51 protein-coding genes, 8 tRNA genes and 1 pseudogene (1 of these 60 only partly in view) are annotated in these 57,671 nt (G+C 38.7%); 40 read left to right on the top strand and 20 right to left on the bottom strand.

All coding sequences use genetic code 11. From position 1 onward, the window contains the following. Window positions 1-194 precede the first annotated feature (194 nt). The 4 genes from FY049_RS16800 (at window position 195) to FY049_RS16785 (ending at window position 6,661) form a co-directional block, all read left to right on the top strand. Window positions 195-2,336: a hypothetical protein gene (locus FY049_RS16800; protein WP_327857722.1), complete on the top strand. Its 2,142-nt coding sequence runs from the start codon at window positions 195-197 to the stop codon at window positions 2,334-2,336. 16 nt (window positions 2,337-2,352) lie between these two features. Further along, a complete protein-coding gene (locus FY049_RS16795; protein WP_224964235.1) occupies window positions 2,353-3,090 on the top strand; it encodes a DUF6160 family protein in 738 nt (245 codons plus the stop codon). Between the two features lie 26 nt (window positions 3,091-3,116). After that, window positions 3,117-5,606, top strand: coding sequence for a DUF6160 family protein (locus FY049_RS16790; protein WP_446084034.1), 2,490 nt, complete (start codon window positions 3,117-3,119; stop codon window positions 5,604-5,606). 95 nt (window positions 5,607-5,701) lie between these two features. Beyond that, window positions 5,702-6,661, top strand: a complete 960-nt coding sequence (locus tag FY049_RS16785) for a DUF6160 family protein (protein ID WP_446084033.1) — start codon at window positions 5,702-5,704, stop codon at window positions 6,659-6,661. 97 nt (window positions 6,662-6,758) lie between these two features. On the opposite strand, the gene FY049_RS16780 is transcribed toward FY049_RS16785, so the two are convergent. Both FY049_RS16780 and FY049_RS16775 read right to left on the bottom strand, forming a co-directional pair. Further along, window positions 6,759-8,474 (bottom strand): proline--tRNA ligase, encoded by a 1,716-nt coding sequence (locus FY049_RS16780; RefSeq protein ID WP_446084032.1) that lies wholly within the window; start codon window positions 8,472-8,474, stop codon window positions 6,759-6,761. Window positions 8,475-8,723: 249 nt separating this feature from the next. Continuing rightward, window positions 8,724-9,365: a hypothetical protein gene (locus FY049_RS16775; RefSeq protein WP_262782896.1), complete on the bottom strand. Its 642-nt coding sequence runs from the start codon at window positions 9,363-9,365 to the stop codon at window positions 8,724-8,726. A 284-nt stretch (window positions 9,366-9,649) separates the two neighbouring features. Between FY049_RS16775 and pilG the strand changes: the two genes are divergently transcribed. The 6 genes from pilG to FY049_RS16745 all read left to right on the top strand — a co-directional run bounded on the left by pilG (window position 9,650) and on the right by FY049_RS16745 (window position 18,224). Continuing rightward, complete coding sequence (gene pilG, locus FY049_RS16770) at window positions 9,650-10,033, top strand: twitching motility response regulator PilG (RefSeq protein WP_004723803.1); 384 nt, start codon at window positions 9,650-9,652, stop codon at window positions 10,031-10,033. Window positions 10,034-10,058: 25 nt separating this feature from the next. After that, entirely contained in the window at window positions 10,059-10,427 is a 369-nt protein-coding gene (locus tag FY049_RS16765; RefSeq protein ID WP_004723801.1) for a response regulator, read from the top strand. A gap of 3 nt (window positions 10,428-10,430) precedes the next feature. Beyond that, entirely contained in the window at window positions 10,431-10,967 is a 537-nt protein-coding gene (locus FY049_RS16760) for a chemotaxis protein CheW (protein WP_004723799.1), read from the top strand. 42 nt (window positions 10,968-11,009) lie between these two features. Then, window positions 11,010-13,079: a methyl-accepting chemotaxis protein gene (locus tag FY049_RS16755; RefSeq protein ID WP_446084031.1), complete on the top strand. Its 2,070-nt coding sequence runs from the start codon at window positions 11,010-11,012 to the stop codon at window positions 13,077-13,079. 145 nt (window positions 13,080-13,224) lie between these two features. Beyond that, on the top strand, window positions 13,225-17,751 hold the full coding sequence (locus FY049_RS16750) for an Hpt domain-containing protein (RefSeq protein WP_446084030.1): 4,527 nt from the start codon (window positions 13,225-13,227) through the stop codon (window positions 17,749-17,751). A gap of 8 nt (window positions 17,752-17,759) precedes the next feature. Further along, entirely contained in the window at window positions 17,760-18,224 is a 465-nt protein-coding gene (locus tag FY049_RS16745) for a hypothetical protein (RefSeq protein ID WP_105714352.1), read from the top strand. A 76-nt stretch (window positions 18,225-18,300) separates the two neighbouring features. Here the strand turns inward: FY049_RS16745 and dapE are convergent, their stop codons facing one another. The 3 genes from dapE to FY049_RS16730 all read right to left on the bottom strand — a co-directional run bounded on the left by dapE (window position 18,301) and on the right by FY049_RS16730 (window position 20,692). Next, on the bottom strand, window positions 18,301-19,434 hold the full coding sequence (gene dapE, locus FY049_RS16740) for a succinyl-diaminopimelate desuccinylase (protein WP_056515197.1): 1,134 nt from the start codon (window positions 19,432-19,434) through the stop codon (window positions 18,301-18,303). A gap of 156 nt (window positions 19,435-19,590) precedes the next feature. Next, the gene (locus FY049_RS16735; RefSeq protein WP_004723791.1) at window positions 19,591-19,731 is read right to left on the bottom strand and encodes an entericidin A/B family lipoprotein; all 141 of its coding nucleotides are present in this window, start codon (window positions 19,729-19,731) and stop codon (window positions 19,591-19,593) included. Between the two features lie 115 nt (window positions 19,732-19,846). Beyond that, complete coding sequence (locus FY049_RS16730) at window positions 19,847-20,692, bottom strand: DUF1853 family protein (RefSeq protein WP_224964229.1); 846 nt, start codon at window positions 20,690-20,692, stop codon at window positions 19,847-19,849. Between the two features lie 226 nt (window positions 20,693-20,918). Here FY049_RS16730 and FY049_RS16725 point away from each other — a divergent pair, with 226 nt between their 5' ends. From FY049_RS16725 to FY049_RS16680, 10 genes are all read left to right on the top strand, one after another. Continuing rightward, window positions 20,919-21,317, top strand: a complete 399-nt coding sequence (locus FY049_RS16725; protein WP_004723787.1) for a YbaN family protein — start codon at window positions 20,919-20,921, stop codon at window positions 21,315-21,317. 282 nt (window positions 21,318-21,599) lie between these two features. Continuing rightward, a tRNA-Val gene (locus FY049_RS16720) sits at window positions 21,600-21,675 on the top strand. A gap of 23 nt (window positions 21,676-21,698) precedes the next feature. After that, window positions 21,699-21,775 (top strand) — tRNA-Asp (locus tag FY049_RS16715). 44 nt (window positions 21,776-21,819) lie between these two features. Beyond that, window positions 21,820-21,896 (top strand) — tRNA-Asp (locus tag FY049_RS16710). Window positions 21,897-21,968: 72 nt separating this feature from the next. Beyond that, a tRNA-Val gene (locus tag FY049_RS16705) sits at window positions 21,969-22,044 on the top strand. Between the two features lie 8 nt (window positions 22,045-22,052). Continuing rightward, window positions 22,053-22,129, top strand: a tRNA-Asp gene (locus FY049_RS16700). 107 nt (window positions 22,130-22,236) lie between these two features. Further along, window positions 22,237-22,312 (top strand) — tRNA-Val (locus FY049_RS16695). 8 nt (window positions 22,313-22,320) lie between these two features. Next, a tRNA-Asp gene (locus tag FY049_RS16690) sits at window positions 22,321-22,397 on the top strand. Window positions 22,398-22,582: 185 nt separating this feature from the next. Next, window positions 22,583-22,658 (top strand) — tRNA-Val (locus FY049_RS16685). A gap of 75 nt (window positions 22,659-22,733) precedes the next feature. Continuing rightward, entirely contained in the window at window positions 22,734-23,201 is a 468-nt protein-coding gene (locus FY049_RS16680; protein ID WP_034613763.1) for a DUF2750 domain-containing protein, read from the top strand. On the opposite strand, the gene FY049_RS16675 is transcribed toward FY049_RS16680, so the two are convergent. The 4 genes from FY049_RS16675 to yccS all read right to left on the bottom strand — a co-directional run bounded on the left by FY049_RS16675 (window position 23,195) and on the right by yccS (window position 29,777). After that, the gene (locus FY049_RS16675) at window positions 23,195-24,019 is read right to left on the bottom strand and encodes a YdcF family protein (protein WP_446084029.1); all 825 of its coding nucleotides are present in this window, start codon (window positions 24,017-24,019) and stop codon (window positions 23,195-23,197) included. The genes FY049_RS16680 and FY049_RS16675 overlap by 7 nt on opposite strands. Window positions 24,020-24,143: 124 nt before the next feature. Then, the gene (locus tag FY049_RS16670; protein WP_446084028.1) at window positions 24,144-26,783 is read right to left on the bottom strand and encodes a PepSY domain-containing protein; all 2,640 of its coding nucleotides are present in this window, start codon (window positions 26,781-26,783) and stop codon (window positions 24,144-24,146) included. A gap of 159 nt (window positions 26,784-26,942) precedes the next feature. After that, window positions 26,943-27,503 (bottom strand): YcxB family protein, encoded by a 561-nt coding sequence (locus FY049_RS16665; protein WP_004723779.1) that lies wholly within the window; start codon window positions 27,501-27,503, stop codon window positions 26,943-26,945. Window positions 27,504-27,602: 99 nt separating this feature from the next. Continuing rightward, window positions 27,603-29,777, bottom strand: coding sequence for a YccS family putative transporter (gene yccS, locus FY049_RS16660; RefSeq protein WP_081401077.1), 2,175 nt, complete (start codon window positions 29,775-29,777; stop codon window positions 27,603-27,605). A gap of 146 nt (window positions 29,778-29,923) precedes the next feature. On the opposite strand from yccS, the gene FY049_RS16655 reads away from it, so the two are divergent. After that, window positions 29,924-31,135, top strand: a complete 1,212-nt coding sequence (locus FY049_RS16655) for a multidrug effflux MFS transporter (RefSeq protein WP_446084027.1) — start codon at window positions 29,924-29,926, stop codon at window positions 31,133-31,135. A gap of 478 nt (window positions 31,136-31,613) precedes the next feature. After that, window positions 31,614-32,063: an ABZJ_00895 family protein gene (locus tag FY049_RS16650; protein WP_224964224.1), complete on the top strand. Its 450-nt coding sequence runs from the start codon at window positions 31,614-31,616 to the stop codon at window positions 32,061-32,063. Window positions 32,064-32,171: 108 nt separating this feature from the next. Here the strand turns inward: FY049_RS16650 and FY049_RS16645 are convergent, their stop codons facing one another. Next, window positions 32,172-32,594, bottom strand: coding sequence for a hypothetical protein (locus FY049_RS16645; RefSeq protein ID WP_004723771.1), 423 nt, complete (start codon window positions 32,592-32,594; stop codon window positions 32,172-32,174). Between the two features lie 534 nt (window positions 32,595-33,128). Here FY049_RS16645 and FY049_RS16640 point away from each other — a divergent pair. The 3 genes from FY049_RS16640 to FY049_RS16630 all read left to right on the top strand — a co-directional run bounded on the left by FY049_RS16640 (window position 33,129) and on the right by FY049_RS16630 (window position 35,296). Then, window positions 33,129-34,751 (top strand): mechanosensitive ion channel, encoded by a 1,623-nt coding sequence (locus FY049_RS16640; RefSeq protein ID WP_446084026.1) that lies wholly within the window; start codon window positions 33,129-33,131, stop codon window positions 34,749-34,751. An 83-nt stretch (window positions 34,752-34,834) separates the two neighbouring features. Continuing rightward, window positions 34,835-34,999 carry a hypothetical protein gene (locus FY049_RS16635; protein WP_004723765.1) on the top strand — a complete coding sequence of 55 codons (165 nt, stop codon included), beginning with the start codon at window positions 34,835-34,837 and terminating at the stop codon, window positions 34,997-34,999. Window positions 35,000-35,143: 144 nt separating this feature from the next. Beyond that, a complete protein-coding gene (locus FY049_RS16630; protein ID WP_004723764.1) occupies window positions 35,144-35,296 on the top strand; it encodes a hypothetical protein in 153 nt (50 codons plus the stop codon). Between the two features lie 168 nt (window positions 35,297-35,464). On the opposite strand, the gene FY049_RS16625 is transcribed toward FY049_RS16630, so the two are convergent. From FY049_RS16625 to FY049_RS16605, 5 genes are all read right to left on the bottom strand, one after another. After that, window positions 35,465-36,664, bottom strand: coding sequence for an NAD(P)/FAD-dependent oxidoreductase (locus tag FY049_RS16625; protein WP_262782395.1), 1,200 nt, complete (start codon window positions 36,662-36,664; stop codon window positions 35,465-35,467). Between the two features lie 80 nt (window positions 36,665-36,744). After that, entirely contained in the window at window positions 36,745-37,608 is an 864-nt protein-coding gene (locus tag FY049_RS16620; protein WP_446084025.1) for a 1-aminocyclopropane-1-carboxylate deaminase/D-cysteine desulfhydrase, read from the bottom strand. 161 nt (window positions 37,609-37,769) lie between these two features. Next, entirely contained in the window at window positions 37,770-38,891 is a 1,122-nt protein-coding gene (locus FY049_RS16615; RefSeq protein ID WP_446084024.1) for an HlyD family secretion protein, read from the bottom strand. Between the two features lie 75 nt (window positions 38,892-38,966). Beyond that, the gene (locus tag FY049_RS16610; RefSeq protein WP_004817668.1) at window positions 38,967-40,619 is read right to left on the bottom strand and encodes an MFS transporter; all 1,653 of its coding nucleotides are present in this window, start codon (window positions 40,617-40,619) and stop codon (window positions 38,967-38,969) included. A gap of 11 nt (window positions 40,620-40,630) precedes the next feature. Next, window positions 40,631-41,179: a TetR/AcrR family transcriptional regulator gene (locus FY049_RS16605; RefSeq protein WP_209828660.1), complete on the bottom strand. Its 549-nt coding sequence runs from the start codon at window positions 41,177-41,179 to the stop codon at window positions 40,631-40,633. A gap of 209 nt (window positions 41,180-41,388) precedes the next feature. Here FY049_RS16605 and FY049_RS16600 point away from each other — a divergent pair, with 209 nt between their 5' ends. The 5 genes from FY049_RS16600 (at window position 41,389) to FY049_RS16580 (ending at window position 44,535) form a co-directional block, all read left to right on the top strand. Further along, the gene (locus FY049_RS16600; RefSeq protein ID WP_224964220.1) at window positions 41,389-42,060 is read left to right on the top strand and encodes a D-Ala-D-Ala carboxypeptidase family metallohydrolase; all 672 of its coding nucleotides are present in this window, start codon (window positions 41,389-41,391) and stop codon (window positions 42,058-42,060) included. A gap of 70 nt (window positions 42,061-42,130) precedes the next feature. Further along, window positions 42,131-42,775 (top strand): hypothetical protein, encoded by a 645-nt coding sequence (locus tag FY049_RS16595; protein ID WP_224964219.1) that lies wholly within the window; start codon window positions 42,131-42,133, stop codon window positions 42,773-42,775. Between the two features lie 99 nt (window positions 42,776-42,874). Further along, window positions 42,875-43,636 carry a class I SAM-dependent methyltransferase gene (locus FY049_RS16590; RefSeq protein ID WP_224964218.1) on the top strand — a complete coding sequence of 254 codons (762 nt, stop codon included), beginning with the start codon at window positions 42,875-42,877 and terminating at the stop codon, window positions 43,634-43,636. A gap of 60 nt (window positions 43,637-43,696) precedes the next feature. Continuing rightward, the gene (locus FY049_RS16585; protein ID WP_410549121.1) at window positions 43,697-44,257 is read left to right on the top strand and encodes a hypothetical protein; all 561 of its coding nucleotides are present in this window, start codon (window positions 43,697-43,699) and stop codon (window positions 44,255-44,257) included. A 104-nt stretch (window positions 44,258-44,361) separates the two neighbouring features. Further along, window positions 44,362-44,535: an NF038215 family lipoprotein gene (locus FY049_RS16580; protein WP_171497835.1), complete on the top strand. Its 174-nt coding sequence runs from the start codon at window positions 44,362-44,364 to the stop codon at window positions 44,533-44,535. An 89-nt stretch (window positions 44,536-44,624) separates the two neighbouring features. On the opposite strand, the gene FY049_RS16575 is transcribed toward FY049_RS16580, so the two are convergent. Continuing rightward, window positions 44,625-46,244: an oleate hydratase gene (locus FY049_RS16575; protein WP_224964215.1), complete on the bottom strand. Its 1,620-nt coding sequence runs from the start codon at window positions 46,242-46,244 to the stop codon at window positions 44,625-44,627. Window positions 46,245-46,643: 399 nt separating this feature from the next. Here FY049_RS16575 and FY049_RS16570 point away from each other — a divergent pair, with 399 nt between their 5' ends. The 4 genes from FY049_RS16570 (at window position 46,644) to FY049_RS16555 (ending at window position 49,128) form a co-directional block, all read left to right on the top strand. Beyond that, window positions 46,644-47,267, top strand: a complete 624-nt coding sequence (locus tag FY049_RS16570; RefSeq protein ID WP_446084023.1) for a LysE family translocator — start codon at window positions 46,644-46,646, stop codon at window positions 47,265-47,267. A 130-nt stretch (window positions 47,268-47,397) separates the two neighbouring features. After that, complete coding sequence (locus tag FY049_RS16565) at window positions 47,398-48,069, top strand: CsgG/HfaB family protein (RefSeq protein WP_224964214.1); 672 nt, start codon at window positions 47,398-47,400, stop codon at window positions 48,067-48,069. Between the two features lie 10 nt (window positions 48,070-48,079). After that, window positions 48,080-48,457: a DUF4810 domain-containing protein gene (locus FY049_RS16560; protein WP_224964213.1), complete on the top strand. Its 378-nt coding sequence runs from the start codon at window positions 48,080-48,082 to the stop codon at window positions 48,455-48,457. Next, window positions 48,454-49,128, top strand: a complete 675-nt coding sequence (locus FY049_RS16555; protein WP_224964212.1) for a DUF799 domain-containing protein — start codon at window positions 48,454-48,456, stop codon at window positions 49,126-49,128. The genes FY049_RS16560 and FY049_RS16555 overlap by 4 nt, the downstream gene beginning before the upstream one ends. A 79-nt stretch (window positions 49,129-49,207) precedes the next feature. Here the strand turns inward: FY049_RS16555 and FY049_RS16550 are convergent, their stop codons facing one another. The 4 genes from FY049_RS16550 to FY049_RS16535 all read right to left on the bottom strand — a co-directional run bounded on the left by FY049_RS16550 (window position 49,208) and on the right by FY049_RS16535 (window position 52,490). Further along, window positions 49,208-49,951, bottom strand: coding sequence for an amino acid ABC transporter ATP-binding protein (locus tag FY049_RS16550; RefSeq protein ID WP_004723740.1), 744 nt, complete (start codon window positions 49,949-49,951; stop codon window positions 49,208-49,210). A 13-nt stretch (window positions 49,952-49,964) separates the two neighbouring features. Next, a complete protein-coding gene (locus tag FY049_RS16545; protein WP_004723739.1) occupies window positions 49,965-50,642 on the bottom strand; it encodes an amino acid ABC transporter permease in 678 nt (225 codons plus the stop codon). Window positions 50,643-50,644: 2 nt separating this feature from the next. Beyond that, entirely contained in the window at window positions 50,645-51,487 is an 843-nt protein-coding gene (locus FY049_RS16540; RefSeq protein WP_004723738.1) for an amino acid ABC transporter permease, read from the bottom strand. 91 nt (window positions 51,488-51,578) lie between these two features. Continuing rightward, the gene (locus tag FY049_RS16535) at window positions 51,579-52,490 is read right to left on the bottom strand and encodes an amino acid ABC transporter substrate-binding protein (RefSeq protein ID WP_004723734.1); all 912 of its coding nucleotides are present in this window, start codon (window positions 52,488-52,490) and stop codon (window positions 51,579-51,581) included. A gap of 523 nt (window positions 52,491-53,013) precedes the next feature. On the opposite strand from FY049_RS16535, the gene FY049_RS16530 reads away from it, so the two are divergent. The 6 genes and pseudogenes from FY049_RS16530 to FY049_RS16505 form a co-directional block, all read left to right on the top strand. Further along, window positions 53,014-54,462 carry an RNA polymerase factor sigma-54 gene (locus FY049_RS16530; protein ID WP_446084022.1) on the top strand — a complete coding sequence of 483 codons (1,449 nt, stop codon included), beginning with the start codon at window positions 53,014-53,016 and terminating at the stop codon, window positions 54,460-54,462. A 179-nt stretch (window positions 54,463-54,641) separates the two neighbouring features. Continuing rightward, window positions 54,642-54,983 (top strand): ribosome hibernation-promoting factor, HPF/YfiA family, encoded by a 342-nt coding sequence (hpf, locus tag FY049_RS16525; protein ID WP_004723731.1) that lies wholly within the window; start codon window positions 54,642-54,644, stop codon window positions 54,981-54,983. Window positions 54,984-55,118: 135 nt separating this feature from the next. Continuing rightward, window positions 55,119-55,370, top strand: coding sequence for a BolA family iron metabolism protein IbaG (gene ibaG, locus FY049_RS16520; protein WP_004723729.1), 252 nt, complete (start codon window positions 55,119-55,121; stop codon window positions 55,368-55,370). 6 nt (window positions 55,371-55,376) lie between these two features. Beyond that, window positions 55,377-56,636 carry a UDP-N-acetylglucosamine 1-carboxyvinyltransferase gene (murA, locus tag FY049_RS16515; protein WP_004817645.1) on the top strand — a complete coding sequence of 420 codons (1,260 nt, stop codon included), beginning with the start codon at window positions 55,377-55,379 and terminating at the stop codon, window positions 56,634-56,636. Between the two features lie 4 nt (window positions 56,637-56,640). After that, window positions 56,641-57,336 (top strand): ATP phosphoribosyltransferase, encoded by a 696-nt coding sequence (hisG, locus tag FY049_RS16510; RefSeq protein WP_056515646.1) that lies wholly within the window; start codon window positions 56,641-56,643, stop codon window positions 57,334-57,336. A 123-nt stretch (window positions 57,337-57,459) separates the two neighbouring features. Next, window positions 57,460-57,671 (top strand): annotated as a pseudogene (locus tag FY049_RS16505) (DUF4272 domain-containing protein); its annotated part runs 187 nt beyond the window's last position; the annotation flags it as partial.

Below are 57,671 nucleotides of genomic sequence, written 5' to 3'. Positions count from 1 at the left end.
ATTCGTTTATCGGAAAATCGTATATTTTACACAAAAAACTTTGTCATAATAAAAAATATTGCATAAGATAAAGTGTGATGTAGATAACAAAACTGTATAAACAAGGGAAGATGATTTTTATACAGTTGAAGTAAGAATTTAAGAAATAAAATAAAATATGGTGCGGAGCATCGTATAACACAGGAAGGTCGTGGATGACTACACTCAATTATACGGTAAAATTTCATAAAACCGTTTTGGCGAGTTTTATTGGCTTATTGATCAGTCAATCTTGCTTAGCACTTGAAGAAATGTCAGATGAAAAGTTAAGTAATACGACTGGTGAAGGCATTGCTTTGCTTCCCCAAGACGCTTATATGGTTTTTCGAGGTGTTGGTGTTAATGAAACAGCCACACAATTATTAGATCGAACTAAAGATACAGGATCTATCAACTATATCCCTGTTGGGCCATTAAGTCTTACAGCGGCAGATACTAATAAAAATAACAGCATTGATTCTGGTGATTTGGCTGTGGGTAAAGCAGACTTATTTTTATACGGCTTAGCACTCTCTAAAGCCAATGATGCAGATCCAAATGATATCAATGAACGTGTGGGGATGCTTAAAAACACATCAGGCGTTGCAACAGCAATTAATGCAATCAAAAGCTGGGGAACTGCAACTAATCCTTGGATTTTGAAAGTGGATACGATGAATGCCGTGCCAACGTTTACGCCAGATATTGCTGGTGGATCAAAAAATACAGACACAGGAAAAGTTACTTATTTATCTTTAGAAGCACCTGCTTTTGAGACTGGAACATTGGATGCTGAGGGTTCCGATGCTTATAAGCTCAAGCTAGGGATGTGGGCAGATGCTTTTGTCCGAAATCCAAACAAAAAAGATGGTGATCCAAACCAGTTTCAATACGGAACAAGTACGGGCACTCGAGGTAATGGAACCGAAATAACAAATCGAGAAAATCGGATTCGGTTGCAAGCAATTTGGAATAATTTTAGTTTAAATGGTAGTAAAATTCAGTTATTTCAAACTTTAGATGGTGCAAGCAATACTGGCGGTTTGAGTCCGTTTTATAATAAAACTTTGGGCTTGGCTGGTGTAATCCGTTTAAATAGTGGTGATGCTTCTAATTTGAAATTAAAGTCCTCAGATGCAATCACTGAAAATAATGGTACGTTTTCAGCCTGGAGTACTATTCATGCTGGAGCAAACTCAGGTTTAAGCACATCATCTACAGGTGATTGTGGAAATGCGGGAACTGGGGCTTTCGGTACAGGAACTGGCTGTCAATATATTGTACAAAATCGTTCTCGTACTGACTCGAAAACGTTAACACGTACTTGGTCTTTACCTGCAGAATATCAAAATAGAGTTTTACGTTTAAGCACTCAAGAAACCTCAGACACTAATTTATTGTATACACCAGCATTAGATACTTCTGGAAATGCAAAAGCACCAACTTTTGCAAAAGATGAAGGTATTTTTATTTATAATTTAAATACCAACTTGGTTTTAGGTTCATTGTATCAGCCTTTAATATTAGGATCTGATGGTAAGAATTTTAGTTTAGAAATCGCTCGGATTCCAAATAAAGAATCAATCTATAAAAAGATTTATACGGATTATACTGGAGCTGATTCAACCTACTTAGGTTCAACTTGTAATATTTACCAATGTGGTACTTCTACTATCTCAGGCTATCAAGGCAACAATGCAACGCACAGTAGTATTAGTATAGGGACAGTCTATAGTGATGATGGCGGGAAGACTTTAAAAGCATATATGGGAGCCGATGCTGTTGGAGTGTCATTTGGGAATTTAGCTCAATCACGTTCTGCAACTACGACTGCCACAGGTCGTGAAGTTAGGTATGCGCAACGTCAGCTTAATGATTATAACTGGAGACAGGGTTACACTTGTACATGGACTGGAAGTTGTACAACTACAACGGGATCCCTCAAACAGTGGGAATATTACACTGGTACTGGATGGTTAATAAAAGATCCACAGACAAAATATCCAGATACACCGACATGTTCAACAGGATTTCTCTCTGGATGTACTAGTCCGAATTCTGGAACAACACCATTGTATGGTTCAACTGCGAATCGTACATGGTCCGATTCAAATTTAAATGGTGCAGCTTGGCGGACAGTTTCAAATACGGCAGTGGATAATTTTATAGGATCGGGTAATGGTGTTACAGGGGCTACTATGTCGAATAACGTAGCACCAATACCAACTATGTCAGCAACACCGTTGAACAATTTAGGCTCAGCCTTAATTGATGGAATGCTGATTCAGCATATGAAAATAACTACCAAAGGCTTATAGGATAGGAAGAAATATAATGAAAAAAACAGTACTTCTTATTTTAACCAGTTTGGTAAGTTTTCATTTAGCAGCAATGGAGGCCTTAACTGATTCTGATTTACAGCAAGTTGAAGGGCAAGCTGGTGCAGATTTATCTTTAAAATTGGTATTGAACCAGGTCAATGCAAGTGACTCATATTATGCAACTGGAAATGCCTATAAGTTCGATAGCGATACTGGCGGAGTATGTGCAAAATTAGAGTTTTGCCGTTTAGCACTTTCAGTAAACAACAGATATGTAGATGCTGGTGGTGCTGCAAATAGTGTCAGTGGTAATAAATTGTGGGTGGTATTTAAAGGAATTCAGGGTACGATTAATATTCAGAAACTTGGATTAGATGGTGTTGACTTAGTTTATAGAGGTATTGATGCAGCTGGGACACCATGGATTAAACCTGCAATTCAATTGGGCTTTGATGCAACAAACCCAATTCAAATCCGAAATTTTGGTTTTAATGCATTATCCATTGAAAAGGATGAATTTACGAGTCAAACCAATGCCAATGGAACAGTCACTGAAAACTCATCTGGAGCAACAGCAGATAAGTACGGTTATTTAAAAAAGACAATCTATGATGCAACCACTGCAGCGAACTCCTTTTATGATCAAGGTAATGAAACTGGTTTTATGGGCATGCGTATGAATGGCAATTTAGCATTACAAGGTAAAATTATGATGTTTAGTTGTGATACTTCGAGTAACAAGCGTTGCTAAGATGAAATAAATCTGAGGGTTTAGGGATGAACATTAAAAAACAACAACATGGAAAAAGATTTATTTTAAATACATTAGCTTTGAGTTTGTTAGCTATACACGCCCCTGTTTATGCACTACAAGCTTTGGATGATAGTGACTTAAGAAACGTAAATGGTCAGGATGGCGTACATATAGAGGCAAGCTTAAAAGAAGCCAATATTAAAACATTATACTGGACAGATCAGGTGGGGCGTGCAGAAGCAGATGCAACCAGTCAAGCGCTGATTGCAACAGCAGATACGGTTAAAATACAACAGAGTAATACTTCTACAGATCCATTAAAAGCAGATATCAAGCTTAATATGGGGACAGCAGCAGGTAAAACTGGAGTGAATTTAGACTTATCTCTCTCTCCGATGCTGATGACCGTCGATTCATTTCGTGTTTGTGATAGTGACCCAAGTGGAGCACGCTGTAGTGCAAAATTGGGTAATCTAGCGGTACAAACGGCTTCAAATACCAGTATTGGATTAAAAACAAGCAATGGTCTTTTAAGTAAAACAGATCAAGTTGAGCTGACTTTAGGACTTCAAAATGCCAACATCTATCTGGGGCAAAGTAGTGCCACAAGCCAATTAAATCAACTGATTTTAAAGAATTTTAACTTTAACTTTAAAGGGAAAGGTTTTGCGTTTATAGATGCAGCTGAAGGCTTTAAGTTACAAACGAATTCTGGAAGTAATATCGCGGGTGCAAATCAGGCACCAGATTCGAACTATGGTTATGTAGATTTAACCCGTGTGGTTGATCCTGCTTCATTAAAGGCAGGTTTTATAAACACGGGCAGTTATGGGAATGGAACTTCCTCAACCAACGCGGGTTTAAATCTTGAAATTATGGTGAATAATAAAGGGATCAATCCTACATCGCTTTATGATGTCGATAGCTATAATACACCGACAGGTGCAAAAGGGCTGATTCGTGTAGGTGCCAGTGGGCGTATGGTCAATGGTTCATTACAATTTCGTGGTGTACAAAATGCCAGTAGTTTAATTGGTTCCGCTGTTAATTCGATTGGTACAGACACTGGAAAAGATATTGTCGGTGGTTCGGGTATTGCATTCCGTATGAAGACAGATTTCACCAAAGAAGGTGACACCATGCTTGCTGGCGGTGGCGATGCAACAACTTTGGAAATTGGTGGTGCAGGCTTAAATACTTATGGCTTTGAGTTTGGTAATTTAACTGGTTTACAAAAGGGAACGCGTGCTTCTTTTGATACGGGAAATATTTTTTTAAACCTTACAGATTCTAAACAAGTTACGATACCAATAAATACAACTTTCCAAAATTCGAGTTTTGGTAATGGTCAATCTTTAACTAGTTTAAATGATTATAAGCAAGATATTTATACGACTCTATCTGCGGGTAATCGTCCTTATGCTGTGGTCGCTTCGATTCGTGGTGGGGAATTCCAAGCTATTTCTAGACGAGGACGATTTACTACTGCGCCAGGTGTTGCTGCTGGAAATTTATTTACAGATAATGGTCTGAATAATCAGTGGGGGTTGGCTTTACCCTTTTATAACTTGAATGCCAATTTAGCAATGTATGGTACAACAGTTGATGCTGATAAAGCCTATTACTATTCAGCAGATGGTACGAAAAGCAGTGTCGCAGCTACAGCGGGTACACAAACCTCTAGACTCGGTTTTTCTTTAGGTTTAAGTACAGAGGGTGTGGATAAAAATGGCACAACTAAGCTTGGCAATAAAACAACCTCGATTCTGGTGATTGATGGTGGTCAGGTGAAAAATGATGCAGGCGTTCCTATTGCGGGTACCTCCAAAGACTATTATTTAGGCCTAAGAAATATCGATATGTTGCTGAAAGGCAATGGCAGTATCGGGGTTGAAAACGGAAGTTTAAATTTAAGTTTAAAAAATATGTTGGTGGTAATGGCGGCTGAAGTTGCAGCAGGTTATTTACCTGGAACAACCTATGCATCATGTGCAGGTGGTATTGCGACAGCAAGTGTTGCTTGTGGAAATAAACGTGTATCTGATTCCAATAATTTCGCAAAAAGTGATGATGTATTGTTTGGCCTTAAACTTCGTTTTGGTGGTGATATGGATTTGTCACTTATCCCAAATAGTGAAATTAAAGCGGATGGCACAGGTAATCGCTTAACTGTTGTCGGCGATTTAAAGCTAGCAAATACAAATAATACGATTCAGATTAGTGATCCAGCAAATGGTTCTACACTTGGTTTAGATAACTTGACAGGTGATATTCGCTTTAATAATGCTATTGTGATTAGTAAAAACTCAACCACAGGAAATGGCCAGGTTGGATTTAATGCAAGTTTACAATTTAACCCAACACAGTCAGTTGACGGTGTATTTAGAGCGCGAGATTTAAACTTTTATCCACCTTCTATGAATGGTGCTTTAGTTTCAGGCGCACGTTTAGGTGAAATTGCATTGACGGGTGGTCGGTTGACCAGTGAATTTAACATTGTTCCACGGAATTAATGCGTTATTGGTCGGCTTGTGCTTTTATCGTACAGAATTTCTGATTAGACTGTGATGTGGTAGGCAGTATATAAATTTTCCTAAGGATTAGGATAATGAAAAAAAATAGAAACCTAGGATGTATATCATTATTGATACTGAGTCCAATTGCGCTGGCAATGGAACCTATGGATGATCAAAGTCTTTCCCAAACAACAGGGCAAGATGGGATAAATGTTGGTATAAATCTGAGCAAAGCTCAACTCAATCAACTGTCAATCATTGATCGTGACGGATTAGGCTCGACTGTGAATGATGCAAATAAAGCATCGCTGGTTCTTGCGGGTAAAAGTGCTGGTACGGTTGCTGATCAAAGCGTTAATATCACTTTTCTAGGTGCTTCAAATACCCCAACTATGAATATAGTCATGGATACCGATGGGGGCGCTACAGGTGGAGCAAGTGGTAAACCTTTTGCCAATATTGGAATGAGCTTCGGAAGCAATATTACGGGGATTAAAGTTTCACCATTTGCGCTTTACTTGGCTGGAGCGAGTTCATCTTCAGGGCCTGCTGGATATCAATCTATTTTTACAGGAACCAGTGAAAAATCCGATGTCATTAAATTTTTAAAACTGAATGATGGTTTTGATATCAACTTTGCTGCAGCCAAACCAACCATTAATTTACAGTTAGGTAATGCACCTCAAGGGCGTATGATTGCTTTTGGTGGTGCAATTCAATCGATTTGTGGTACGGGATCAGGCTGTGCTATTGCACTTTTATCTGATGATAGCGATATTGGTGCAAATTTTAACTTCCAATTAACTGGAACAGATAAGGTCAATGGTTTTTCATTAAATGGTTTCTATGCTGGCGTTGAACCAACAGGTTTTGTCTTTGGTAATACGGGAGAATCGAGTAAGTTTGATCTGGGTATCAATCAGATGATTATGGGAACGAGTGGGGCAAGTGCGGCAGGGACTTTTAATGGTCTGCAAAATGGCTCGATGGGGAACTTTGGGGCAATCGGAACATCAGTTACAGATTTAAAAGTAAAAATTAATGGTCTGTAATGATGGTCTATAAAATACCAAAGCATAAAAAACCCTATAAGTTGTGTAACTTATAGGGTTTAATTTATTTCAGAGCTTTTTTAATGCGGTTGAAAAATTACTTCACAAATTTAGCCATTAAATCATCTTTGCTTAAATTTACAGATTCGGCATCTCTACGACCTTTATATTCAAAAGTACCTGCATCTAAGCCTTTTTCACCAATGACAATACGGTGAGGAATACCTGTTAACTCCAAGTCAGAGAATTTAACACCAGGCCGCTCATTACGATCATCCAGTAATACATCATAGCCTGCAGCTTGTAATTCAGTATAAAGCGCTTCAGCTGCTTCAAGCGTACGTGGAGATTTTTGCGCATTCATTGGCACAATCGCAACTTCAAAAGGGGCAATCGCAGATGGCCAAATAATACCTTTCTCATCAAAGTTTTGTTCGATCGCGGAAGCAACTACACGGGTTACACCAATTCCATAACAGCCCATTGTCACTACCAATGGTTTGCCGTCATCACCCAAAACTTTACAACCGAGTGCTTCTGAGTATTTGGTGCCCAATTGGAAAATATGACCAACTTCAATACCACGTTTAATTAAAATCGTGCCTTGACCATCTGGAGATGGGTCACCTTCAACCACATTACGTAAGTCAAAAACTTCAGTAAATGTTGCATCACGGTCCCAGTTGATACCAGTGGCATGCTTATCTACTTCATTGGCACCTGCAACAAAATCTGAAAGCACAGAGGCTGCACGGTCAACAATGACAGTTAAGCCTTTCTCAACCAGTCCTTGTGGTCCGCAGAATCCCGCAGTTAAACCAAGAGTATTCAGTTGAGCATCTGTTGCAAATGTTAAAGGTGCGGCAATCAGTGGATGCTTTTCAGCTTTAATTTCATTGAGCTCATGGTCGCCACGTAGGAATAACGCGATTACAGGAACATGACCCTTTTCATCAGCAATACCTTGTACAAGTAAGGCTTTTACTGATTGCGCTGGATCTGTATTTAAAAATGCAGAAACATCAGCAATGGTTTTTTGATTCGGTGTGTCTACAATTTTTAGATCTTGGGTGGGTGCTGCGCGCTCACCAGTCAATACTGCTTCAGCCATTTCAACATTGGCAGCATAGTCAGATTTGGTCGAGAAAGCGATATCGTCTTCACCACTTGATGCAAGTACGTGAAACTCATGTGAACCTGAACCACCAATCGATCCTGTATCTGCTTGAACAGGACGGAAATTTAAACCTAAGCGGCTGAAAATTCGGCAATACGTGTCGTACATAACATCATAAGTTTCTTGTAATGACGCTTGATCGACATGAAAAGAATAAGCATCTTTCATAATAAATTCACGTGAGCGCATCACACCGAAACGTGGACGAATTTCATCACGGAATTTGGTTTGAATTTGATAAAAATTCATTGGAAGTTGTTTATAACTTTTTAATTCATTACGAGCCAAGTCCGTAATGACTTCTTCATGTGTCGGACCAAGAACAAAGTCATTGCTATGGCGGTCTTTAAAACGCAACAGTTCTGGGCCGTATTGTACATAACGACCAGATTCTTCCCATAGTGAAGCCGGTTGCGTCACGGGCATTAATGTTTCCAAAGAACCTGCACGATTCATTTCCTCACGAACAATCGCTTCAACTTTATTGAGCACACGTACACCCATCGGCAACCAAGTGTATAAACCTGAAGCCAATTTACGGATCATCCCAGCACGTAACATGAGCTGATGTGAAATGACTTCAGCATCGTTTGGGGTTTCTCTTAACGTTGCAAATAAAAAGCGACTCGCGCGCATGGAAACTGTCCTAAAATTTTTAGATTTAAAGAAAGGATTATACGATAAAAAAATACGATAAAAAAATAAGCTGAACATTTTTAATGATTGTTTAAATTGAAAACTTTATATTCCTATGCTGACGATGTGATCAGACCCTAGTTTTAACTCGAAATCATCCAATGTTCTGAGTGAGAGTTTTAATAATTTATATTGTTTTTTTAAGTTTTTTTCAATAATAAGACCAATAAATCTCGAATTAAAAGGTGATTATTCAAGTTTTTTGAGTCGGTTAATAATATCATCATAGTAGGTTTGTGTCTTGCGGTAGTTGTCTTGTAAGCTTCCAATATAATTCTTTGTTTTATCTACGTTTTCAGAATTGTATTTGATCCGATCTTTGAGTGTAATAGGAACAGAGTTACCTTTGCGGTAGTATTCCATTTCTTGTCTTTTAAGTATAATACGATCACTTTGAAGCTGTTTAAGTGTTTGGTTTTGTAGTGTTATTTGTTGTTTTATATTACTTAGAAGTTCATTTCTTTTGTTAACAGCGACAGATGAGTTGCCATAGGCACGCTTTAAGCGCGCATCTTGTTCTAATTTACGCATTTCAGATGCGCGTGACGTCGATTGCTGTAAATCTTTTTCGACATTATAAGCATGATTACGTTTGATCACTTGCATGTTGCGATCAAGCGCTTCATAACCATTTTTTATGTGTGCTGGTGTGACCGAGGTGCTGATATTGACCACCCCATTTTTATCATAATATCTATACCATACCGCTTTAGCCTGAGGCGTATCGGCATAGACCGATAAAGTGCAGATGAGTAAGCTGACTGAAAGGGCGGTATTGCATATTTTTTTTGTTTTTGACGCTATATTTTGGTAATAGATTATTCTATCCATTTAAAGTCTACCATCCCCAAAAAATCAATGTAAGTTATATGATTTTGAAACTATCTTTGGTCATTTTATGTGGTTACAAAATTTTAATAAACAATTAACTTCTAAAAAAAAGCAGAATATTTTTTTTTATGTGAGCTTTACTGTGTTTTACTGTTTGAAGTGAGATTTCCGACAAGAAATGTTCATTGATAAAGTGAGTTAATATATGTTAAAAAAACATGATTAATTGTAAAAATAAATCTGTACAGCACAATTCATTCCAAGCTTACGGAAAGGGGCATTAAATGGACGATAAATTTCAAAATCTAAAAGTCATGGTGATCGATGATTCTAAAACCATTCGTCGTACTGCTGAAACATTATTACAAAGAGAAGGTTGTGAAGTTGTCACTGCTGTAGACGGTTTTGAAGCCTTATCTAAAATTGCTGAAGCAAATCCAGATATTGTTTTTGTCGATATCATGATGCCTCGTCTAGATGGCTACCAAACCTGCGCTTTGATTAAAAACTCCCAAAATTATCAAAATATTCCAGTCATCATGTTATCTAGTAAAGATGGCTTATTTGATCAAGCAAAAGGTCGTGTTGTCGGTTCGGACGAATATTTAACAAAACCATTTAGTAAAGATGAACTATTAAATGCTATTCGCAATCATGTGACTGCTTAACTGAACGGTTAATTTGGGGGAAATAATGACAAAAATTTTAATAGTTGATGATTCACCAACAGAAATGTTTAGATTTAAAGAAATTCTAGCTAAGCATGGATTTGAAGTGATTGAAGCAACCAATGGTGCAGATGGTATTACACTGGCGCAAGCTGAATTGCCGGATCTTGTGTTAATGGATGTTGTTATGCCTGGTGTAAATGGTTTCCAAGCGACTCGTCAGATCGCACGTGGTGCAGCGACCAAGCATATTCCAATTGTGATTGTAAGTACTAAAGATCAAGAAACCGACCGCGTTTGGGGAAAACGTCAAGGGGCTTGTGACTACTTAACCAAACCGATTGATGAGAATCAGCTGATCAGTACGATTAAGCAACATCTACAAGCAGGATAATGTATGGCAGCAAATGGATTTATCGAATTACTTCGATTGTCTAAGCGAGGAAATAAAAATTACGCTGACAATGAAAATGAAGTAAACCGATGGTCAGGCATTGCATTTGAAATGATGGGGCAATATTTTGTTGCGCCTTTGGGTGAGGTTTCAGAAGTTATTTATCCGCCAAAATACACACCCGTTCCCAATGTTCAGGGATGGGTGAGAGGTTTAGCGAATATTCGCGGACGGTTATTGTCAGTTTCTGATTTGGCTTTTTATTTAACGGGGCAAAGAAGCCAATTTCTACCTACTCAAAAAGTCTTATGTATTAGTCATAATGACCACTATGTTGGTCTGATCGTAGATCAGGTTTTGGGGATTCAACATTTTAATAAAAAAGGCTTTTTTTCTAAAAACAATCAATTAGAAGAAAACCTTCAAACCTATTGTCAGGGATATTTTCAACAGCATAATCAGGCTTGGAATATATTCTTGTTTAGTCGTTTGTTAAATGATCCTCAATACATGAATGCATCAGAAAAATTTATAAACTAGCTTTGACGCCTAATGAGAGTTAAGCGAATCGGGAGAAGCTGAATGGGCTTTAAACTAAAGAAGAAAAATATAGGGGATACTGCTCAAAAAAGTAGTTCAGGCGTATTAACCAAAACCAAATCAAAAATTGATGAATTTGCTAAGTTGTTTGGGGAAAGCGACAAATCAAAGCCATTTATTCAGATGGCAATTGCCAGCATCATCGTTGCGATTATTTTGCTTTTGGTTCTATTCTATACAGTTCCTCGAAATAACGACTTAACTCGTAGCTTGGGTGAATTAAAACTTTTATCACAGACCTTATCACGTCAAGCAACTGAAGCCACCGCATCGGGTTCGAAAGACTCAATTGATGCTTTAGTTGCATCGCAAAAGAAATTTAAAGAAAACTTAGATGTCGTCAAAGATATTCATGCGTCTTCAAAACAAGTAGAAGGCGTTGAAAAAACTTGGAAACAAGTTTCTGCTGATATCGACATGATTGCGACACACCAAAAAATCATTAACCAATTATATGACACCAACATTGCTGTTGCGGATGTGATCCCGGGCATGCAGGCTGAATATAACGCAATGGTTGACCAAATGGCACGTGACAACATGTCAAGTACTCAGGTTGTTATCGCGAAAAACCAAGTATTCCTTGCAGAACGTATTTTACGTTCTATTGGTTCAGTATTAAGTGGTTCAGAGAATACCCGTGCTTCAGCAGACGACTTTAATGCGGATACTGAAACATTTGGTACGTATTTAAATGCGCAACTCAATGGTAGTGCCGATTTAGGTGTAACACGTATTGATAAACCTGAACTACGTGAGTCTTTAGAAAGTATTAAAGCTGATTACAATGAAATTGTGCAATTGGCATCAACTTCTGTACTAAAGAACTCTGATCAGATTTTCAAAGTACGTCAGGCATCGTCAGACATCTTTGCGCAATCGGATAATTTATTAAAAGGTTTGGATCGACTTTCGGTAAATACTGGTGTGGGTACGATTTTACCTGCATTGATTTTACTCCTTGCACTTGGCGCATTCTTATTTGCTGTATTTAAACTACTCGGTTTACGTAGTGAGTCAGATAAAGTTCGTGTAACACGTTTACAAGATGAGTATGACCGTAACCAGAATGCGATTTTACGTTTACTTGATGAAATTGCCGATTTGGCAGATGGTGATTTAAGTTCGTATGCTACGGTATCGGAAGACTTTACTGGTGCAATTGCCGACTCGATTAACTTTGCGATTGACCAATTACGTGACCTGGTATCTCGAATTAATGACACTTCTCAAGAAGTTGCACAATATACGCAGAATACCCAACAGATTACTAACCAGTTGGCTGAAGCTTCTGAGCATCAGGCGCAAGAGATTGCAGGGGCATCAACAGCGATTAATGAAATTGCACAGTCGATTGACCACGTATCTGCAAATGCTGCTGAATCAGCAGAGGTAGCACAGCGTTCTGTACAAATTGCATCAAATGGTGCAGATGTGGTAAACCGTTCAATCGAGGGGATGGATACGATTCGTGAGCAGATTCAAGAAACTTCTAAGCGTATTAAACGTTTGGGTGAGTCTTCACAAGAGATTGGTAACATCGTATCGCTAATTAATGATATTGCCGACCAAACCAACATCCTGGCATTAAACGCAGCAATTCAGGCATCTATGGCAGGTGAAGCGGGTCGTGGTTTCGCCGTGGTTGCGGACGAGGTACAGCGTCTTGCTGAACGTTCAGCATCTGCAACCAAGCAGATTGAAACACTGGTTAAAACCATTCAGACCGATACCAATGAAGCCGTAATTTCAATGGAACAAACCACTTCGGAAGTTGTGCGTGGTGCGAACCTTGCAAAAGATGCGGGTGTTGCCTTGGGTGAGATTCAAACAGTATCGAGTAACCTTGCTGGTTTGATTGAAAGTATTTCTGAGTCGGCAAAATTGCAGTCTGCTTCAGCAGGCCATATTGCAAATACGATGAATGTCGTACAAGAAATTACTTCACAAACCACTGGTGCAACATTTGATACAGCCCGTTCGGTTTCTGAATTGGCAAGTATGGCGGATTCATTACGTCAATCAGTTTCAGACTTTAAACTGCCTGACTAAAACGATTGATACTTTATATATGTGCAATATCGACTGTAACAAGTGGCTATTGCACAGAATGGAACGCCTTCTAAAGCCATTCAGCTTGACTGTATTTTGAAAGGTTTTAGTCCCAAAGACGGGAACTAACATAGAAGCCTGAGCTATGAAAGAAATATTAAAACATTTAGTGGAACACGTTACTTTACCTGAAGATGCGTATCTTGGTCAGGATGAGGAAATTTTAGAAATTTTTGTAGAAGAACTTGAAGAAATTTTTGAACAGCTACAAACCTCTCTTGATCGATGGCAACTCGAAGAGTTTAAAGATACCGAATTGGTCAATATTCGCCGTTATTTTCATACGCTTAAGGGGTCTGGGCGTATGGTGGGGGCTAAACGTTCTGGTGAACTTGCTTGGACTGTTGAAGATACATTAAATCGTATTATTACGAAAAATCTGGAACTTACTTCCGAGATTCAACACTATGTCAGTGCAGTATTTAATATTTATAAGTTCAAACTCTACTCAGAGTTTTTAAATCGAAAACCGCATCATTTAGATTTAGCACCTTTGGTGTATTTGGGGCAACAGCTACAACAGAAACAAAGCTTAGAACCTGCTTTAGATGAGTTATTGGCATTATCAAATACACTGGATAATGAAAATGTCATTACTGGTTTGGAGATTGGTGAAGATACTGCAACAGCAGAAGTAACCTCAGTGACCACTCCACATGTGGTTGATCTCGTTGCAGATGGCTCTACAGATACGACTGAAGAAGAAGTGGCAGTTGAATCGCCTGTTGCAGATGATAGTTTAACCTCTGAAACCTTGGAAATCTTTGTTGAAGAGTCAGAGGAGCATCTGGCGGCAATTAAAGACTTTTTGCACTTAGAAGAACATACGCCTGATCAATATAATCGCTTGATTCGTGCCTTGCATACTTTGCGTGGCAGTTCTTCAATGGCGCATGTCAATGAGGTCTTTGAAGCAAGTGGTAAGGTCGAGCATTTGTTTAAAGTATTGGTTCAAGAAGATACCGAGTCCTCAAAAAATGAAAATGCTTTACTGACTTACTATGCTGAATTTGTCAGTGATTATCTCTATGTTTTAAAGCTGAAAGGTAATCAAGCTGTTGAGCTACAAACCATTTATCAAAAATTTAATGATGCTTGGGAACGCTACGATTTCCAACACCAATATCAACATTCACAAACGGGTTTAGTCACACAATTGGTTGATCTTGAGATCGATCTATTACTTGATGCCGAGTTTGAGTTTGATAAACGCGCCCAAGTTGAATATCCAGCATATTTCCAACAACTGGCTCAACAAGCGCAGATGTTGATAGATCATACCAATAATCGTGCTGCGCAAGGCATTCATGATTTTAGTCTCGCTTTAAAAGATGGTTATGAGCAAGTTATTCACAAGCCTGACTTATTAAATACTGATTATGCTTTTGAAATGTTTTCTAAGGCCCATCAGGAATTTATTCATTTATTCGATATTTTGGCATCAGGACAAAGAGTCAGCCTAAATGAATCAACACAAGCGATTTTGGCTGAGTTACATGACTATTTACACCAAGAAATAGACACAGGTGTTGATGGTCAAATTGTTGAAATAAGGACTGCGCTAGACATTGAACAGCAGCCAGATACAGTCTCAATTGAAGCGAACCCTGTTGAATCAGTAGGGAACTATGTACTGACACAAATTAATCTGGATAAACAGAATATTGACTCAGAACACAGTCAACGTGAATTTGATGCAGATGTCCTCGACATTTTTATTGAAGAAGCTGACGAGTTGTTGGTTGGAATGGACCATGACTTAAATACTTGGTCAAGCCATCCTGATGACACAACCGCGTTAAACAATTTGATGCGTTATTTGCATACCTTAAAAGGTGGTGCAAATATGGTGCAAGCCACTCATATTGGTTTGATTGCGCACGAGTTAGAAACGATTTATGAGCGCGTGATTAAAGGTCAACTCAAAGCAGAGCCACACATTATTCAAGCAATTCGTTTAATTCAAGATGATGTGGCAGATCGTATTCAATTGATTCGTGAAAAATCAATTGATTATCCAGCAACTCATATTCTCAATGTTTTACAAAATATCGATCAGCAAGGTCCGATTGAAACTGTTCAAGTGTCAACAGTGGTTGAGCCACAATTTAGCCATGATTCAGCAGATTTACATGAAGTCGCATATGTTGAAGACGATATCGTTTTAGCGATTGATCAAACTCCAGAACTGCTTGAAATTGAACCGTCAGATCAAGATCAACATCCTGCAATTGATGATACTCAATTGTTTATAGATGCAAATCAAGATGCAGATTTAGATCCTGTTGAAGTTGTTGCCCGAGAAACCTTTATCGAAGAAGCACGAGAGCTGATTGATGATGGTTTAAGCATTTTATCTCAATGGTTTGATCAGCGTAGCAACCGTAGTTTCCTACTCCAATTACAACGTATTGCACACAGCTTAAAAGGCGGTGCAAAAATGGTGAAATTGGAAGAAGTGGCTGATATTGCATATGAATTAGAAAATGCATTTGAGCAATTTGGTTTACATAATTTTAATTCGAATGTTTATGATGGTTTACTGGAAAAAACCTTTCATTGGCTAGATGCAGCAATCTTTAAACATCATTATGATAATTTTGAAGGCTTAAAATCGAGCTTACATAGTATTGAATATGTTGATGTATCAGCACAGCTTCCAGAAAAACTATCTCGAACAAATTTAATCTTTGAGCAATCGATCAGTGAGTTTGTTCAGGGGGATGGTACAGAGCCACCTTCAATGTTGGGTGAATGGGATCTTTCACAAAAGACTGAATCCAACAATGAGATGATTCGTATCTCTGCGGATTTGGTTGAAAAAATGATCGACCTTTCTGGTGAAAACGCGATCAACCGTTCACGTATTGAGATGGATTTGGGGCAGTTAGGTAATACCCTGACTGATATGGAGTTGGCTATTCAACGTTTGGCGGATCAGCTACGCCGTATGGAAGGCGAGTTAGAAAGCCAAATCATTGCAAAACATGGCGATTTAAGCGCTCGCTATGCTGATTTTGATCCTTTAGAAATGGACCAATATTCATCTCTAAACCAGTTATCAAAATCATTGGCTGAATCTGCATCTGACTTGGTTGATTTTAAAACTACGTTGGCTGAAAAGATTCGTGATACTGAAGGTTTATTGCTTCAGCAATCTCGTATTCAAGCTGAAATTCAGGAAAGCTTGATGCGTACTCGTCTGGTACCATTTTCAAGATTGTTGCCTCGATTACAGCGCTTGGTTCGCCAGACCTCTTCAACCGTGAATAAACCCACTGAACTTTTAGTCAATAATACTGAAGGGGAGTTGGATCGTAATATTCTGGAAAAATTAGTTTCACCGTTAGAGCATATGTTGCGGAATGCGATTGACCACGGGATTGAAGATGCGGAACAGCGTCAGAAGTCGGGCAAAGCGTTGACAGGTCGAATTGATTTGAATATTAGTCGTCAAGGTACAGATGTGCTTGTATCGTTTAAAGATGATGGTAAAGGAATTGATCCAAAAGTTATTCGTGATAAAGCAATCGAAAAAGGCTTAATCAAAACTGATCAGCAGTTAGAACCTGAGGAAATCCTACAGTTTATTTTCCATCCTGGTTTTAGTACAGCACAGCAAGTGACACAAATCTCTGGTCGTGGTGTTGGCTTGGATGTTGTGCAAAGTGAAATTAAATCACTTGGTGGACAAGTGAGTGTCAGTTCTGAGTTGGGGCATGGTTCAACCTTTACGATTACCGTACCTACAACAGTTGCGGTCAGCGATGCCTTGATGGTGAAAGTCGGTGATCAGCAATTTGCAGTCCCATTATCGCAAATTGATCGTATTGTTCGAATTTCACCAGCCGCTTTGGAAGAATATTTTGAAACTCAAAATGACTATTTTGATATCGATTTCCAAAGCTATAAGCTACGTTATTTAGGTGAGTTTACCTCGAATCAAGTCACTCCACGGTTACATGGGCTTGCACATTCATTACCAGTGTTGTTGATCAAGGGAAGCTTGGGGCAATCCATTGCCATTCTGGTTGATCAGTTAATTGGTTCACGTTCACAAATTGTGGTTAAACCGATTGGTAAGCAGTTTGCTACCATCAATGCGATTGCGGGTGCAACCATTCTGGGTGATGGTCAGGTGTGTTTGATTTTGGATGGACAAAATATTGCACGACAAGTTCAAGCATCTACCCGAGGTGGCGCTGAACATCTTCAACATGATAAACAACGTCATCGTGATCAACGCCGTTTGATTATGATCGTGGATGACTCAGTTACCGTTCGTAAGGTCACTTCACGTTTGCTTGAACGCCAAGGTTTCGATGTGATTACTGCGAAAGATGGTGTGGATGCGATTGAGCAACTTGAAAATGTCAAACCAGACTTGATGTTGCTGGATATTGAAATGCCTCGAATGGATGGTTTTGAAGTCACCAACTTGGTTCGCCATCATGAAATTCACCGCGATTTGCCAATCATCATGATTACGTCACGAACAGGTGAAAAACATCGTGAACGGGCATTTAGCTTAGGTGTGACAAATTATATGGGTAAACCATTCCAAGAATCTGATTTATTGGAAAATATTGAAGCTTTGTTGACGGTTAAATAGGAACGCTCATGACAAAGAATATCGAAAAGTCTGCAATTGATAAAATTAGCACACGGGAATTACAGCATTTAATTACGGTGTCTACTGGGTTTATTGATGCATATATTATTGATTGTTATGATAAAGCACCAATGTTATTACCACAAAATGTGGTGCTTTCTGCTCAGAATAGTCCAACCTATGTCAATGTCGTGGAATGGCATGAAAAGAAGTTGCCGACATTTAGTGTCAGTGATCCTAAAAAGACCCTGGGTGTCGCACTGATCATTGAAGGGGAAGATGCAGACGAGCGTTTTGCTTTGATGTGCAATGAAATGCCAAGCTCGATACGGCTACGGATTTCAGAAGTGGTCGACGCAGAGGATAGCATCAAAGATAAGACGATTTTACAATATGTGAAAATTGGCGATAAGACTTATCATGTGCCGGATTTGGATCAAATCCAGTTACAGATTGGGATAAAGAAGGCTTGATCTGCAATGCTTTCAAAGCTTATCTGTAAAAAAGGACGCATTTGCGTCCTTTTTTACTTAGTGAGAATCGCTCAGCTTAAGCGAGTAATTCGACTAAGATTTGTTCGTAGATTTCAGCCAAAGGCTCTAATTCAGCAATATTCACATGCTCATTAATTTGATGAATCGTTGCGTTTAAAACACCTAACTCAAGGACTTGAGCGCCTGTCGGTGCAATAAAACGACCATCAGAAGTCCCACCACTGGTTGAAAGTTCGGTCTCTGTCCCTGTCACATTTTTAATTGCAGTTCGTGCAGCATTGACCAACTCACCGACTGGGGTTAAGAATGGCAAACCTGATAACGTCCACTCAATATCATAATCAACATGATGGCGATCTAAAATCTCAAGAACACGTAATTTGAGTTGATCTGCAGTCACTTCAGTTGAGTAACGGAAGTTAAAGGTAACGGTCATCGTGCCGGGTACAACATTGGTTGCGCCTGTACCTGCTTGAATATTGGAAACTTGGAATGAAGTCGCTGGGAAGTATTCATTGCCATTGTCCCACACCGTATCACATAGTTCAGATAAGGCTTTTGAAGCGGTATGAATAGGGTTAATGGCTAAATGTGGGTAGGCAACATGGCCTTGTTTACCTTTTACCGTTAACACGGCATTTAATGAACCGCGACGGCCATTTTTTACGATATCACCGAGTGTATCTGTACTTGAAGGCTCACCGACAAGACACCATGTCATTTTTTCATTACGTGCTTCCAAAGTTTCGACGACTTTAACCGTACCATTGATCGAAGGACCTTCTTCATCAGAGGTGATTAAAAAAGCAATAGAACCTTTATGGTTCGGATGATTCTTTACAAAACGTTCAGATGCAACCACCATTGCAGCCAATGCTGTTTTCATATCAGCACTACCACGACCATAGAGTTTGCCATCACGAATTTCAGGTAGGAATGGATCAGACTCCCATGCATCTAGATGACCTGTAGGCACAACATCGGTATGACCTGCAAAACAGAAAACTGGAGATGCTGTTCCGCGTCTTGCCCAAAGATTATCAACATCTTCAAAACGCATATTTTCAATATTAAAGCCAATAGCAGACAGACGATCTGCCATGATGGTTTGGCAGGTGTGATCTATAGGTGTCACAGAAGGCTGGCGAAGAAGTTGTAAACTCAGTTCTAAGGTATCCGAATGATTCATGGACATTGATCAAGTAAGTAAATTGAGCAATATAATAGAGGAAGATAAAACCGAATGAAAACCTTAAAGCTTGAGAAAGGATAAAACTATTTAAATTGGCATTAAAAAAGCCTTATCTATTTAGATAAGGCTCATGTTGTAGAATGAAGTTGATACTTACAATTTATTTTCAACTTTTTCTGCAGAATTCGTAACAGCATCCCCCGCTTTAGATACATCCTTACCAACACCTTTAAATGTGTTGCAACCAGCTAAAACAAAAGCGAATAACATTGAAACTGCTAAAATTTTTTTCATTACTATCTCCGTGTTTCACGCGTTAATTAGAATTTTAGTATACGAGCATCGGGTTAATATATCGTTATGTTTTTATGAGTGGATTGGTTAATCCGTGTATAAGAAACGTGAATAATTAAGCATTTATGTCAAAGAAAAGCGCCAGAGGAGCTTGGCGGTACATATAAAATTGCAGGCTATTTTTATCATGATATAAACCATTACACCAAAATTGGGCAGCAGCTGAGCTTTGCTTTAGATCTGGGCAAATCCATTCATGCCGTTGTAGACGGTAAAAATCTTGTGCAATGTGATGTCCCCATTGACCCAATCGACGTTGCGTGTTGATCCATGAGGGCGGTGCAACATCGTCTTTATTGTAAGGCAGATAAAGCTGTCCTTTCATTACAGCCAGTTTCTTTTCAATTTTAAGATCTAAAGCCTGGGTAAATTGAAATTGTTTTTCTGAGAAATGATTCAGTTTTCGTAAAAGGGTGTCGCTACGATTTAGACCATACCAATGCTTTAAGTGTAAGGTTGATTCGCCTAAATAGTACTTTAAAGCAACTTCCCAATGCTCGATCTGTTTTGTGGCCTGATTACGAACAAGGAAATCAATTTCGCCTAATGTATTCTTTGCTTCAATGATTTGGATACTATGCTGAATCAGTTGATAGTGTTGATTGGCTTCGTCTTGTAACCAGAACCAAAATAAATATTCAAAACGTAAACCTAAACGTGTGCTTTTAAGCTGTTGCACAAATTCAATGAGTGGGGTGGGGTCGTGATCGAGTTGATCTAAGCGCGTTTGAAAATCTATATATTGTTGCTGCCAAAACACCGTGTTGTGTATTTCAAAATGATTTTTAATTTCTAATTCATCAGGCAGATGCTGAATAATATTGGGGCTGGCAATGCAAAAAGCCAATTGACGAACAATAGGATGTTTGTACTTTAACCAAGGTTCAAAGTAGTCTGTCATTGTATGTTGTCCTAAACTGAGGACTCACTCAGTTTATTTTCAAGAAAATGTCTTTAGCGTATTGAGATTCAAGCAAATAAGTGGATAAACATGCAAGCGCAATTTTGACTGTATTGGAAATGATGAACATCATGATTTTAAAATACAATGATTTCAATTGATTTAAAATATACTGGCAAAATCATTTGGACGCTATACTAGTCGAATGGACAGATTGAGTTAATCTATGAAAGTTTTGTTTTGGCGAACATTGGTGATTGTTTTTATTGTACTCGGGTTTATTGGGGCAATATTACCAGGAATGCCAACGACAGTTTTTCTGATTTTGGCGGCTTGGGCGGCATCAAAAGGTTGGCCACAGGTTGATGCTTGGTTACTTAATCATCCAAAATATGGTGCAACGCTTCGTGCTTGGCGTGAAAATGGTACTGTGCCACGTAAAGCAAAGTGGATTGCCAGTATTATGATGTTGATCAGTGGAGTGATCATGTTATTCACCAATGCGCCACTGGCTGTGAAAATTTTTACCGATGTGACCATGTTGATTGTGGCAATCTGGCTTTGGTTGCGCCCTGAACCAAAACCTATTGTAAAAAATCTGAATGAAATGGATAAATCCGAATAGTCTTTATTTGATATTCTTGATCATTCAGTACTGAATATTTTATTAAGTTTAGAGCAAATAGATAATAGGGTTAAAATATTGATTAAATGATCAACTCAATTTAATTAAAATACAGGTTTTAAAACCTTATAAATAGATAAATAATAAACAAAAAACACCAATTTAAACTAAAATGATCTATTTTTTAATCACTCAAACCTAAAATAGGTAAAACATCGAGAAAAGCGTTTGACACTCAGTAAAGATTCTCTATAATGCACCTCACAAACGATGAAGTCGTTAGGGCGCTTAGCTCAGTTGGTAGAGCGTCTGCCTTACAAGCAGAATGTCGGCGGTTCGATCCCGTCAGCGCCCACCAAGCTTTAACGTTGAATTTTTAGTGCAGCGGTAGTTCAGTTGGTTAGAATATCGGCCTGTCACGCCGAGGGTCGCGGGTTCGAGTCCCGTCCGCTGCGCCACTTAAATTCAATCATCGTATGTATAGCAATTCATTTGTTAAAGTGCAGCGGTAGTTCAGTTGGTTAGAATATCGGCCTGTCACGCCGAGGGTCGCGGGTTCGAGTCCCGTCCGCTGCGCCACTTTATAATGATTTTGCAGTGACATGTAATACTGAATTAGAGTCTAAATAGTTTTTTATTTATTCTAGTTTAGGGCGCTTAGCTCAGTTGGTAGAGCGTCTGCCTTACAAGCAGAATGTCGGCGGTTCGATCCCGTCAGCGCCCACCATATACAATGCAGCGGTAGTTCAGTTGGTTAGAATATCGGCCTGTCACGCCGAGGGTCGCGGGTTCGAGTCCCGTCCGCTGCGCCATTTATCTTATTTCCTGAGATCAAGATATTTGGATGTATAAGAATTTGAAAGGGAATATTGTTTTCTTTTATGTTCTGATAAAGTAATATTGTGATGATCCTCACTCAGGGCGCTTAGCTCAGTTGGTAGAGCGTCTGCCTTACAAGCAGAATGTCGGCGGTTCGATCCCGTCAGCGCCCACCATATACAACGCAGCGGTAGTTCAGTTGGTTAGAATATCGGCCTGTCACGCCGAGGGTCGCGGGTTCGAGTCCCGTCCGCTGCGCCATTTATCTTATTTCCTGAGATCAAGATATTTGGAATTGTAAGAATTTGAAGTTTTTTGATTTTTAGAGATCAAACATTATAGACTTCATATCGCTTACTCCCCATCTTTAGGATAGAACTTAAGATTAAATCATCGATTTTCTTATAGGTTCAAACAGAGTAAACAACTTTGTTTATCCACACTCAGGGCGCTTAGCTCAGTTGGTAGAGCGTCTGCCTTACAAGCAGAATGTCGGCGGTTCGATCCCGTCAGCGCCCACCAAATTTTCCAATCTAGTTATTTGTTTAGAACTTCTGTATAATATATAAGCATAAGTATTTTAAAAATAAATTTTCTATGCGAAATCCATATCAACGTAAAGCTGCGTCTTCAACTCAAAAAAACTCAGTTCAAACCCTAGACCAATACAAACATTTTGTCGAAATGATTGTTTCGCAAACCAAGGTTTTTGTTCTTTATGATGACGGCTGGGCTTTGTGCGCATCACCGACAGGGCAACAGTCTTTAGCTGTTTGGCAAAGTAAAAATTTGGCACAACTTTTGATTAAAGATAACTGGAGCCGTTATGCAGTTCAAGAAGTTGAACTCATTGTTTTTATTGAACAGATGATTCCATTTATCAAACAAAATAATACCGCAATTTCTATAAATTTAACCCCAGAAGGGCGGAATATTTTAGTTTCAACAAATAAATTTTTACTCGATATCAAAAATTATTTATATCAGATGTATACGACTCAACCTGAGTTGTTTCAAAACAATAAACGCTTACCGTTACCACGTAAAATTCGCTTACATCAGTAACGCTGTACAAACAATGATATGGCGTTCTGTGCCTCATATTCACCGAGTACCCATCCGCTGATATAGGCAAAGTACTCTCTTAACCATGCGTTATAACGTGTCGTGAGTGGGGTTTCAGCACCTACAGTAATGAAGTTATGATAGCCTTGTTTTCTGGCGATTGCTGCAGCACGTAAGGTGTGAAAATCACTGGTCACAATCGCAATTTTAGAGTCTAAAGTTAAACCATGCGCCTTTAAAATTGCTTGGCTATTTTTTAGATTTAAGTCAGTACTGGTACTTTTATTTTCTTGTAGGATTCTACTGGCTTGGATTTGCAGATGCTCTTGTAAATATTGCGACATAATTTCTGCTTCGGTTTTTTCTTCACCAAAATCTAAACCACCACTGACAATGATCAAAGCTTGTGATTGTTGTTTTGCAATTTCACCGGCTTGATCTAAACGTTTTGCGAGGGTCGGTGAGGCTTTCCCTTGGGTAATGCCACTGCCTAAAACAATAATTGCTTGTAGATTATTTTCTGCTGTATTTTGTTGGGATTTTAAGTGGATATAACCAAAGAAGCCGATTAAGCTGACAGACCAAAGCGTAAATAGAATCCATCCTAAGCGCCAGATTTTCTTTAACTTTAAGTGTTGTGCTAAATACTGCTGAATGTGTTGGCTCCATAGCACTGTAGTGATAAAGGCTAAGCCAATCAGCAAAGGGAGTATTGTTCCTAAGTGGATTTTTTTATATAAAATTAAAATAAATCCATCGAGGAATAAGACAAATCCCAGCAAAAAAAAGACAATGCGGAAGAGTTTATTGTTATACATGGGTGAAAACAAATCATTAAAAATTAGTCTAATTCTAAACGAAATCTGTGTATTTATTATATATGAATCAAAAAAAACCGAGCAATCGAGCTCGGTTTTGGCGGGTAAATTTATTCAATAGACCCTAATAAACGTCACGACGATAACGACCATCTAAACGTAATTGTTCAACTGTGTCTTCTCCAAGGATATCAATTAAAGCGAGATCAACATCAGTTGCCATACCATTGATACTGCCACAGACATAGATCACCGCATCATTGGCTACCCATTTTTTCAGTTCTTCCGCTTGATCACGCAGTTTATGATGTACATAAATTTTTTCAGCTTGATCACGAGAGAAGGCTAAATCAATACGTTTGAGCATCGCTGTATTTTGCCAAGCTTGAATTGTATCTTTAAAGAAATAATCGTTTGCTTGTTGGCGTTCACCAAAAATCAACCAGTTTTCAGTATAGTCCATACGAACACGGGCATGAATCAAACTCATTAATCCCGCAATCCCAGTACCATTTCCGATGCAGATAATCGGACGGTTATCGGTAATTAAATGGAAAGATTCATTATTACGAATTCTTAACGCAATTTTATCACGCAATTGCACATGTTCTGTCAGCCAACCAGAACCGAGACCAAGCTCACCTTGAGGATTTTGTTGCTGACGAACCACCAAACGCAACACTTGCTGACTTGGAATACTGGCAATCGAATACTCACGAGTCGGTAGTGTAGGGAGTTGCTCAAGTAAATGTTCCATATTGGCAAAAGGTTCAACAGCAACAGTTAAATCGCGATTCCAAAGCGCTTCTTGAATACTTTGTTCGAGTGAATCCACTTTTGTTTCTGCATGAACTTGATATTTATCCAAGAACAATTGAATACGTTCTGGGCTATTTCCCGTTTGAATTTCAGCAATATCACCTGCTTGCCAAGCTGTATCATAACTGGTTTGTAATTCAAGATTAAATGCGGGTGCGCCTAAGCTGTTTGGATTGAGTAATTCTCGTTTTGTCAAACGCCATTGATCAAAAACTTTATCAATAGACATTGTTTGTAGATCGAGCTTTGTGGCTTTTGCTAAAGCATCATTCCAGTGTTGGATATCTGCATTGTTGCCATTATTGACTTCAAGCGTAGCAAACAACTGTTGAGCACAAGATTGTTTTAACCATGCGTCTATGCGATGCCCAAAGCTACAATAGGTCTCAGGATAGTCTTGTGAACCCAATGCTAAAACCGCATATTTTAAATGCGAAAGATCCAATGATGTAGCCATAAGCTTTTTCTCAAAGTGCGAGGCTAAGTCAGGTGCTTCACCTGTACCATAGGTACTTGCAATCAAGAGAATCTGTTTGGCTTGCTTGAGGTCATCTTCAGAGAGTTGTTGTACAGCTTTTACCGTTGTTGGCTGATGGGCTTCTTGTAGACTGGTTGAGGTGCGCCATGCCAATTGTTCAGACATTCCTGTTTGAGAGGCATAAGCAATTAACCAAGGTGTTGCATTTGGATCAATTTGAATTGCTGAACCCGCTTGTTTTGCAGCAAGCGTAAGTCGCTTTTGCTTACGACGTTTTAAATACAGCATCCATCCAGTAACAAAAAATAATGGCATTGCCAATGCCGCAAGCATTGCGATGAATTGAAAAACTGGGCCAAAGAAACTACCACGGTGTACAGGGAGCATACTTCCCATGATTTTTTCATTGAGTGGTTTGCTTTCGTATAAGTCTAATTTTTCAATTTGTGCAGTTTGATAGTTATAGGTTGCTTTATTTCGTGCACGCTCATGTTGTGGAATAGCATCAACAAAAGTGAGTTCAACTTTACCATCTGGCTTTTTAGGGATCGAAACAGTCAGTGTCGAATAGTCACGATTAATTTGAGAATTAAACCCATTCCATGTTTGAGTAAGTACATGTTGAATTTGTTCTGGTTTTAAACCTTCTTTATTCTCATGCTTATTTTCACGGTCTGGTTGTTGATGACCTGTCGTTTGATTTTGCTTTTCGCCACGTTGTTGTGGTTGTTGTTGAGGATTGCCAGAAGCCCCTTGACCTTCTCCACCGCGTGCCGCTTGCATTTCAGGCTGAGGTCGTTCAACCCCCATTACTTTAAACATACCATTGCGCCACCAGTCATACGACCAATACAGCCCAGTACATGCTAAAAGTAAATAAAAGATCACCACCCATGTGCCGACTACAGCATGTAGATCCCAAAGGAAATTACGACCTTTGAGTTTAGGCTTAATGGCAAACCATTGTTTAAAAGAATGCTTTTTCGGCCAGCGTAAATAGAGGCCACTGAGTACAAAGAAAATTAACATCAAGGTACTGGCGCCAGTAATTTGTTTACCGACTTCACCGACAGTTAAGTTACGATGCAGTTGCTGTATAAATTGAAAAAAATCTTTGCCTTTCACTTCTGGGAGAACTTCTGCCGTGTAAGGGTTTACCATCATGGTATAACCTCTACGAGCGCCTTCTTTGACAATATTAATGTTTGAAGCTTCTTCAGCGGCTTTCGCGACAGTAATACTGTTGATCTTCATTTCAGGGTTTTGGGTTTGGAAATGTTGATAAATTTCAGCAGGCGTGAGTTTTGCCTGATTTTCAACTTTTACCGTGTAGCTGTCTGGGTTTAACCATCTTTGAATAGGTTGTTCATAAGAATAGATTGCACCAGTTACTCCCATAATTGAGAGAATTAAACCAGCCGTAATCCCTAGAAACCAGTGAATTTGAAAAAAAGTCTTTTTAAACATGGCAATGCAAAGGGCAGAATATTTTTGATAGCAAATTATAGCTGAATAAATCGGAGAGATAATGAATTTTGCAGATAATATTTATTCTCATTATCATTTTTATTAAAATAGCGAAGTACAAAAAAACCTCCAAAAATGGAGGTCTTTTAAAATTTTAAATTAAAGTGTCTTGGGTTCACCAACAACTTCTTTTAAATGTTTACGCAGTGTTTCAAAGGGGAAATTCTTGCTATCCATACGTTTAGGTAGAATATATGCGCCTTGTTGGCCTTTTACTTTAAAGTTTACCAGTAAGAATTCAGGGGTGTTGTACCATTCATAAATGTCTTTCCAAGCCACGGTTCCAACACCTTCTTGTACACCCATTTGTTGACGCATCACAATACCACTTGGCTGCACCCCTAATTTTACACCTTTGATTTCCTGAACTGGAAATTCATTCATCTTGCGTTTTACATACCATTCAAGACCGAACTTGCGAACCAAAAGATAGATGGCAACTGCAGCAAGAACCACCCAAAAAATAATGGTTGAATAGTTTTTAATTAAAGCGATGCCAAGTAATGAGAGTACCACTGCTACACCCATGATTGCCCAAGCTTTAATCCCAATTTTATTGGTACTACGCCAAATTGCAAGTTGAGCGCCGCGTTGTTCGGCTTCCGAAACTTCGTACGGAACAGGTTGTAAGGTATAAGCGTAAATATTCTTGGCAGTCATAGTGTCAGTAATGTATGTAAATCTAGTCAGAGTTTAGCACTAAATCTCAAGATTTAGTGCACCTATTGTACCAAATAACGATGCAATTTTGATGCACATTTATAAAGAAGCCAATTCAGTAGATTGATCATCTCGTTCATGGCTTAAATTCTGTTTCAAGCTACTTAGTTGCTTTAAAATACTGAACATTAATGACAATTGTTGAAGAATAATGAGTGATTTAGAGTCTTCTGACTCGGATTGGCTTAAACGGGTACGAATGGCTTTCAACATATTGTGCGCGGTTAAATCAGGCATTTCATCCCGTAATAAAGCCCCGGAGATATCATCTAAAGCTTGATCCAATAAATTAAGTACCTGTTGGTCTTTCACTTGCTCACGATGTGCGCCGAGTGCTGCAATATAGCTAAGAAAGGTATGATTTAGACATAAGAACTCAAAAGCTAAGCTTTTTTGACTTGGGTCAAAATCTGGTTCAGTGGCAAGGGTTGAAATCAGTGAGGCAACATCTGCATCCCGATTATGTGCAGCACGGCGAACAATTCGATACTCTAAACTATTATTGCGTCCCTGATGATATTGAGCGACTACATTTGCCAAATAATTGCATTGAGCTTCCAATGAGCGTTGAATCGTGCGGGGTAAACGACGGAATTTCCAGTCAGGGAAAATAAAGCTGACACCGAACCAGGCGAGGGCACAGCCAATCACTGTATCAATCATACGAGGTAGCGCTGCCTCATAGCCAAGCCCATCCAAGTTAAAATTGATCAGCGCCATGATGGTAATAAAGGCAGTGGCTTGGGCATATTGTTTACTGCGTAAATCAAAAAACAATACACCACTGAGTACGAGTAATAAGAGTTGTCCTTCAATAGAGGGCACAAAATACAAAATTGCATAGCCTAAAATAATGCCGCCTAATGTTCCAATAATCCGTAATCTTAAACGTCGTTTGGTCGCATTAAAGTTCGGTTGGCTGACAAACAGTGCGGTTAATAGAATCCAGTAACCATATTCAATATTGGTGAGTTGCACAAAAACATAGCCAATAAACAAAACAATCGAAACACGAATTGCATGTCTAAAAAGTACAGACTCGGGAGTTAAATTTTGTTTGATTCGAATGACAATATCATCCCAACCTTTGAGGTCATCATCTTTAAGTTGGTTTTCGAAATTTTTACTTTGATCGTATTTTATATGTCGTTCAGTTTCGAGATTTTGTAATTGGGCATCAATCGACTTTAAGTTTTGATAAAGTGCAAACAATGAATTGATCCAAATTAAGTCATAATTTTCTTCTTTTTTGAGTTTATCCAGCGAGTATCTGAGGTTTTTAAAAGCATGCTCAAAACGGACATTATGCTGGTAGGTGGTGCGGTGTAAGATACTATCGCTTAGATCCTTACAGGCTTTGCCTTGCAGCGCTAAAATACGTTGAAAACGAAATAATACATCACTATGTTCAAACATTTTGGCCAGCTTTTGATAATCAATATGTGCTGAATCGGCCCGTTCATGAATATCTTGTGCAACAAAGTAATATTGTAAACTACGACGTGTATCACGTTGTCCTCGGTCACCCTTTAAACGCGTCAACAAGGCGGTACGCATATCATTAAAAATGCTGATGAGCTGCCCATTTTCCATAGACAAACTAATCATACTGTCTTGATAGCTGGTTGGTGTCATATCGACATCAAACAAATTGGATTTGGAAAATAGAAAATTACCTAATGATGAAAAACATTGAGACAGCTTGTCTTGAACTTGCCGTACTGGGAACAGTAAAAAACTGATGGTTGAAATAACCCCATACCAAATTGCACCAACCACCAATAGACTTGGCTGGATATACCATTGATCAAATAAATGCACCCCAAGCATGGAATACACAGAAACCACCAGACAGCCATAAGAAATGGTGGCATAGCGACGTCCCAAAGAACCCAATAAAATCCAACCGATACAAGAAACAATCAAACCTAAGGCAAACAGAATAGGGTAAGGAAAGAGCAGGCTCACTGAGGCAGCGGTGATAAAGAATCCGATATAGGTGTAGATCAAATTCATGATACGTACAGAGAAGCGATCGTCTATATCACTGAGACCTGCTGCAACCACCCCTAAGGTGAGTGGAATGGTCATTAGCTGCTGTCCCAACAGATAAGGTACAAATGCAGTCCCTGTAAAGGCAATGATCATTCTCAAGTTATACATGAAACTTGTGTTGTAGGTTGCTTTTCTGAGTTTTAACAGCCAAGTGTTCAAAGGAAATCCTTGTTAAATCAATAGGGTGTTATTTACTTGGGAAATGCGATTTGGCTTATATGACTTTTCACTTATCTTTGTGACAAATCATACAATGGACAGTGTAAACTTGTCTGCAACATTCCTTATCAAATTATAAACCATCTATGTCTGAAAAAAACGTTGGTCAGCAGTATTCAACGGGCTGGATTATGCTTTTGGCTTTATTTACTTCTTTGGGTCCATTATCCATTGATATGTATTTGCCGGCATTACCACAAATGGCGCAAGATTTTAATGTGACGACCCAGCAAGTCGCCAATACCTTGCCGGCGTATTTTTTTGGTCTTGCTGTTGGTCAATTGATTTATGGTCCAATCAGTGACCGTATTGGGCGTAAGAAACCGCTTTATTTTGGTATGACCTTGTTTGCTTTTGCCAGCTTGTTGTGTGTTTTAGCACCTGATCATTGGTCGTTGATTGCCGCACGCGTTTTACAAGCCTTGGGGGGCTGTGTGGGTGTGGTGATGGCACGGGCTGCAATTCGAGACCGTTTAGATGTGCAAGGTTCAGCGCAAGCTTTTTCCAGTATGATGATTGTGATGGGGATTGCCCCAATTCTTGCTCCAACCTTGGGTGCCGCCATTCTACAATTCTTTAGTTGGCAAGGTGTCTTTATTGCCTTGTTTGTGATTGGTCTGTTTTGCTTATTTTGTGTACATTTTTTATTTAAGGAAACACTCGCACCAGAACGTAGGCTGCGTCTCAACTTTAAACAAGTTTTTATTTTATATGCTGCTATTTTTAAAGATCGAAGCTTTCGCTTTCCAATGTTGGCAGGTTGCTTTACTGGTGCAGCACTATTTTGTTATATCAGTTCCGCGGCAGCAGTGTTGATGGATGGTTATCATTTAACTCAGCAACAGTTTGCTATTGCCTTTGGTTTTAATGCTTTTGGTATCATTTTACTGTCTTCTATCAATAAGCGTTTAGCCAACAAACTCTCGGTGATCCTGCGGTTAAAAATTGGTGGTTTGATTCAAGTCACAGGTGGGCTGATTATTGTCAGCGCAGGTTTCATGTCTGATGCACCATTGGTGATTGTCATGTTGGGCTTATTTTTCTCTGTTTCAGGGATTGGTTTTACTGGACCGAATGCGATGGCATTGGCGATGTCTGAACAAGGCTCAAGAGCAGGAACTGCAAGTGCAATTATGGGCAGTATGCAATTTGCGTGTGGTCTATTGGGTGGTGTGGTATTGAATTTTCTCATATGGAATCATTTATTAAATATGGGAATTTTGATGTTGGCTTTTACTCTGGCTGGATTTATGGCAATTTTAAAAGTGGCTCAACAGTTCAAGATGAAACAAATTTAAGCTTATATCGATACTGAACAAGAGATCGTCTTGTTTATTTACAAGACAAAAGTGAATTTTGTTTTATTGAATCAAAGACGATCTGTATTTTTTATTCAAGTATGAGGAAATTGACAGGTTCTAAGAGATTGTATTGTTAGAACAAGTACGCGATACACATACACGCGGTCAAAGCAGAAACGATAAAAACACAAACGCCAGAAAAACAAAAGCCGACGATTCGAGTGATGAGTAAATCGTCGGCCAAAATACTTCGTTATAAAGATTCAGGCTGCTAAGTTGAATCTTAAGAAGCATAAGTTTTTAGTTTCTCTGAGAGAAGGTCTCCAAATTTCTTTGCGGATGCCGTGCAATCAATTTGGTTGCTGCAGACCTTATACTTATATAACGACAACAGTTTCAAATTGGTTGACAAGAAAATGAAAAAAAGTTGAAAAAAAATTATAATATTGTTCTTTATGCAATCTAGGCTGTCGTCATGGTGTCTTTAAACAAATATTTTTTGTGGTTTTTGCTGCTTTGTTTAGTCTTGACCATGGTTACAGGTGTATTGGCTGCATTATTGCCCAATGAAATTGCGGGGGTATTAACAGCAATACCTTATCTGATCGCGATGATTATTGTGTTATATCGTTTTCTCAAACAACAACGCCGTGCGCCTACAGACCAAGAGCGTAAAAAACTGACCCTTGGTTATACTGCAATATTTTGGGGCTATAATTTACTTGGGGTATTTGCGGGTGTTTGGTTTTTTTCTCAAAATGATCCAGAAGTGTGGAAAACTTTTGTGATGTATCTGCAAAATACTCAATTTTTGCTCACTGCATTGATCATGTTGTTGATGTTGGCAATCCCTTTATATTTAATTACCTATTGGTTTTATGGAAAGCAAGCGCAGCGTATGGCAGTTAAAATGTTTGGTCAATGATCTGTTTAAATTGTTGACTTTACTTTGAGAAATCAAAGTCATTGATGAAATTTGTATCAATACAAATAATCAAAAAATAAATCTTATTTTTAAGCTATGGATATGCTGTTAGTGTACGAACATATCCATAAATTCGCGTAATTCTTGAATAGCAATTTCAATGTCTGTGGTTAACCACGTTGGTTCAAAGATCCCTGCATAATGTTCTAAACGATCTTGAGGAACAACAAGTCGTATCGGGCAGTCTTCTTCAAGTAAACGCCATGGCACGATTGGAACTTCATTATCCAGAAATGGTACGACATTGCGAATATCAATAATCATTGCATTGACACATTCTGGGAACGGCATGACCGACAATTCATCTGTACGGCGACGGAAATACTCTAAATCGCCCCATTTTAGAATATAACTTGGCTTGTTAAATTCAATAATTCCAATGAGATGATCATCTCTTGAGGTATGTGTGAAGCATTGATGCGTGACATCAGTGTCCAAGTCCAACCCGACACTTTGTCGTTGATAAGCCATATCTACAATAGCCAAAAAATGGGGTACATATTATAGCTCATTTATCTATCAAGAACTGTTCGAATTAAAATTTACTTTTGCTTAAAATATTTTTACACACAGATCACAAATAGCCTGTTAGTATAAAAATACATCAATTCGATGGAGGTGGACGTCATGAAACACGATTTCAATAAACCATCTTATGTAACAAGTACTGAAGATATAACGCATAAGAATCGCTTACCCATTTATATGCTTATTCTTGTGGGGTTATTTCTTGTTTCCTTGCTTGTTTACATGATCGCCGACTGGGTTTAATCCCATATATCATCTATAAAGATTATATTGATAAGACAAACTCTAGCTGCAAAGCTGGAGTTTTTCATTTTTGCATGCTTTTGTTGTATTTATGCAGTTAAATTTGCTCGTTATATAAGCAATAGATAAAGTAGAAGAGTAATTCATCAAGTATCCAATTCAAATAAAGAATGTTGCTTAAAGTCATTTGAGCACACTCAGATTGTTATAAATCTATAACTTGAGGAAATAAAAATGAATGAAATTTTACAAACAAGGGGGAGATTTGATGCCATGTATTATTGGGATCAATTCCACCCGATTCTCGCCGCTGTTGCCATCCTTATTGTGGGATGGATTATTGCACTGATTGTTGCAGCAGGAATTAAAAAAATCCTAGAAAAACTAGGTACAAATACAAAATTGTCTTCAGCAACAGGTCATCGTTCAAATATTGAAAGTATTCTTTCTCGAATTGTTTTTTGGGTGGTGATGGTGATCGCGGTGATTGGTGCATTAAATGTGCTGAATCTTACCAGCGTAAGCAGCCCATTTAGTTTGATGATTCAGCAATTCTTATTGTTTATTCCACAATTACTGGCTGCCGTGGCCATAGGGTTTATCGGCTGGATTGTGGCAAATCTGGTTAAAGTCGGCTTAAAAAAAGCCTTGGATCGGACTCAACTTGATGAAAAATTAAGTGCCGATGTTGGGGTCAGTCCGATCAGTCAGAATATCGCTGATATTGTGTACTGGCTAATTTTATTGCTGTTCCTACCAATTGTATTATCAATTTTAGGTTTGCAAGGCTTATTGCTTCCAGTGCAGAACATGCTGAATGAGGCAGTCTCTTATATACCAAATATTTTCATTGCGGGTGTCATCGTTTTTGTCGGTTATATCTTGGCAAAAATCCTGCGCGGGATTGTTGAGGGTTTAATCAACAGTCTAAATTTACAAACCCAAATAGAAAAAGTAGGGCTATTTAAAAACTCAAACCAAGGTTTAGCGAAGTTTTTAGGCTCTTTTGTTTTTGCCGTTGTCATGATTACTGCGTTAATTGTGGCTTTTGAAGCACTTGGTATACAGGCTATTTCACAACCAGCAACCGCAATGCTGGGTGAAATCATGTATGCAATTCCACATATTATTGCAGCCGGATTAATTTTAATTGTGGCCTATGTGGTGTCTCGTTTTGTGGGGCGTTTGGTTTCAGAAGTTGTTGCTGGAACAGGTGTTGATGAAATTCCTGCAAAATTAGATTTGCAACGCTTTTTAGGTGACACGAAAGTTTCTTGTATCATTGGTTATCTGATTGTTTTCTTTACCATGTTATTTGCTGTTTCCGAAGCGGCAAATCGACTGGGCTTTGAGCAAGTTAGTCATTTGATTTCAATGTTTATTTACTTTGGTGCCAACATTTTGTTAGGCGCAGTGATTTTGGTGATCGGTTTCTGGTTGGCCAATATCGTGGCGAATGTGGTACAGCGTGGTGAGTACAAAAGCTCAAGATGGTTAGGCAACTTGGTTCGTGTTTTGATCATGGGGCTGGTGATTGCAATGGGTTTAAAAGCCATGGGAATTGCCGATTCGATCGTTAATCTTGCTTTTGGCTTAACCTTGGGTTCTGTGGCAGTTGCTTTTGCATTGGCCTTTGGTCTAGGTGGACGTCAACCTGCAGAACGCGTTTTAACGGATTTAATCGATAAAGCCAAGAAAGAGGCAAATCAACCGAATCCATTAAAGCAAGAAAAGACTTATTCATCACAGCCAAGTGGTACAGATGCTACGCAAGTAACCGCGGATACCCCTGCGATTGAAAATGAGTACAAGTCACTTACTGATTCATTGAAACAGGACAAAGATGACCCGAATTAACATTTAAATTCTTTTAAAGATCGATCAGGATTGATGCTTGATCGATCTTTTTATTTTTAGGTCAAAAGTGAGAGGGAATAGAGATGTCTAAGAAAAAGCCAAATAATTTCATTGCACCCATTGTGATTGCAGGAATCACTGTGGGTTTTTTAGCAAGCGCTTATAAATTTGTGTTTGCAAAACCGAAAAAGCAGCCATCAGAAATTGTTAAGCAACAACATGAATCTCAAAACAAATCTCAAGAGTGATTGTGTTCGCAAAGCATGAATTTTATCGGTTTTTTATAGAAAATAGATAGACATCAGATGATTTATTGTCTAGATTGAATGGGTGAATATGTAGGCAATATAAAACACACTCATCTGATAAATATCATTTTCAAAGGAATTGAAATGAAGATCATCTATTTTTTACACAAAATTCATCAGTCGTTATTTGCAAAAAACCATGATCTAAAGTCGATGGATTTGGCGATTCAACGTGTGACCCAGAAGCAGCAAATCCAGAATCAACTTATCTTATTTAAAACAGATTATCTGGAATAAGCTTTCTATTAGACTTCTTTCATACGTCCGTTTTAAAACCATAAATCAACATAAAAGTGTCCTCATCCTAGCCTTCTCCCAGCGAGAGAAGGCGCTTTCAATACCCACATGATTCACTCCACATAATCATTTTTTGATTTATGAAAGATCTTTATTGATCAATTTAAATTAAACATATTCTGAAGCTGCATGTGCTGAAGCCCATGCCCACTGAAAATTAAACCCGCCTAAATGACCAGTTACATCTAAGATCTCACCTATAAAAAATAAACCTTTTTGTTTTGTACTTTCCATGGTTTTTGATGAAACTTCAGTGGTGTCAACACCGCCTAAAGTGACTTCTGCAGTCCGATAGCCTTCAGTACCAGAGGGTTTGACTTCAAATTGCTGTAGTTTATTGGCAATCGTTTCAAGTTTTTCATCACTTAATTGCCCAATCGCCGTTTCAGCCCACTCGGACCAAATGAGATTTTGTAGTTCAATCACCACACTTTTCGGTAAAAGTTCAGTCAGTAAGGTTCTGATTAACACCTTGGGTTGGCTTTGCTTTTTGCGCTTTAAAAAATCAAACAGCTCAAGACTTGGTAAAAAGTTAATATGGAATGCTTGTCCTGCATTCCAATAATTTGAAAGTTGTAATGAGCTTGGACCACTTAAACCACGATGTGTAAACAACAATGCTTCAGTAAATGCAATCAGTTCGTTAGATAGTGTTGCTTCAACTGCATTGCCGCTTAAACGAGTGGTAACTTCTTTAAATTGATCTGAAAAAGTGAAGGGAACTAAACCTGCGCGTGTAGGATAGATGTGGTGACCAAATTGTTTGGCAATTTCATAGCCGATGCCAGAGCCACCCAATGTTGGAATAGATAAGCCACCTGATGCAACAACAACAGATTCAGCCTGAAAATAGCCTAAATTGGTGGCGACTTGAAAAGTCTGATCGTCAACCGTGTTGATCGCTTTGACTTCACAACTGGTTTTAATCTCAACATGATGTGTTTTTTCACATTCGTTGAGCAGCATGCTTAAGATTTCTTTTGCGCCATTTAAGGTAAACAGTTGTCCATGTTTGCGTTCTTCATAGTCAATGCCATATTCACAGACCATCCCAATAAAGTCCCAATTGGTATAACGCGTCAGGGCAGAGATGACAAAATGTGGGTTATGTGAAATAAAATTTTCAGGCTCAACATAAAGATTGGTGAAGTTACATTTACCACCACCTGACATGAGGATTTTTTTACCAATTTTATTGGCTTTCTCAACCACTAAGACTTTACGACCTCGAGCAGCTGCTTTTGCCGCAAGCATTAAACCTGAAGCACCCGCGCCGAGGACAATCACATCATATTGGTTAGAAGACATATCACACTCATGGAAACTTTGAGCAGGGGATTATAGACAAATTTAAAGTAATTTTCAGGACAATTATAAACAGATGAGATTTAGCTACGTCCTTGCAAGCCACCACTGTGCAGGATCAAAATTTTTGCATTTTCTTCAAAGTAACCTTTTGAAATTAAGTCAAAAATTCCATAAAACATTTTTCCAGTATAAATCTGTTCAAGCGGAATGTGATATTGTTGCTCAAAGTTGTTGATAAAGCTAAGTAATTCAGCAGTGGTTTTGGCATAGCCCCCAAAACAATAATCATCCAGTATTTTCCAATTGCTTTTATGGGTGAGTTGACTGACATCTTGTTGTAAAAAATCACCTTTAAGTGCTGAAAATCCTAAAATTTCCTGCTGTGGTGAACTGGCGTTAATCAGCCCAGTGATTGTGCCACCTGTTCCTACCGCACAGCAAATCACATCATAATGATTTAAATCTTCTGTCGTTAAAATTTCCTGACAACCTTGTATAGCAAGCTCATTGGTTCCACCTTCAGGAATAATATAAGTGTTTGGATAATGTTGTGTTAATTCATCGATCCAGTCATGATTATTTTTTTGTCTATATTTTTCACGTGAAACAAAAACTAGCTGCATGCCCAACTGCTGTGCTGTCGTTAGAGTTGTGTTGAGCGGTTTATGCGCTAACTCCTCGCCCCGAATGATCCCGATGCTTTTAAATCCAAATAACTGTGCTGCATAGGCTGTGGCAGCGATATGATTGGAATAAGCACCACCGAACGTCAGAATCTGTTTTAGGCCAAGCTGACGTGCTTCAATCAAATTATATTTGAGTTTAAAAAATTTATTGCCAGAAATTTGTGGATGGATTAGATCAAGCCGTTTAACTGTAAGTTGAACAGATCTAGCAAAATCTAAACTTTGGTAGGGAATAGTTTGGGCAATATGATCAAACATGCTGATTTTTTAACTGAATGGGTGTGTATGAGTAGCTTTGACTTAAGCCTGTTCAAGATATTCTAATCAAACCTGTAAAACAAGACAGGTTTGATTGAGTTTCATGTCTATTATTGGGGATAAATTTCTAGGTTTTAACTCAAGCTTTTCACTTAGGCGGATCATTGAGTGCTGGTATCGACGGAAGTCACCACAGACATCCCCGGTCGTAAGAATTCTAAACCTTTTTGATTGGGATCAATAGCAATCCGCACAGAAATACGCTGTACGACCTTGGTAAAATTACCTGTGGTGTTGTCAGGCTTAAGCACACTAAACTCAGCACCCGCAGCAGGTGAAATTTGTTCAATACGGCCAGTAAATTTTTGATGTTTCATGGCATCTACGGTAAATGTTGCTTTTTGCCCGATGTGCATATCGGCAATTTGTGTTTCTTTGAAATTGGCAATTACCCAAGTTTGTTGCGGAATCAGATACATTAACTGGGTTCCAGCTGCAACATATTGCCCCACGCGAGGGCTAACTTCGCCCAATTGTCCATCCATCGGTGCTGCAATCACGCTGTAGTCTTTCGTTGTCACCGCTTGATCAAATTGTGCCTTGGCATTGGTGACTTGTGCTTTTAAGCCCGATTGAGCCACTTGAGCTGTTTTTAATGCTTCTTGAGCAACCAATACATTGGCTTCAGCTTGTTTGAGTAAGGCTAAATTATTCTTTACATCCGCAGCCGCTTTGTCTTGTTCTGTTTTAGAGGTTGCACCAGTATTTCCCAATTGTTGATAACGATTGAGTTGTGCTGTTGAAAGTTCATAACTTGCTCTGGCTTGTTCAACTTTGGCTTGTGCAGCCACAATGTCCGCTTTGCGTTGTTCAATCGCTTGGGTTTGATTGGCTAAAGTGGTATTGGCCTGATCAACACCTGCTTCAGCCTGAGTCACTTTCTGATCATAGGTTGTGGTATCAATATGCATTAACGGCTGCCCCTTTTTGACATGGTCAAAATCAGTCACCAACACATCTTTGACATAACCATTGATTTGAGAAGATAAAACTGTGGTTCTGCCTTTGATATAACTATTGTCGGTGGATTCTATGGCGCTATCAAAAGGACCAATTTTCCATGCGCGCATAATCACAGCAATCCCCACCAACAAGACCAAGAGCATCAACAGCAATGTTCTTTTTGCTGTTGGAATAAGCTTACTGGATGGTGGTGGCGCTGCTGCAGGTGCTTGTGGTGGTGTAACTGCTGCTTGCTCTGTTGGTTTTTGATCTTGCGACATAAGAATTCTCAAATATTTTTTAATACATAGCGTGACATCATGGATCATCTGATTTCGGAATAGCCTGAGATCTGTCTAACTGCTATTGAGGACCTGTTGCTGTTTTTTGAGTTGATAGCGTGTCCAAGCAATATTAAAACTACTCCAAATCAACAGTAAAATGGCGAAAATTCCATTTAATGCAATCACATCATTATAGGCACGCACTTGTGCTTCTCGTGTCACAATCTGGTTTAAATTGCGATAAGCTTGGTTCTGTTCAAGTGATGCATCTAAAGTATATTTATTGGCTGCTTGCTGATAGGCTGCAAGTCGTTGCACCACCAATGGATCAGTGGGTGATAAGTCACTGACAATTTCAGCCCGATAATTTTGGGTGCGTAATTGTTGATAGGTTGAAAAGAATGAATTTCCAATTAAACCACCAAAGCTTTGTGTTGCAGAGAACAACACCACAAAAGTGACCATGTGTGATGGGCCTTTTTGTAAGGCATTAATAATCCCTGTCAGCAGCAATGGTCCGATAAACATACCACTGGCAAAGCCAACGATAAATTGGCTGCGGTAAAAATTCTCAGGTCGAACATCACTGGTGAGGTGATAGTCTAAAGCGCAGGCAATAAGAACCAAGACTACAGCACCGACCAAGTGCCATGAGATGCGTTCTCTTTTAAAGGTCATGGCGCTAAAAACGGTGCCGAGCACAATGCCAAGAAAAATCACGCTATACAAGGTAACGAACTGATCAGGTCCCATGCCCATGGTCTTTAAAAAGTTAACGGCTGCGTAACTTTGCTCAGACATAAGCAAACGAATCGCCAACGCACCAAACACAAATTTAAGTGTGGTGGCTGAACCTAGCCAACGGGTAATGATAAGCGGATTGACACGGTAATGTTCATAAGTCAGTCCGATAACAATAAGACTGAAGCCAGCAATTAAGGCATACCCTAACCATTTGACTTCAAACCACCAAAGGATAGGGCCTTGGGTCAGGACGATACATAGCAGGGCAAAGCCGGGTGCAAGCAAAGCAAAAGTGAAGAAATCCTGTTTTTCAAAGACTTCGATTCTTAAGCTACGTGGTAGTTTTAAAGAAACCACCATAGCCAAACAACATATCGCTAAACCCAGCTCAAAGGTATAGAGCACAATCCAGTCATTTACATCAACCAGAGATGGGGAAATGATCCATGCTAGTGGAATACCCAATTGTTGAAAGCCCAGCGCGAGATAAATTCCTCGCCCAAAGTTTTCTCGTTTAAAGGCCTGCATGATGTAGTACATGCCTAAAGAACTCAGGGGGGCGGCAACCAAACCGCTGATCACACGGACAAACAATGCCATTTCAAAGGTGTGCACAAAGATATGCAGCACCAACACACAAATAAAAAGCACTAAACCAATTTCAGAAAAAAGCCGTAACCCATATTGTTGCCGAGCTTTAAACAGAATCATGTTGGAACTAATATTTGCCATCACATAAGCTGCGGGAATCCATGCAGCTTCTGAAGGCGTTAGCGAGTATTCACCCTGAATAAGTGGTAAATTTGCAGTAATAAAACCATTACTTAAACTGCCTGAGATCGCAACAAACAGGCCAATAAAAAAATAAATCAGCTTTTTATGTGTTGGATGTGCAATAGCCGCAGGCGAGCCTGGTAAGGTTGGACGCTCTTCAGGTGTCCAATCTGGGGCAGGTTCAAGTAAACGTGGCGATTTATCCATAAGTGCCTCAATTACGCCTTGATGCCATCAATCAGTAAGTCAACTGCACGTGTGGCCAGTTGAACTTGTTCTTCGTCGGTTAGCCCTTGAAAGGAAGCTCTTAGAATACCGGTAATTAGCGCATAATCTTTTGGGGTAAGATCTGGTCGGCAAATTCGATGGGCAATGGCTTGATCAATCAGTGGTTGAAGAATTGCGTCACGCCGTTGATAAATATCCACCATACTTGGGTCATTACGATCAATCACACGCCAATATTCCATCAAGGCGGTGAGATAAGGCAGATTCTCGACATGATTGCGAATTAACCGAATCAAACCATCAGGATATTCTGAAAAGCTTTTTGCCCGTTCATCTAGACGAGTTAATGCTTGTTCCATCAAGGCGATGACCAACTCACGGCGATCTTGAAAATTACGATAAAAGGTTGCCCGTCCAACGCCAGCTTCATCAATCACAAGCTGTAATGGCGCACGAATCCCTTGTTTACGGAATATTTTCAGTGCAGCATTGAGCAAATCTTCGCGATTTTGTGCCGCTTGTTTTTGACGTATACGCATAGGGGAAATTGCATTAAATTTTATTCTGATATTTAACGGACATTTTTGTCCGTTGTAAATTGCTAACTCTGTGGATTTTTGTAAATTGCAGCTTTAAAGTGAATGAGATTGGTTAGAATGACTTAGGTCAATGATTAATAAATCGTATAAATAGGTTTAGATTTCTAAATATTTACCCTTTAAAATAAAACAATAAGTGTGCTGAAATTGTGAAAATTTTTAAAAATATTGTTATTTCGATCTGCTGCATCGGTGTATTGGCGTTAAATGCCTGTACGCCATCTGAGAAAAAAGCAGATCAGGCTGCATCTTCAAGAAAATCATCAGATCAACAGATTGAACAACAATTCAAGCTTTGGAAGGCGCAACAAGACCCCCAATTATTGGCGGATTATTATCAGTTTATGTCGCAGTATTTAAAACATCCGCCTAGTCTGATGGAGCTGACAACCAGCCGAAACTATATGCCGGAACAGTGTTATTCAAAACGTTTTGCCATCCCGCCTAAAGCCTTTTGGAAAAATGTGGTGAGTAGTTTGCAATTGGTGGAAAAGTTAAATCGAAATGAATATTTTAAAACATATACGATTTCAGCAATCTATCGTGCCCCTGAATTAAATAAATGCATAGGTGGGGCGGAAAAAAGTAAACATTTAAGTAATTATGCAGTTGATTTTCATGTGCTATCACCCAAAGAAACCATTAAAAAAGAGCGCGAATTATTAGTTAAAAAAATGTGTCATTTTTGGCAAGTGGAAGGCAAAAGTTATAAAATGGGTTTAGGCGTTTATGGTAATAATCGCTATCATATTGATACCCAAGGATATCGTACTTGGGGTAAGGACTTTAAATCGAAAAGTTCGCCGTGTGTAAAAAGTTAAAATTGTATTTTTGAGCAAGAATTGAACTTGAATCTATATTAAAAAATGCTGAGAGATTGGAACGTTATTTATGAAATGTCTACAGACCCTAATAAAGGGTTGTTTATTTGCTCTGCCTTTTTTCAGTAGTTATTCTGTTTTTGCGCAAGCTGATGCTGCTGTCGAAGTTGACCCTGAATACGAGGTATTGGGGCGTGCAGGGAAACTGAAAATTCAAAAAGAGTCTTGCACTCAGCATGGTTCTAGTTGTGACTATGTACTCTATGATGCTAAAGGAAAGAAGCAGGTATTAATGGAAAAATGGAGTAAAACCGCAAACGTTTATCAATTTAATCCAAATTTAATGGGTTTTTTGTTGGGGGTAACAGGAAGTGAGTATAATCTCACTGTGATTAACAATAAAAATCAACAAAAAGATTATGGCAGTTTTCTTGCGATGAATGGGCAGCAAAGTTGTTTTGTAACTTTTGAATCGAATTTAAAAAATATGCCAAATTCATTGGTATTTTATAGTATTCCTGATTTTCGGGTACGTTTAGTGCTCAACAACAAAGTGCCACAGTTTAAAAAGCTGAACTATCCTGCAACGGCAAATTTTGAGGATAATGGTGATTTTTCATTTAACTATAATATCAAGATCGGAAACGAGATGGGTGTACAGGATGTCATCATTCAAAACCCTTGTCAGTCTGATTATCGGGTAATTATGAGTTAATATAAATAAAATAAAGTTATTAATTTTATTAAAATTCATCATTTTTATTTTTGAATTGAGTTGTCTATTGTCGTTTTATTCAACAACAAGGACACGACAATGACCACTCAACAGCAAGTTAATCAGGCACAATATCAAAATAAATCAGAAGCATACTTAAATAGCCAAGTACATGCACAAGGCATTGAGTTTGAAAAAATGCAAAATTTAATCCAACAGCATCAATTCAAACGAGTTTTGGATCTAGGCTGCGGTGGTGGGCATGTCACGTATCAGATTGCTGCATTCACTGAGCAAGTAATTGCCTATGATATTACGCCTGAAATGGTCAATCTTGTGACCACGCAATCTCAACAAAAGGGATTCGATCATGTCATAGGGAAGGTTGGTGCGGCAGAGCAATTGGATTTTCCTGTTGAGCATTTTGATTGTGTGATCAGTCGTTATTCTGCGCATCATTGGCAAAGTATCACTCAAGCGATTGATGAAATTTATCGTGTATTACGTGCTGATGGCAAAGTGATCCTATTTGATATTATTGGCAATTCTAATCCAATTTTAGACACCTTTATTCAGACCATAGAAACCATTCGTGATCCAAGCCATGTTCGAAATTATAGTTTGGCGGAATGGGTAAAAATCGTAGAACAAGCAGGCTTTAAGGTAGAAACCATTGAAAAGCAAAGTTTACTGTTAAATTTTCAAAGTTGGGTGGAGCGTATGCAAACACCAGTAGAGGGTATCCATACCATTCGCTATTTACAGTCCAAAGCCGCTGATCAAGTACAACAGTATTATCAGATTCAGCAAGATGGTACATTTACCAGTGAAGCTGTATATTTGGTATTGAGTAAAACTTGATTTAGAAATCTGATGCCAAAAAAAATAATCAATACAATATTTCCGATATTATTTAGCATGATGGCTTATTCCAGTAGTGGTTATGCCGAGCAGATTCATCGCACAGTGGCGAAGATAGGACAATTTTCAGTTATTCAGCAAACATGCGATGAAGATGTAAATGATCATTGTGATTTTGTACTCTATGAAGGCGATGATTATAGATTGCCCTTGGTCGTAGATTGGAAGCGTGGTTTAAATGTTGAAAACCAAACCGAGGATTTCTTGCATTTAAGCTATGGCTATACCTTTAATGTTCATCATAGTCTTTTCATATCGAAGGCAGGGATCGTTCAGGCTTTAGACAACGTTGTTGCTGTGGATGAAAACACTGGGTGTATCGCTCGATTTGAATTAAAAGATGCGCCTACGATTATTTTCCAAAAAGCATTTACCGCGAAAATTTTAAACAAAATTCAACTTCAGCCAGAGCAATACCCTAAAATTGAGTCTGTAAGCGTAGATGCTTTTCAATATTTTAGTGACATGGAATTTGATGGAAATAGTGGCTTTCACTACCGTTACAAAAATAAAAATGGTGAAGATCAAGCTGTTTTAATGATACATGCTTGTGACGTATAGCCACTTTCTATAGATAGACACCTTTTGAAATAAAAAATAGCTGTATTTTTAATCAGAACTGTTATGCTCGAACTATAAATAAAACAAAAAATGGAGGAGATGCCATGAAAAAGCTATCCATCAGTTTGAGTGTAATACTTGCAGTATTTTTGGCTGGGTGTGAAAAGAAACCACCTACACCAACAAAAACTGAAGTTCGTTCAATCCATATCGCAGGTATGCCTGTGTATGAAAAAGATTATCGTCTCAGTGCTCGTTCAGTGGATGCACAACCCTGATTTTTATTCAAAATATAAAAACGAGTGCATCAAAAGAGGATGCACTCGTTTGGTTTTAATTCAATTTAACTCAGTTGATTTTAAATGAATTAATGAAAAACTGTTTCTAACGCTTTTAATCCGACTTTAGGATCAAGTAATCCATTATAGATCTCAGGAATTTCACGTTCTACGCCAAAGAACTCATAAATTGCAATCATGGCACCACGAACAGAATATTCAACAGTAAAAACCACATCATCTTCAATTTCAACAAATTGCCCCAAGAATGCGAAGTTTTTTGCGCCTTGTGGAATAACCTGTGGGCGGTCACCAGGCTTACGGCAAGCAAATAAAGCTGATGCATAAGGCATCATGGCTGTTGTTACAATAGTGTTTGCTAGAACATGCTCAAGAATGTCATCAAAACCGAGTTGATGAATCAGTTCAGTGAGTATTTCATTGCCTGTTGCTTGTGACATCGGTTTTTTGATGTAGTCACCTGTTTGATCAATTTGGAAACCATAGCCCCAGAGGGTAAAGGTGCCTTCTGGTAAATTTGCAAAATGCGGTTGAGCAGGCACCACAATCGATAAATGCCAACCAGATTCAAACCAAGTCATCAGTGCCCCAGTGCCTGGCTGGTTGCCTGTGTAATCAATGATGCGATTTAACAGAACATCGTCTTTCATGGTGAGTGTAAAAGACTCCCATTTATGTTCATCAATGTTGCCATAAAAGGTCATTGGTCGGCCAAAGTCAGGTGCTTTCTTCGCAAGGGTTTCCCATAATGTCCAACCATGATCAAGTCGATCACGAATAAGCGCTGGAACATCATCATTCCCTGCATAACGCGAATCTGCTGTAATTGAACCTAAAGTAAAAATGGCAAGATCATTCTCTTGAAGATTGATTTGCTCAGTACCTTCAGGAAGGTTGACATACAAGCGTGTTGCACGACGTTCTAGGGTTGCTTCATCGGTTTGAATGTCTGCATCTGTCACATAATTGCCAAAACGAACATCTACGCCTTGTTCAAGCAACCAACGTTGTAGTGGCAAAATCATGGAATCATATTGATTGTATTTGGTTCTTTTTACCCCAGCGAGGGTATGAATACGTGGTAACTCTTGGATAAAACGTAAGAAATAACGACGAAGTTCTGCTGCACTGTGCCATTTTTGGAAGGCAAATGTCGTACGCCACATACGCCAAAAGTTCGTTTCAAAGAAGGTCTCATCGAAAAATTCATCAATACGACGGCTGCCAATTTTCTCTTCTTTCGCTGCCAATAAGCGTAGCATTTGCGCGCGATGGTGTGTATTTAAACCCAGTTTAGCGGCATCTGAAATTACATGCTGCGCATTAATTAAACGGGCTTGTGCATGGGTTTTGACTTGCTCATTGAACTCACGACATTCTTCACGAACAGAAATTTCAGGATTTTCTAAGGATGGAATACTCGAAAATAAGTCCCAAAGACATAAATATGTTTCATCTGTCAGCATCCGCCCGCCACGGGTAACCCATGCTTGTGCAGCATGTGGTGTATGGCCGCCATCCATTGAACCACCTGAGACATCTAACTCTTCGAGAATGTGAATATTTTTAGCCGGTACTTTGGCATCACGTATGGCAAATGCGGCAGCTGCCATTCCAGCAATTCCACCGCCAATGATCCACAAATGTGCTTGGCTTGCATCTAAGCGGTTGGTTTTGTTGTTGTGCATTTTTTACCCCTGAGTATAAATATTGATTTTGGATAATTTAAAACCATAGTTTTATTATGGTTTTTTATAGCCTATAAATACATGAAAATGGAAGTTAATTTTTGTGATTAATGTGGTCTATTTTATGGCTTTTTAGGATATTTTATATACCTTGATGATTTTATTGATATAATTAAAATATTGAAAAATAAATTTTTTATTGAGTTTTTACTCTAAAAATATTTGTTTACTCTGTTTGTGGTGATAATACACAAGTGTACTTAAATTTATGATTGAAATTTTGATGAATTTGCATTGAATAAAAGTGTAATCGCGAAATAATAAAGATTTTTATATCTTCAAAAATCGGTTGTAGCGTAAAATATCTATTCTTAAAAATAGTCTAGGTCGGGGTGTCTCTTGGAATCATTATTGATTTTAGGTTCAATTGCATTGGCATTAATGCTTGGCGCAATTAGCCCTGGTCCTACATTTGTTTATGTGGCTAAAAATTCAATTGCGATTTCTCGTAAACATGGTCTGTTTACCGCTTTAGGGACAGGCACGGGCGCAGCTTTATTTGGTTTTTTAGCTGTAATGGGATTACAGGCAATTTTATTGGCTGTACCTTCTGCATATTTAGCTTTAAAAATTTGTGGTGGTCTGTATTTACTTTGGCTGGCTTATAAAATTATTAAACATGCTAAAGATCCAATGGCGCAGGCATCTGACTCATCCACGGTGATGAGTTATCAACAAGCGTTTCGTTTAGGTTTAATTACCCAGTTAAGTAATCCTAAAATTGCGATTATTTTAGCCAGTATTTTTACTGCGCTTTTACCCAAAGAAATTCCAACATATTTTTATTTTGTTTTGCCTATCTTGTGCTTTTTTATCGATGCAGGCTGGTATTCACTAGTTGCAGTGGCGCTTTCAGCGGAAAAGCCGCGCCGTGTTTATTTAAAGTTTAAAAAAGTCTTCGATCGAGTCGCAGGCTGTGTCATGACATTACTTGGTTTAAAGTTAATTTTTGGTATGAAATGATTGTTTTTACGAGTAAAAATAGTCATACATTTTATCAGTAGATCCCATTTGTTAAAAATTAATTAATAGTGTGTTTAGTTTGTGTTATATATATTCATTATAATGGTTTAGACCTTAGAGAGATGTAATTTTGAAAAAAATATTATTGATTGCTACCTTAAATGGCTTGGTACTTACAGCTTGTTCTACCACTGAAAGCTCTAAAACCATCCAAGCACCTCAAGTTGCTGTAGCGACTTCAGCGGTTAAATATTCAGGTGCGAAAACAGCAGTTTCGATTGGTAAGTTTGATAACCGCTCAAGTTATATGCGTGGAATTTTCTCTGATAATGTCGATCGTTTAGGCGGTCAAGCAAAAACGATTTTAGAAACGCACTTGCAACAAACAGGATATTTTTCAGTCTTAAATCGAGACAATTTATCTGAGCTGCAACAAGAGGCTGGTTTTGGTAAAGCATCTCAATCCATTAAGGGGGCACGTTATGTGCTCACTGGGGATGTATCTGAATTTGGGCGCAAAGAAGTGGGTGATCATCAATTGTTTGGGCTACTAGGGCGTGGTAAAACTCAAATTGCCTATGCAAAAGTCAATATTAATGTTGTTGATGTAAAAACAGCAGAAGTTGTCCATTCTGTGCAGGGTGCAGGTGAATACGCGCTCAGTGAACGCGAAATTTTAGGTTTTGGTTCTACAGCATCTTATGACTCAACCTTAAATGGTAAGGTTTTAGATCTGGCTGTACGCGAAGCGGTTAATCACCTTGTCACAGATATTCAAACAAATAAGTGGTCCGTACAATAGGTTTGAATAAATGAAACGGGTTTTATTATTTTTAAGCTTTTTTGCAACGTTAACTTTGGTTGGGTGTGCATCTGGACCACAATCTTTATATAGTTGGGGCGGATATCCACAGCAAACCTATTTAATGCTGGCGGTTCCTGAGAAAACTTCGCCTCAGCAACAAATTTTAGCGCTTGAAAAAGATGTTGAGAAAGCAAAAGCAAAAAATGCCGCAGTGCCGCCAGGTTTATATGCGCATTTGGGCTTGTTAAATCTTAATATTCAAAATGGCCCACGTGCAATTGAATATTTTGAGTTAGAGCGCCAAATTTATCCTGAGTCAACTGTTTTGATGGATCGTTTATTGAAGAAAATGACCCCTCAATCGACTGAGGTAAATTCCAAATGAAAAATATAAAACAATTATTGGTACTTGGTTTGCTGATGATGCTTTTCACCGGTTGTGCGGTATCACCTAAACAGAATCGTGATTTAGCAGCATATCGTGAGCATATCCCTAAGTCGATTTTGGTACTTCCTCCAATCAATGAGTCTCCTGATACGCGTGCAACCTATGGGTATTGGTCAACAGTAACATTGCCTGTAGCTGAAGCTGGTTATTATGTATTTCCAATTTCTGTTGTTGACACCATGTTTAAAGAGAATGGGGTGACCAATGGGTTTGATGCCCAAGCAATCCCACCACAAAAGTTAAAAGAGATTTTCGGAGCAGACGCTGCGTTATACATTAAAGTTAAAGAGTATGGTTCTAAATATCAGGTGATTCAATCTGTAGCTGCAGTTGCAGTAGAAGCCAAACTTGTAGATTTGCAAACTGGAACATTACTCTGGCAAGGTGAGCAGCGACTTCAGCAAGCCAATGATAATAGCAATGCAGGTTTGATTGGCGCGCTGGTCGGTGCTTTAGTTGATCAAATATCCAATCATTTGTCAGACAAAGCCTATACTTTATCCAGTACTGTAAGCTCTCAATTATATTCACCGAGTCTAAATCAGCAAAAAGGTCTGTTATATGGACCACGATCTCCAAACTTCACCCAACATGCGGTGAAACCTTAAGCACTGGTACTGTTTGTGAGCATCAAATAAAAACCCCAATTTAAAAATTGGGGTTTTTATGTTTAAAGCATATTGCTGATTAGTGCACCATAGAAATCTTGTCTAAGAAGAATTTGGTTCTTTCATGACGCTCATCCGGCTTATTAAAGAAGTCATCTGTTGCACAGTCTTCCAAAATCTTGCCTTGATCCATGAAAATAACTCGACTTGAGACTTTACGAGCAAAGCCCATCTCATGAGTTACACACATCATGGTCATGCCTTCTTTTGCCAATTGACTCATGACTTCAAGCACTTCACCCACCATTTCAGGGTCTAATGCCGAAGTAGGTTCATCAAATAACATGCACACTGGATCCATACACAGACCACGAGCAATCGCAACACGCTGTTGCTGACCACCAGACAGTTGCCCTGGAAACTTATTTTTGTGGGCTGCCAGACCAACACGATCTAAATATTGCAACGCTTTTTTCTCAGCCTCTGCTTTAGAACGATTTAAAACCTTAAGTTGCCCAATGGTTAAATTATCCAAAACAGTCATATGTGGGAACAATTCAAAGTGTTGGAATACCATTCCCACACGAGAACGGAATTTTGCCAGATCAGTTTTTGAGTCTTTTAACGCTGTTCCATCAACAACAATATTGCCTTCTTGGAACGGTTCTAATGCATTTACAGTTTTAATCAGTGTAGATTTACCAGAACCTGAAGGTCCACACACCACCACAACTTCACCTTTTTCAATTGAAGTGGTGCAATCTGTAAGAACTTGAAAATCTCCATACCATTTTGAGATATGTTGTATTTCTATCATGGGCATATTGATTCTCCAATTATCGAATTATTGCTATTTTTTGATGTAAACGCTTCACAAGTCGTGAAAGCGCAAAGGAGATACAGAAGTAAACAACTGCTACAATCAGGTAGAAAGTTGCTTTGGTTTCAGCACCGTAGGTATTTGCTAAGGTATTGGCATTGCCCAAGAAGTCTGGCGCACTAATCACGTAAACTAATGATACATCTTGGAAAAGTACGATAGATTGAGTCAAAATGACAGGTAGCATGTTTCTAAAAGCTTGTGGCAACACCACATTGGACATGGTTTGTCCATAGGTGAAACCAAGTGCATAACCTGCATTGACCTGACCTTTAGAAACAGACTGAATCCCTGAACGTACAATTTCTGAAAAGAATGCTGCTTCAAAAATTGCAAAGGTCACCACACTTGAAAACAGTGGGCCATAATAGGTATCTGACTGAAACTCAAAAATCTTTGGCAATAAGAAATAGAAAATGAAGATCACTTGAATCAGTGGTACACCACGGAAGAAATCGACATAAACTTTAGCAAAATTACTGGCGACTTTATTGTTGGATAAACGCATCATGGCCAAAGGTGTGCCAATCAGAATCCCGCCAATAATCGATAAAATCGTCACCGTAACGGTAAATTTAAAACCTGCGATCAGCGTTTGAATAACATCTTGATTTTGTAAAATACTAAAATCCATGACTATTTACCCCCCGAGCCTAGACCAGGAACAGCCATACGTTTTTCAATCCAAGCCATGATCAACTTAATGGTATAGGTAATGACTAAGTAAACTGGTGTCGAAAGAATAAGAATAACAATATCTTGGGATGTTTCTTCACGCATGGTTTTGGTATAAGCAAAGAAGTTCAAAACACTCAGTGCATAAAGCACGGCAGAGTTTTTGAAAATATTCATTGCTTCAGAAGTGAGCGTTGGCCAAACAATACGATAAGCGACAGGGAGAATGACATAGCGATAACTTTGGCTTTGATTTAAACCAATTGCAAAAGCTGCATTTTTTTGTCCATTTGAAACCGTATTAATACCTGAACGTACTTGTTCAGCAATACGTGCCGCAGTATATAGACCGAGTGCAAATACCCCAACCACTGCAGGATTGTCATTGAGAATATTTTGCCACCATCCACCATGAACCATCTCTCCACTACCAGTACTTAAGCTGAGTGGTAATAATTGCGGGAATACAAATGCCCAGAAAAACAGTTGTACGATCAGGGGAATATTTCGGAAAAGTTCGACATAACAGGTACCAATAAATGAAAGCGGTTTATTGGGTAATGTACGTAAAATCCCGATGAGAGATCCAAGAAGAAATGCAATGAAAAATGCAGCAATCGCGGTCCAGACCATAGTCCAAACACCTGAGCCTAGGAGTTGTAACCAGGTTGGTGCATCTGCAACAGGGGAATAACTTTCACCACCAATCGCTTTACAGACAGATTCAGCCCATGCAGCTTTATCAAGACTATATTCATTCGAGGGGAGACAATATGCTGTCCAGTTAAGTGAGCCTACGGACATGTGTGCTCCTTGTATTTTTAATTTTATAAAAATTTATAGACCAGACTTTAAATCGAGTCTGATCTATAAACCGTTGTTTTAAACTACGTTATTAGTTAATACCAGCATCCGTAGGATTGGCTTTAAGCTTTAAATATGATGAGCTCATTGGCATATTTAAATTGACATTTTTAGGTGCGATTGGTGATTGGAACCATTTTTTATATAGCGCCGCCATTTGACCATTTTTCCACATTGTTGTTACTGTTTTATCTGCGATTGCTTTATATGCTGCATCGCCTTTCGGTAACATAATGCCATATGGTTCAGAAGAAAGTACTGGACCTACAATTTTAAAGTCTTTTGGATTTGAAGATTTTGCAATTAAACCTGCAAGAATATTGTCATCCATCACAAATGCTGCAGCACGGCCAGAAGCGACCATGGCAAATGAGTCTGAGTGGTCTTTACCATAAACGTTGTTTACGTTGACTTTTTCGCCTTTCTCACCCATTTTGATGTATTTGTCAGATGTAGTCCCTTGCGTGGTTACAACTGCTTTACCATTTAAATCTGCAATTGTTTTAATTGGTGCACTGGCTTTAACTGCCATGCGTACTTCTGTTGCATAATAGTTGGTTGAGAAGCTTACCTGTTGTTGGCGTTGAATAGAGTTTGTTGTCGTACCGCACTCCATATCGATATTGCCTGCCAACATTTCTGGAATACGCGTAGAAGAGGTAACTGCTTTATATTCAACTTTAAGATTTGGCATCTTGAGCGTTTTTTTCAGCTCATTGGCAAAGTTATTACAAATATCAACAGCGTATCCCATTGGTTTACCACCAATCACATAAGAAATCGGATCAGATGACTCACGGTAACCAATGATCACTTTCCCTGATTGTTTGATCTTTGCTAATGTATCTGCTGCTTGAACCTGTGAAAAAGCACCGCCAGCCATAAGTACACCAAGCGCTGTGGTTAAAACTTTTTTTGATAGTGTTTTTGTAGATAGTGTCATTTGAGTTCTCCATTACATGATTTTTTTGGCAGTTTAAGCCGCTCGTTTCTAAAATTAAGCAGTTATCGTGCCAAACCTTTTCCTTGAAACTACGATTCATCATATTTCTTTATATCATTATTTTTATACTCACTATTCCAATAAGTAAAGGATAAAAATAATAAATTTCATAAACTAGAAATGTGACTGGTCTCACAAAGTGGAACCTATTTTATTTAAATATTTTGAAATAAATAGCCCTAAAGCCATTTATTTTTGCTTATAGGTTTTAAATCTCTATTTATATAATTGATGACTATTTCAACAGATCTGGATCGAAGGTCTTTTTAAAAAATTGAATAAAAAAACGACATAATTAAAATTTATCTTTAATTGATAAATAACAAACATTTTTATGTAACGTATTCATTTTTTTTACTAGTCCTAATCCCTTTCCTGTGATATAAAAAATCAGTAGGCATGAATTTTGCATTGCTTATTCACATAAGATGAAATGAAATAATACAGTGTGGGAATTATGGGTATGAAGTTATCGGTTGGATTAAAAGTTGCAAATTCGTTGTCGCTTACGCCACAACTGCAACAAGCCATTCGATTACTGCAATTATCGAGTTTGGAGCTTGAGCAAGAAATTCAAATTCAACTTGATAGTAATCCTTTGCTTGAAAAAGTTGAAGAAGAGACACATGAAAGCCCTGAAAATGTAAAACAAGAACAACAAGAATATGAGCTTTCAGATTCTTTAAATGCCAACCACTTACCTGATGAACTGCCTGTAGATACAGATTGGGATGATGTCTATACCCATCAATCAACTGCAATGGAGCGCCCTGAGTTTGAGGATCGTGAAGACAATCGTCATTCAGAAGCATCATTAAAAGAACATATGTTGGGGCAAGTCAATTTATTGCATTTTTCTCCAGTGGATAAATTGATTGCGTATTGCATTGTCGATGCTTTAGATGAAAAAGGATTTTTGGCTGCCGATATTGAAGAAATTGTCAGCTCAGTACAGCATCTACTACAAACAATGGATTATGACATTGAAGTTGAAGAGGATGAGGTTCTGGTTGTTTTAAAACATATCCAACGCTTAGAACCGATTGGTATTGGTGCTCGTAGTCTTGCAGAATGTCTTTTTGTGCAAATTGAGGCTTTAGCTACCACCACACTGTTTAGGAAAGAAGCGCTGATGTTGTTGAAACATTATGAGCTTTTGGTCAGTAATGACTTAAATAAACTGATTAAGCAAACGGGTTTAAATGCTGAGTTATTAAAGTCAGCAATTGATTTATTGAAAACCCTTAAACCTTATCCGGGTGCTGAATTTGAGCAAAAAGAATCAGATTATCAAATTCCAGATGTGGTGGTGTCCAAGAAAAATGACCATTGGTATGTTCAACTTAATCCAGATATTTTACCAAAACTTCGAATTAACTCATTTTATTCAGGCATGATTAAACGTGCTGATCAAAGTGATGATAATCAATATTTACGCAATCAAATGCTTGAAGCAAAAAACTTTATTAAAAGTGTCGATGAACGTCACAAAACTTTATTAAAAGTTGCAAGTTGCATTGTGCAACATCAACGTGAGTTTTTAGAAATCGGTGCTGAAGGAATGAAACCTTTGGTTTTGCGAGATGTTGCAGAAGAAGTGGAATTACATGAGTCAACAGTTTCCCGCGTCACCACCAATAAGTTTTTACTGACACCTCGTGGTCTATTTGAGCTGAAATATTTCTTTTCGAGTCACGTTGGAACCACTTCTGGAGGAGAAGCATCGTCGACGGCCATTCGAGCAAAAATCAAAAAGCTTGTTGCAGATGAAAACCCACGTAAGCCGTTGTCAGACAATACCATTGCCAATTTATTAAAAGAAGAGGGGATAGATGTGGCACGACGGACAGTCGCAAAATATCGTGAATCGTTACATATTCCGTCTTCATCTGACCGAAAAGTGTTGATCTAAATTTTAAAGTGTGGCTATTCTAATTGTTCATTATGACGAAATAATGAATCGCTTTTTGTCTTTTGGAGTAACTTAAATGATTGCATGATATTGAGCACAGTTTCTTCCTTGGTGAATGCTGTCATGAGATCGTTTGGGTTATGACTTTCATATTCCTATATAAGGAGAGGGATAAAGCTATGCAAATTACAATCCGTGGACATCACTTAAGTATTACACCAGCAATAGAAGAAAATATTCGAGATCGATTTACCCAGATGACCAAGCATATTGATCAGGTCAATAGTATGCAGGTCAAGCTGAGTAAAGATCATCAATTGGATAAAAGATCAAAAAAAGGCAGTGCAAATCATATTGCTGAGGCAATTGTTCGTTTGCCGGGTATAGAGCTTTTCGCCCAAGCGAGCGCTGATGATATGTATAATGCGATTACAAAATTGACAGATAAATTAAAAAGGCAATTAGATAAGCATCGGAAAATGCAGTTGGATTATCAACCAATGGAAATTTTAGCGACATAAAATTGATATTTTAAAAGAGGTTGAAAAGACCTCTTTTTTTTATCTATATTTTTTGTACAAGTTAATGAATTATTTCGGTGAGTTATAGTAAAATATCCGGTTTTTACACTGTCAGTCCTATAAGAGGTCGATGCAATGAATAGTGAACAGCTCACTGAAATCTTAAAAGCAGCTTTTCCTGATGCTGAAGTTGCTGTCAGTGGACAAGCAGGTAAATTTGACCTCCGTATTGTCGACAATCAGTTTGAAGGGAAACGTCCTGTTCCTCGTCAACAAGCTGTTTACGCGCCACTTAATTCTTATATTGCCAGTGGTGAGGTACATGCGGTAACTATTCGTGCAATGACTAAAGAAGAATGGCGCAAAGCCAGTATGTTTGGAGCTTAAGCGTCAATGGATAAATTTGTCATTCAAGGTGGTGTAAAACTCGAAGGTGAAGTTCGTATTTCTGGTGCGAAAAATGCGGCTTTACCTTTATTGGCTGCAATGATTCTTGCAGATACACCGATTACATTAAAAAATGTTCCAGATCTAAAAGACGTTCGTACTTTAGTTAAGCTGATTGGTGGTTTAGGTATCACCATGAGTTATGAGGGCGAAACGGTTATCGCGGATACCTCTACACTGGATAATCAGTTTGCACCTTATGAACTGGTTAAAACCATGCGTGCATCTATTTTGGTGCTCGGGCCACTGTTGGCGCGCTATGGTAGTGCAAAAGTTTCACTTCCTGGTGGTTGTGCAATTGGTTCACGCCCTGTTGATCAGCATTTAAAAGCCTTAGAAGCTTTGGGTGCACAAATTGAGGTCGAAGCAGGTTATGTTCACGCCAAAGTGGATGGCCGTTTAAAAGGCGGTGAAGTCATCTTCGATATGGTGACTGTAGGTGGAACCGAAAATATTTTAACTGCTGCAGTATTGGCAGAGGGTGTTACAACAATTCGTAATGCTGCGCGCGAACCTGAAATTACAGACCTTGCACTAATGCTTATTAAAATGGGTGCAAAAATTGAAGGTTTAGACACAGATACCTTAGTGGTCACTGGTGTTGAAAGTCTCCATGGCTGTGAATATTCAGTGGTTGCTGACCGTATTGAAACCGGTTCATATTTGGCCGCGGCAGCAATTACGGGCGGTAAGGTAAAAACCACACATACTGACCCAAATCTTCTTGAATCTGTTTTAGATAAGTTTGAAGAAATGGGTGCAGAAGTCACACGCGGTGAAGACTGGATCGAATTGGATATGCTGGGGAAACGTCCGAAGGCTGTCAGCTTCCGTACCTTGCCACATCCAGAATTCCCAACGGATATGCAAGCACAGATCATGGCGGTAAATGCCATTGGACGTGGTTTTGCAACAATTTCTGAAACGATTTTTGAAAATCGTTTTATGCATGTACCTGAGTTAGCTCGTATGGGCGCAAATATTCAGGTTGAAGGTAATGATGCTGTTGTGACAGGGGTGGAAAAATTATCTGCTGCACCTGTTATGGCAACTGACCTACGTGCTTCGTTTTCTTTAGTTTTGGCTGCTTTAGCTGCTGAAGGGGAAACTATCATCGATCGTATTTATCATATTGATCGTGGTTATGAAGATATCGAAGCAAAGTTACAAGGTCTAGGTGCCCAAATTAAGCGAGTGAGCGAGTAAGTTAATGAGCGATATGAGAAACGATGATCCTAACTTTGACGTAATGGGCAATTTTGATCATGGTTTAACTTTGGCATTGAGTAAAGGGCGTATTTTAAAAGAAACGTTGCCTTTACTTGAAACTGCTGGAATTAACTTATTGGAAGATCCTGATAAATCTCGTAAGTTAATTTTTCCAACCACACACAAATCCGTTCGTATTTTAATCTTGCGTGCTTCTGATGTGCCAACGTATGTTGAGAATGGCGCCGCGGATATTGGTGTGGCGGGTAAAGATGTGTTGATGGAACATGGCGCTCAAAATGTCTATGAACCATTAGATTTAAAGATTGCCAACTGTAAATTAATGACCGCCGGTAAAGTGGGCATGGTTCGTCCTAAAGGACGTTTAAAAATTGCCACCAAGTATGTAAATTTAACTCGTCAATATTATGCAAGCTTAGGTGAGCAAGTTGATGTGATTAAACTTTACGGCTCAATGGAATTAGCCCCATTGGTTGGTTTGGGTGATTATATTGTCGATGTAGTGGATACCGGAAATACATTACGTGCCAATGGTCTAGAGCCTCTGGAAGAAATCTGTAAAGTCTCTTCACGTTTAATTGTCAATAAAGCCAGCTTTAAGCGTAAGCAAACTTTATTAAATCCAATTCTTACTCAGCTTGAAAAAGCAGTAGAAGAGCGTCAAAAGAACAATTAGTCCATTCATGTTTGTTCGATAAAGATACCGTCTAATTTTAGGCGGTTTTTTTATGCGATTTATGTTAAAAAATAACCATCCATGATTTAAAAAAAAGAGCTTATGAAAACACCTCAACAGCGCAAAGAACAGGCAATTTTAAATCGTGAGGCTTCAGCGCAAGATATCATCAATATGGTGTGGAAATATGAGGCATATTGGGTATTGTTATGGGCTTTGGGGATTGTGGATGAGTTAAGTTATCCAGCAGATATCGTTGATTGTGATTTTGCTATTCAAGCTGTATCGTCGTGCGATACCTTTGCTGAATTTATGGCAAAAGTACACTTGCGGGA

This window comes from Acinetobacter sp. 1125_18A, assembly GCF_052824985.1.
Note: the sequence above shows the minus strand (reverse complement) of the source record. Positions and strands in the feature narration are given on the sequence as shown.

Excerpts from the sequence above, each read along its gene's own strand:
- FY049_RS16800 (WP_327857722.1), top strand. The coding sequence starts at position 195 with ATGACTACACTCAATTATACGGTAAAATTTCATAAAACCGTTTTGGCG.
- FY049_RS16795 (WP_224964235.1), top strand. The coding sequence starts at position 2,353 with ATGAAAAAAACAGTACTTCTTATTTTAACCAGTTTGGTAAGTTTTCAT.
- FY049_RS16790 (WP_446084034.1), top strand. The coding sequence starts at position 3,117 with ATGAACATTAAAAAACAACAACATGGAAAAAGATTTATTTTAAATACA.
- FY049_RS16785 (WP_446084033.1), top strand. The coding sequence starts at position 5,702 with ATGAAAAAAAATAGAAACCTAGGATGTATATCATTATTGATACTGAGT.
- FY049_RS16780 (WP_446084032.1), bottom strand. The coding sequence starts at position 8,474 with ATGCGCGCGAGTCGCTTTTTATTTGCAACGTTAAGAGAAACCCCAAAC.
- FY049_RS16775 (WP_262782896.1), bottom strand. The coding sequence starts at position 9,365 with ATGGATAGAATAATCTATTACCAAAATATAGCGTCAAAAACAAAAAAA.
- pilG (WP_004723803.1), top strand. The coding sequence starts at position 9,650 with ATGGACGATAAATTTCAAAATCTAAAAGTCATGGTGATCGATGATTCT.
- FY049_RS16765 (WP_004723801.1), top strand. The coding sequence starts at position 10,059 with ATGACAAAAATTTTAATAGTTGATGATTCACCAACAGAAATGTTTAGA.
- FY049_RS16760 (WP_004723799.1), top strand. The coding sequence starts at position 10,431 with ATGGCAGCAAATGGATTTATCGAATTACTTCGATTGTCTAAGCGAGGA.
- FY049_RS16755 (WP_446084031.1), top strand. The coding sequence starts at position 11,010 with ATGGGCTTTAAACTAAAGAAGAAAAATATAGGGGATACTGCTCAAAAA.
- FY049_RS16750 (WP_446084030.1), top strand. The coding sequence starts at position 13,225 with ATGAAAGAAATATTAAAACATTTAGTGGAACACGTTACTTTACCTGAA.
- FY049_RS16745 (WP_105714352.1), top strand. The coding sequence starts at position 17,760 with ATGACAAAGAATATCGAAAAGTCTGCAATTGATAAAATTAGCACACGG.
- dapE (WP_056515197.1), bottom strand. The coding sequence starts at position 19,434 with ATGAATCATTCGGATACCTTAGAACTGAGTTTACAACTTCTTCGCCAG.
- FY049_RS16735 (WP_004723791.1), bottom strand. The coding sequence starts at position 19,731 with ATGAAAAAAATTTTAGCAGTTTCAATGTTATTCGCTTTTGTTTTAGCT.
- FY049_RS16730 (WP_224964229.1), bottom strand. The coding sequence starts at position 20,692 with ATGACAGACTACTTTGAACCTTGGTTAAAGTACAAACATCCTATTGTT.
- FY049_RS16725 (WP_004723787.1), top strand. The coding sequence starts at position 20,919 with ATGAAAGTTTTGTTTTGGCGAACATTGGTGATTGTTTTTATTGTACTC.
- FY049_RS16680 (WP_034613763.1), top strand. The coding sequence starts at position 22,734 with ATGCGAAATCCATATCAACGTAAAGCTGCGTCTTCAACTCAAAAAAAC.
- FY049_RS16675 (WP_446084029.1), bottom strand. The coding sequence starts at position 24,019 with ATGTATAACAATAAACTCTTCCGCATTGTCTTTTTTTTGCTGGGATTT.
- FY049_RS16670 (WP_446084028.1), bottom strand. The coding sequence starts at position 26,783 with ATGTTTAAAAAGACTTTTTTTCAAATTCACTGGTTTCTAGGGATTACG.
- FY049_RS16665 (WP_004723779.1), bottom strand. The coding sequence starts at position 27,503 with ATGACTGCCAAGAATATTTACGCTTATACCTTACAACCTGTTCCGTAC.
- FY049_RS16655 (WP_446084027.1), top strand. The coding sequence starts at position 29,924 with ATGTCTGAAAAAAACGTTGGTCAGCAGTATTCAACGGGCTGGATTATG.
- FY049_RS16650 (WP_224964224.1), top strand. The coding sequence starts at position 31,614 with ATGGTGTCTTTAAACAAATATTTTTTGTGGTTTTTGCTGCTTTGTTTA.
- FY049_RS16645 (WP_004723771.1), bottom strand. The coding sequence starts at position 32,594 with ATGGCTTATCAACGACAAAGTGTCGGGTTGGACTTGGACACTGATGTC.
- FY049_RS16640 (WP_446084026.1), top strand. The coding sequence starts at position 33,129 with ATGAATGAAATTTTACAAACAAGGGGGAGATTTGATGCCATGTATTAT.
- FY049_RS16635 (WP_004723765.1), top strand. The coding sequence starts at position 34,835 with ATGTCTAAGAAAAAGCCAAATAATTTCATTGCACCCATTGTGATTGCA.
- FY049_RS16630 (WP_004723764.1), top strand. The coding sequence starts at position 35,144 with ATGAAGATCATCTATTTTTTACACAAAATTCATCAGTCGTTATTTGCA.
- FY049_RS16625 (WP_262782395.1), bottom strand. The coding sequence starts at position 36,664 with ATGTCTTCTAACCAATATGATGTGATTGTCCTCGGCGCGGGTGCTTCA.
- FY049_RS16620 (WP_446084025.1), bottom strand. The coding sequence starts at position 37,608 with ATGTTTGATCATATTGCCCAAACTATTCCCTACCAAAGTTTAGATTTT.
- FY049_RS16615 (WP_446084024.1), bottom strand. The coding sequence starts at position 38,891 with ATGTCGCAAGATCAAAAACCAACAGAGCAAGCAGCAGTTACACCACCA.
- FY049_RS16610 (WP_004817668.1), bottom strand. The coding sequence starts at position 40,619 with ATGGATAAATCGCCACGTTTACTTGAACCTGCCCCAGATTGGACACCT.
- FY049_RS16605 (WP_209828660.1), bottom strand. The coding sequence starts at position 41,179 with ATGCGTATACGTCAAAAACAAGCGGCACAAAATCGCGAAGATTTGCTC.
- FY049_RS16595 (WP_224964219.1), top strand. The coding sequence starts at position 42,131 with ATGAAATGTCTACAGACCCTAATAAAGGGTTGTTTATTTGCTCTGCCT.
- FY049_RS16590 (WP_224964218.1), top strand. The coding sequence starts at position 42,875 with ATGACCACTCAACAGCAAGTTAATCAGGCACAATATCAAAATAAATCA.
- FY049_RS16585 (WP_410549121.1), top strand. The coding sequence starts at position 43,697 with ATGGCTTATTCCAGTAGTGGTTATGCCGAGCAGATTCATCGCACAGTG.
- FY049_RS16580 (WP_171497835.1), top strand. The coding sequence starts at position 44,362 with ATGAAAAAGCTATCCATCAGTTTGAGTGTAATACTTGCAGTATTTTTG.
- FY049_RS16575 (WP_224964215.1), bottom strand. The coding sequence starts at position 46,244 with ATGCACAACAACAAAACCAACCGCTTAGATGCAAGCCAAGCACATTTG.
- FY049_RS16560 (WP_224964213.1), top strand. The coding sequence starts at position 48,080 with ATGAAACGGGTTTTATTATTTTTAAGCTTTTTTGCAACGTTAACTTTG.
- FY049_RS16555 (WP_224964212.1), top strand. The coding sequence starts at position 48,454 with ATGAAAAATATAAAACAATTATTGGTACTTGGTTTGCTGATGATGCTT.
- FY049_RS16550 (WP_004723740.1), bottom strand. The coding sequence starts at position 49,951 with ATGCCCATGATAGAAATACAACATATCTCAAAATGGTATGGAGATTTT.
- FY049_RS16545 (WP_004723739.1), bottom strand. The coding sequence starts at position 50,642 with ATGGATTTTAGTATTTTACAAAATCAAGATGTTATTCAAACGCTGATC.
- FY049_RS16540 (WP_004723738.1), bottom strand. The coding sequence starts at position 51,487 with ATGTCCGTAGGCTCACTTAACTGGACAGCATATTGTCTCCCCTCGAAT.
- FY049_RS16535 (WP_004723734.1), bottom strand. The coding sequence starts at position 52,490 with ATGACACTATCTACAAAAACACTATCAAAAAAAGTTTTAACCACAGCG.
- FY049_RS16530 (WP_446084022.1), top strand. The coding sequence starts at position 53,014 with ATGAAGTTATCGGTTGGATTAAAAGTTGCAAATTCGTTGTCGCTTACG.
- hpf (WP_004723731.1), top strand. The coding sequence starts at position 54,642 with ATGCAAATTACAATCCGTGGACATCACTTAAGTATTACACCAGCAATA.
- ibaG (WP_004723729.1), top strand. The coding sequence starts at position 55,119 with ATGAATAGTGAACAGCTCACTGAAATCTTAAAAGCAGCTTTTCCTGAT.
- murA (WP_004817645.1), top strand. The coding sequence starts at position 55,377 with ATGGATAAATTTGTCATTCAAGGTGGTGTAAAACTCGAAGGTGAAGTT.
- hisG (WP_056515646.1), top strand. The coding sequence starts at position 56,641 with ATGAGCGATATGAGAAACGATGATCCTAACTTTGACGTAATGGGCAAT.